This window comes from Kitasatospora sp. NPDC023176 (assembly GCF_055560495.1).
This window is the reverse complement of record NZ_JBVHIP010000005.1, coordinates 241,017-297,877: the sequence shown is the minus strand read 5'-3', so window position 1 is coordinate 297,877 and position 56,861 is coordinate 241,017. Positions and strand designations below refer to the sequence as shown.

At 73.1% G+C, this 56,861-nt stretch carries 48 protein-coding genes, 2 tRNA genes and 1 pseudogene (1 of these 51 only partly in view); 32 read left to right on the top strand and 19 right to left on the bottom strand.

All coding sequences use genetic code 11. From position 1 onward, the window contains the following. Both ACZ3YL_RS11025 and ACZ3YL_RS11020 read right to left on the bottom strand, forming a co-directional pair. A protein-coding gene (locus ACZ3YL_RS11025; protein ID WP_188302413.1) for an inositol-3-phosphate synthase crosses the window boundary here: on the bottom strand, positions 1-44 show its 5' portion. It extends 1,039 nt beyond the left edge of the window; only the first 44 of its 1,083 coding nucleotides appear in the window; it begins with the start codon at positions 42-44; its stop codon lies off the left edge, out of view. 127 nt (positions 45-171) lie between these two features. Further along, positions 172-873 carry a PadR family transcriptional regulator gene (locus ACZ3YL_RS11020; protein ID WP_465656713.1) on the bottom strand — a complete coding sequence of 234 codons (702 nt, stop codon included), beginning with the start codon at positions 871-873 and terminating at the stop codon, positions 172-174. A gap of 355 nt (positions 874-1,228) precedes the next feature. Between ACZ3YL_RS11020 and ACZ3YL_RS11015 the strand changes: the two genes are divergently transcribed. Next, positions 1,229-3,850: a transglycosylase domain-containing protein gene (locus tag ACZ3YL_RS11015; protein ID WP_188302415.1), complete on the top strand. Its 2,622-nt coding sequence runs from the start codon at positions 1,229-1,231 to the stop codon at positions 3,848-3,850. 173 nt (positions 3,851-4,023) lie between these two features. Further along, a complete protein-coding gene (locus ACZ3YL_RS11010; protein WP_188302416.1) occupies positions 4,024-5,607 on the top strand; it encodes a glycosyltransferase family 87 protein in 1,584 nt (527 codons plus the stop codon). Positions 5,608-5,635: 28 nt separating this feature from the next. Here the strand turns inward: ACZ3YL_RS11010 and ACZ3YL_RS11005 are convergent, their stop codons facing one another. The 3 genes from ACZ3YL_RS11005 to ACZ3YL_RS10995 form a co-directional block, all read right to left on the bottom strand. Next, positions 5,636-6,670, bottom strand: a complete 1,035-nt coding sequence (locus ACZ3YL_RS11005; RefSeq protein ID WP_188302417.1) for an alanine racemase — start codon at positions 6,668-6,670, stop codon at positions 5,636-5,638. 13 nt (positions 6,671-6,683) lie between these two features. Further along, on the bottom strand, positions 6,684-7,802 hold the full coding sequence (locus ACZ3YL_RS11000) for a lipid II:glycine glycyltransferase FemX (protein WP_188302418.1): 1,119 nt from the start codon (positions 7,800-7,802) through the stop codon (positions 6,684-6,686). 168 nt (positions 7,803-7,970) lie between these two features. Further along, a complete protein-coding gene (locus ACZ3YL_RS10995) occupies positions 7,971-8,270 on the bottom strand; it encodes a hypothetical protein (RefSeq protein WP_188302419.1) in 300 nt (99 codons plus the stop codon). Positions 8,271-8,587: 317 nt separating this feature from the next. On the opposite strand from ACZ3YL_RS10995, the gene rpsF reads away from it, so the two are divergent. From rpsF to rplI, 4 genes are all read left to right on the top strand, one after another. Beyond that, positions 8,588-8,878: a 30S ribosomal protein S6 gene (gene rpsF, locus ACZ3YL_RS10990; RefSeq protein ID WP_188302420.1), complete on the top strand. Its 291-nt coding sequence runs from the start codon at positions 8,588-8,590 to the stop codon at positions 8,876-8,878. Positions 8,879-8,974: 96 nt separating this feature from the next. Then, positions 8,975-9,580 (top strand): single-stranded DNA-binding protein, encoded by a 606-nt coding sequence (locus tag ACZ3YL_RS10985; RefSeq protein ID WP_188302421.1) that lies wholly within the window; start codon positions 8,975-8,977, stop codon positions 9,578-9,580. A gap of 79 nt (positions 9,581-9,659) precedes the next feature. After that, positions 9,660-9,896 (top strand): 30S ribosomal protein S18, encoded by a 237-nt coding sequence (rpsR, locus tag ACZ3YL_RS10980; RefSeq protein WP_030059640.1) that lies wholly within the window; start codon positions 9,660-9,662, stop codon positions 9,894-9,896. Between the two features lie 17 nt (positions 9,897-9,913). Then, positions 9,914-10,360 carry a 50S ribosomal protein L9 gene (rplI, locus tag ACZ3YL_RS10975; protein ID WP_188302422.1) on the top strand — a complete coding sequence of 149 codons (447 nt, stop codon included), beginning with the start codon at positions 9,914-9,916 and terminating at the stop codon, positions 10,358-10,360. A gap of 62 nt (positions 10,361-10,422) precedes the next feature. Here rplI and ACZ3YL_RS10970 read toward each other — a convergent pair whose 3' ends face one another. Beyond that, positions 10,423-11,757 (bottom strand): MATE family efflux transporter, encoded by a 1,335-nt coding sequence (locus ACZ3YL_RS10970; protein WP_465656709.1) that lies wholly within the window; start codon positions 11,755-11,757, stop codon positions 10,423-10,425. Positions 11,758-12,335: 578 nt separating this feature from the next. Between ACZ3YL_RS10970 and dnaB the strand changes: the two genes are divergently transcribed. Beyond that, positions 12,336-13,832, top strand: a complete 1,497-nt coding sequence (gene dnaB, locus ACZ3YL_RS10965; protein WP_465656735.1) for a replicative DNA helicase — start codon at positions 12,336-12,338, stop codon at positions 13,830-13,832. 174 nt (positions 13,833-14,006) lie between these two features. Beyond that, the gene (locus ACZ3YL_RS10960) at positions 14,007-15,386 is read left to right on the top strand and encodes an acyltransferase family protein (RefSeq protein WP_188302424.1); all 1,380 of its coding nucleotides are present in this window, start codon (positions 14,007-14,009) and stop codon (positions 15,384-15,386) included. Here the strand turns inward: ACZ3YL_RS10960 and manA are convergent. Beyond that, on the bottom strand, positions 15,376-16,584 hold the full coding sequence (gene manA, locus ACZ3YL_RS10955; RefSeq protein WP_188302425.1) for a mannose-6-phosphate isomerase, class I: 1,209 nt from the start codon (positions 16,582-16,584) through the stop codon (positions 15,376-15,378). The two genes, ACZ3YL_RS10960 and manA, sit on opposite strands and share 11 nt — an antisense overlap. 317 nt (positions 16,585-16,901) lie before the next feature. Between manA and ACZ3YL_RS10950 the strand changes: the two genes are divergently transcribed. Continuing rightward, positions 16,902-17,669 (top strand): polyprenol monophosphomannose synthase, encoded by a 768-nt coding sequence (locus ACZ3YL_RS10950; protein WP_465656706.1) that lies wholly within the window; start codon positions 16,902-16,904, stop codon positions 17,667-17,669. A 99-nt stretch (positions 17,670-17,768) separates the two neighbouring features. On the opposite strand, the gene ACZ3YL_RS10945 is transcribed toward ACZ3YL_RS10950, so the two are convergent. Continuing rightward, a complete protein-coding gene (locus ACZ3YL_RS10945; RefSeq protein WP_188302426.1) occupies positions 17,769-18,176 on the bottom strand; it encodes a winged helix-turn-helix transcriptional regulator in 408 nt (135 codons plus the stop codon). Positions 18,177-18,282: 106 nt separating this feature from the next. On the opposite strand from ACZ3YL_RS10945, the gene ACZ3YL_RS10940 reads away from it, so the two are divergent. From ACZ3YL_RS10940 to ACZ3YL_RS10895, 10 genes and pseudogenes are all read left to right on the top strand, one after another. Further along, a complete protein-coding gene (locus ACZ3YL_RS10940; RefSeq protein WP_188302427.1) occupies positions 18,283-18,930 on the top strand; it encodes an FMN-dependent NADH-azoreductase in 648 nt (215 codons plus the stop codon). A gap of 111 nt (positions 18,931-19,041) precedes the next feature. Further along, positions 19,042-20,091 (top strand): MBL fold metallo-hydrolase, encoded by a 1,050-nt coding sequence (locus tag ACZ3YL_RS10935; RefSeq protein ID WP_465656704.1) that lies wholly within the window; start codon positions 19,042-19,044, stop codon positions 20,089-20,091. Between the two features lie 17 nt (positions 20,092-20,108). Continuing rightward, positions 20,109-21,076, top strand: a pseudogene (locus ACZ3YL_RS10930) (NTP transferase domain-containing protein). Beyond that, the gene (locus ACZ3YL_RS10925) at positions 21,073-22,281 is read left to right on the top strand and encodes a molybdopterin molybdotransferase MoeA (RefSeq protein WP_465656702.1); all 1,209 of its coding nucleotides are present in this window, start codon (positions 21,073-21,075) and stop codon (positions 22,279-22,281) included. Before ACZ3YL_RS10930 ends, ACZ3YL_RS10925 begins: the two are co-directional and overlap by 4 nt. A gap of 73 nt (positions 22,282-22,354) precedes the next feature. Beyond that, entirely contained in the window at positions 22,355-23,413 is a 1,059-nt protein-coding gene (locus tag ACZ3YL_RS10920) for a potassium channel family protein (RefSeq protein WP_465656700.1), read from the top strand. Positions 23,414-23,449: 36 nt separating this feature from the next. Further along, positions 23,450-24,427 (top strand): NAD(P)H-quinone oxidoreductase, encoded by a 978-nt coding sequence (locus ACZ3YL_RS10915; protein WP_465656698.1) that lies wholly within the window; start codon positions 23,450-23,452, stop codon positions 24,425-24,427. 140 nt (positions 24,428-24,567) lie between these two features. Beyond that, entirely contained in the window at positions 24,568-25,443 is an 876-nt protein-coding gene (locus tag ACZ3YL_RS10910) for a hypothetical protein (protein WP_465656697.1), read from the top strand. A gap of 466 nt (positions 25,444-25,909) precedes the next feature. Beyond that, on the top strand, positions 25,910-26,521 hold the full coding sequence (locus ACZ3YL_RS10905) for a bacterial proteasome activator family protein (protein WP_188305134.1): 612 nt from the start codon (positions 25,910-25,912) through the stop codon (positions 26,519-26,521). Between the two features lie 267 nt (positions 26,522-26,788). Then, on the top strand, positions 26,789-28,213 hold the full coding sequence (locus ACZ3YL_RS10900) for a protein kinase domain-containing protein (RefSeq protein ID WP_188305133.1): 1,425 nt from the start codon (positions 26,789-26,791) through the stop codon (positions 28,211-28,213). 112 nt (positions 28,214-28,325) lie between these two features. Beyond that, positions 28,326-30,035, top strand: coding sequence for a protein kinase domain-containing protein (locus ACZ3YL_RS10895; protein WP_411292965.1), 1,710 nt, complete (start codon positions 28,326-28,328; stop codon positions 30,033-30,035). A 4-nt stretch (positions 30,036-30,039) separates the two neighbouring features. Here ACZ3YL_RS10895 and ACZ3YL_RS10890 read toward each other — a convergent pair whose 3' ends face one another. Both ACZ3YL_RS10890 and ACZ3YL_RS10885 read right to left on the bottom strand, forming a co-directional pair. Continuing rightward, positions 30,040-31,176, bottom strand: a complete 1,137-nt coding sequence (locus ACZ3YL_RS10890; RefSeq protein ID WP_465656694.1) for a phosphotransferase — start codon at positions 31,174-31,176, stop codon at positions 30,040-30,042. 64 nt (positions 31,177-31,240) lie between these two features. After that, complete coding sequence (locus tag ACZ3YL_RS10885; RefSeq protein WP_188305131.1) at positions 31,241-31,900, bottom strand: response regulator; 660 nt, start codon at positions 31,898-31,900, stop codon at positions 31,241-31,243. Between the two features lie 426 nt (positions 31,901-32,326). Here ACZ3YL_RS10885 and pdhA point away from each other — a divergent pair, with 426 nt between their 5' ends. The 3 genes from pdhA to ACZ3YL_RS10870 are packed head-to-tail and all read left to right on the top strand — an operon-like array spanning position 32,327 to position 35,922. Further along, a complete protein-coding gene (gene pdhA / locus ACZ3YL_RS10880; RefSeq protein WP_188305130.1) occupies positions 32,327-33,481 on the top strand; it encodes a pyruvate dehydrogenase (acetyl-transferring) E1 component subunit alpha in 1,155 nt (384 codons plus the stop codon). Next, a complete protein-coding gene (locus ACZ3YL_RS10875) occupies positions 33,481-34,455 on the top strand; it encodes an alpha-ketoacid dehydrogenase subunit beta (protein WP_411292964.1) in 975 nt (324 codons plus the stop codon). Before pdhA ends, ACZ3YL_RS10875 begins: the two co-directional genes overlap by 1 nt. Before the next feature lie 15 nt (positions 34,456-34,470). Continuing rightward, a complete protein-coding gene (locus tag ACZ3YL_RS10870; protein ID WP_465656692.1) occupies positions 34,471-35,922 on the top strand; it encodes a dihydrolipoamide acetyltransferase family protein in 1,452 nt (483 codons plus the stop codon). Positions 35,923-36,002: 80 nt separating this feature from the next. Here ACZ3YL_RS10870 and ACZ3YL_RS10865 read toward each other — a convergent pair whose 3' ends face one another. Continuing rightward, positions 36,003-37,067, bottom strand: coding sequence for a hypothetical protein (locus ACZ3YL_RS10865; RefSeq protein WP_465656690.1), 1,065 nt, complete (start codon positions 37,065-37,067; stop codon positions 36,003-36,005). 205 nt (positions 37,068-37,272) lie between these two features. Here ACZ3YL_RS10865 and ACZ3YL_RS10860 point away from each other — a divergent pair, with 205 nt between their 5' ends. The 3 genes from ACZ3YL_RS10860 to ACZ3YL_RS10850 all read left to right on the top strand — a co-directional run bounded on the left by ACZ3YL_RS10860 (position 37,273) and on the right by ACZ3YL_RS10850 (position 41,423). Further along, positions 37,273-38,505 (top strand): benzoate/H(+) symporter BenE family transporter, encoded by a 1,233-nt coding sequence (locus tag ACZ3YL_RS10860; RefSeq protein WP_188303936.1) that lies wholly within the window; start codon positions 37,273-37,275, stop codon positions 38,503-38,505. Between the two features lie 195 nt (positions 38,506-38,700). Beyond that, a complete protein-coding gene (locus ACZ3YL_RS10855; RefSeq protein ID WP_188303937.1) occupies positions 38,701-39,933 on the top strand; it encodes a M64 family metallopeptidase in 1,233 nt (410 codons plus the stop codon). A 128-nt stretch (positions 39,934-40,061) separates the two neighbouring features. Next, positions 40,062-41,423, top strand: coding sequence for an MFS transporter (locus tag ACZ3YL_RS10850; RefSeq protein ID WP_188303938.1), 1,362 nt, complete (start codon positions 40,062-40,064; stop codon positions 41,421-41,423). An 11-nt stretch (positions 41,424-41,434) separates the two neighbouring features. Here the strand turns inward: ACZ3YL_RS10850 and ACZ3YL_RS10845 are convergent, their stop codons facing one another. Beyond that, the gene (locus tag ACZ3YL_RS10845) at positions 41,435-42,256 is read right to left on the bottom strand and encodes a maleylpyruvate isomerase family mycothiol-dependent enzyme (protein ID WP_465656687.1); all 822 of its coding nucleotides are present in this window, start codon (positions 42,254-42,256) and stop codon (positions 41,435-41,437) included. Between the two features lie 172 nt (positions 42,257-42,428). Between ACZ3YL_RS10845 and ACZ3YL_RS10840 the strand changes: the two genes are divergently transcribed. From ACZ3YL_RS10840 to ACZ3YL_RS10830, 3 genes are all read left to right on the top strand, one after another. Then, a complete protein-coding gene (locus tag ACZ3YL_RS10840) occupies positions 42,429-43,226 on the top strand; it encodes a carbon-nitrogen family hydrolase (protein WP_188303940.1) in 798 nt (265 codons plus the stop codon). Positions 43,227-43,385: 159 nt separating this feature from the next. After that, the gene (locus tag ACZ3YL_RS10835; RefSeq protein WP_465656685.1) at positions 43,386-44,411 is read left to right on the top strand and encodes a GntR family transcriptional regulator; all 1,026 of its coding nucleotides are present in this window, start codon (positions 43,386-43,388) and stop codon (positions 44,409-44,411) included. Positions 44,412-44,525: 114 nt separating this feature from the next. After that, positions 44,526-45,173 carry a hypothetical protein gene (locus ACZ3YL_RS10830; protein ID WP_188303942.1) on the top strand — a complete coding sequence of 216 codons (648 nt, stop codon included), beginning with the start codon at positions 44,526-44,528 and terminating at the stop codon, positions 45,171-45,173. A 73-nt stretch (positions 45,174-45,246) separates the two neighbouring features. On the opposite strand, the gene ACZ3YL_RS10825 is transcribed toward ACZ3YL_RS10830, so the two are convergent. Continuing rightward, complete coding sequence (locus ACZ3YL_RS10825) at positions 45,247-46,032, bottom strand: SLATT domain-containing protein (RefSeq protein WP_317620975.1); 786 nt, start codon at positions 46,030-46,032, stop codon at positions 45,247-45,249. Positions 46,033-46,398: 366 nt separating this feature from the next. Between ACZ3YL_RS10825 and purD the strand changes: the two genes are divergently transcribed. The 4 genes from purD (at position 46,399) to ACZ3YL_RS10805 (ending at position 52,659) form a co-directional block, all read left to right on the top strand. Next, positions 46,399-47,646, top strand: a complete 1,248-nt coding sequence (gene purD, locus ACZ3YL_RS10820; RefSeq protein WP_188303943.1) for a phosphoribosylamine--glycine ligase — start codon at positions 46,399-46,401, stop codon at positions 47,644-47,646. A 632-nt stretch (positions 47,647-48,278) separates the two neighbouring features. Next, positions 48,279-49,859, top strand: coding sequence for a hypothetical protein (locus tag ACZ3YL_RS10815; protein ID WP_465656683.1), 1,581 nt, complete (start codon positions 48,279-48,281; stop codon positions 49,857-49,859). 227 nt (positions 49,860-50,086) lie between these two features. After that, positions 50,087-51,625, top strand: coding sequence for a N,N-dimethylformamidase beta subunit family domain-containing protein (locus ACZ3YL_RS10810; protein ID WP_188307401.1), 1,539 nt, complete (start codon positions 50,087-50,089; stop codon positions 51,623-51,625). 134 nt (positions 51,626-51,759) lie between these two features. Beyond that, positions 51,760-52,659, top strand: a complete 900-nt coding sequence (locus ACZ3YL_RS10805; protein WP_465656681.1) for a phosphoribosylaminoimidazolesuccinocarboxamide synthase — start codon at positions 51,760-51,762, stop codon at positions 52,657-52,659. A 28-nt stretch (positions 52,660-52,687) separates the two neighbouring features. Here ACZ3YL_RS10805 and ACZ3YL_RS10800 read toward each other — a convergent pair whose 3' ends face one another. The 6 genes from ACZ3YL_RS10800 to ACZ3YL_RS10775 all read right to left on the bottom strand — a co-directional run bounded on the left by ACZ3YL_RS10800 (position 52,688) and on the right by ACZ3YL_RS10775 (position 56,840). Further along, entirely contained in the window at positions 52,688-53,311 is a 624-nt protein-coding gene (locus tag ACZ3YL_RS10800) for a response regulator transcription factor (RefSeq protein WP_188307403.1), read from the bottom strand. A 17-nt stretch (positions 53,312-53,328) separates the two neighbouring features. Then, positions 53,329-54,564 carry a sensor histidine kinase gene (locus ACZ3YL_RS10795; protein ID WP_465656679.1) on the bottom strand — a complete coding sequence of 412 codons (1,236 nt, stop codon included), beginning with the start codon at positions 54,562-54,564 and terminating at the stop codon, positions 53,329-53,331. Between the two features lie 86 nt (positions 54,565-54,650). Next, complete coding sequence (locus ACZ3YL_RS10790) at positions 54,651-55,478, bottom strand: ABC transporter permease (protein ID WP_465656678.1); 828 nt, start codon at positions 55,476-55,478, stop codon at positions 54,651-54,653. Further along, positions 55,475-56,491 carry an ABC transporter ATP-binding protein gene (locus tag ACZ3YL_RS10785; protein WP_188307406.1) on the bottom strand — a complete coding sequence of 339 codons (1,017 nt, stop codon included), beginning with the start codon at positions 56,489-56,491 and terminating at the stop codon, positions 55,475-55,477. The genes ACZ3YL_RS10790 and ACZ3YL_RS10785 overlap by 4 nt, the downstream gene beginning before the upstream one ends. A gap of 160 nt (positions 56,492-56,651) precedes the next feature. Then, a tRNA-Gly gene (locus ACZ3YL_RS10780) sits at positions 56,652-56,727 on the bottom strand. 40 nt (positions 56,728-56,767) lie between these two features. Beyond that, a tRNA-Gly gene (locus ACZ3YL_RS10775) sits at positions 56,768-56,840 on the bottom strand. Positions 56,841-56,861 lie beyond the last annotated feature (21 nt).

Genomic DNA, 56,861 nt, shown 5'->3' with positions numbered 1-56,861 from the left:
GCGCAGTTGCCCACGCCCACGATGGCTACGCGAACCGAACCCATTCCGGTTGCTCCCTGTGATCTCATGAGGGCCGTCATTGCCGACGGCACTCGTCCTGCTTCTTCGAATGACTGCTTGTACGGGCGCGAGGCGCCCACTCCTGCCGCGCGGCACGGGGCTGGCGCGGCGTCAGCGCTCCTGGGCGGAGCGCCCCGGGCGGTCGTACGGTGGCCCGGACGGGTCGGGGGACCCGGTCTCCTGGCCACGGCCGTCCGAAGTCGTGTGGGGTACGGCGGTGGTGTTCCCGTCAGCAGTGGGCCCGGGCCGGCCGGTGCGGTTGGCCCGCTCGGTCTCGATCAGCTCGTTGAGCCACCGGACCTCGCGTTCCACCGACTCCAGGCCGTGCCGCTGGAGTTCGACGGTGTAGTCGTCGAACCGTTCGCGGGCGCGGGCCAGCGAGCTGCGCATCCGCTCCAGGCGCTCCTCCAGCCGGCTGCGGCGACCCTCCAGGACGCGCATCCGCACGGCCCGGTCGGTCTGGCCGAAGAAGGCGAAGTGGACGCCGAAGCGCTCGTCCTCCCAGGCGTCCGGACCGGAGTCGGCGAGCAGCTCCTCGAAGCGCTGCTTCCCCTCGGCGGACAGCCGGTAGACGATCTTCGACCGCTTGCCGTTGAGCGCGGTGGCCGGGACGTACTCGACGTCCGGGTTGTCCTCGACCAGGAAACCCTGGGCGACCAGGCTCTTCAGGCACGGGTAGAGCGTTCCGTAGGAGAGCGCCCGCAGCGCTCCGAGCAGGATGTTGAGCCGCTTGCGCAGCTCGTAGCCATGCATCGGGGCGTCATGGAGCAGACCGAGAACGGCGAACTCCAGCACTCCTGAGCGCCTGCCCACTGCCGTCCTCCTCCTCCCTCTCGACCGTCGCTCCGGCCGCTGCATCGGCGGGTATACCGCTTCGATGTATCGGCTCGATATATCGAGAACAGTAAACCGGACCCTCGGAAGGGGCAAGGGGGGCACGCGTGAATGTGATCACAAGCCGACGCGCGGGTGGGCTTGGCAACGGGCGTGTAATGATCTGACGCCGTTTTGCGGTTATTGGCGACTGATGCCCGATTAGTTCGGATTCACTGCTGCGTACGCTGTCGCGTGTGCACGAGGACCAACCTCCGGGGTTAGGGCGGTCCGAGCATCGGACAGGGAACCCTGCCTTCAGGCCGACCAGGCCTGGCGAGGAGTGGCTGGAAACATGAGCGAGCGACGGCGAAGGACGCCCGACCAGGGCGGTGACGGGCAGCAGCCGCCGGGTGGCGGAGGCCGTCGGGGCGGCCCCGGCCCCGACGAACTGGGCTCGGAAGGGATCGGCCGTCGACGCCAGCCGGGGGTCCGGGAGACCGCCCAGCAACCCCGGATGGGCCGTGCCGAGATGCGCAAGGCCGCGCAGAAGAAGGGCAAGGGCGGTGGCCGGCGCGGCGACGCCGCCGCTTCCGCCGCAGCGGCGGCCGGCCCCGGCAAGAAGCGCTTCATCGACTACCCGCGGTTCGGCAAGAGCGGCATCCGGCGCTGGCTGCCCTCCTGGAAGCTGGTGTTCAGCGTCTTCCTGCTGTTCTTCGCCATGGGCGTGGGCGGCGTGTTCTACCTGTACCAGACCACGACGGTCCCGGACCTCAAGGACCTGGTGAAGGAACAGAACACCATCTACTACTGGGCCGACGGCTCGGAGATGACCCGCAAGGGCGACACCAATCGTCAGATCGTCGAACTCGGCGACATCAACCCCACCCTGCAGAACGCCGTCATCTCGGCGGAGAACGAGACCTTCCGCACCGACAGCGGCATCGACCCCAAGGGCATGCTGCGCGCCGTCTACAACATGGCGAAGGGCGGTGAGACCCAGGGCGCCTCGACGATCACCCAGCAGTACGTGAAGAACGCCTACCTGAGCCAGGAACAGACCATCAGCCGCAAGCTGAAGGAGTTCTTCATCACGCTGAAGATCAATCAGCAGAAGAGCAAGGACGACATCCTCAAGGGCTACCTCAACACCAGCTGGTTCGGCCGCAACGCCAACGGCGCCCAGGCCGCGGCCCAGGCGTACTACGGGGTCAACGCCAAGGACCTGAACCTCTGTCAGAGCGCGATGCTGGCCGGACTGCTGAAGGGCGCGAACTACTACGACCCCTCCAAGCCGGCCAACCACGACCGCGCCGTGGAGCGGTGGAAGTGGATCCTGGACCGGATGGTGATCACCCACAACGCCACTGCGGAGGAGCGGGCGAAGTGCACCACCTTCCCCGAGCCGATCGCGCTGAAGCCCAGCACCAACATGAACGGTGAGATCAGCTACCTGGTCGACACCGCCAACCAGTACGTGATGACCACCGACAAGTCGGTCACCCAGCAGATGATCGACAAGGGTGGTCTGAAGATCTACACCACCTTCGAGAAGGACAAGGTCGACGCCCTGAAGAAGGCCGTCGACGACGTCAAGGCCGAGAACCTCGACGCGCAGAAGCGCCCCAACAACGACACCTTCGTCCAGTTCGGCGCCGCCAGCATCCGCCCCGGTGACGGTGCGATGGTCGCGATCTACGGCGGCGACGGCGTGGAGAACGGCCACTTCGACAACAACGCCAACGCCGGCGGTGTCCAGGTCGGCTCGACCTTCAAGCCCTTCGTGCTGGCCACCGCGATGCAGGTCGGTGTGCAGACCGCGAAGGACAGCGACGGCAAGCCGAAGCGGATCAACGCCGACAGCCGCTACCTCGCCGACGACATGTCCGAGATCCGCAAGCCGGACGGCTCGCTGGTGATCGGCGACGACGGCAAGCCCTACCGGCAGAAGAACGAGGACTCCGGCAAGCGCGGCTACGTCTCGCTGCGGCAGGCCATGCAGTGGTCGTACAACGTGCCCTTCGTCCAGCTCAACCAGGACGTCGGCGGCCCCGCGGTGGCCGACATGGCCGTGCAGATGGGCATCAAGCGGGACAGCCTGGCCGATCCGAAGACCGCGACCTTCCCGCTCGGCACCTCCACCATCAGCCCGATCCGGATGGCCACCGGCTACGGCACCCTGGCCGCCAGCGGCAAGGAGGCCGAGCCCTACTCGGTCACCAAGGTCGAGGTGAACGGCACGGAGCGCCCGGGCTTCGGCAAGAAGGACGTCAAGGTGGCGCTGGAGCCGGCCGTCGCCGACAACGTCACCGACGTGCTGGTGAACGTGGCCAAGAACGGTACCGGTACGAAGACCAACAGCCTGGGCCGCCCGGTGGCCGGCAAGACCGGTACCACCGACCAGAACAAGTCGGCCTGGTGGGTCGGCTACACCCCGCAGCTGGTCACCAGCGTCGCGATGTGGCGCGAGGACCCGAGCAAGCACGACCGGGAGTCCCTCAACGGCACCGGCGGCAAGGAGTCCATCCACGGTGGTGACATCCCCACCGACATCTTCACCCGGTACATGAAGGCCGCGCTGGCCAACGAGAAGAAGATGGACTTCCCGACCCCGCAGCCGGTCGGCACCGAGGTGGACTCCTCCGGCGCGCCGTCCACGGTCTCCGCGACCCCCACCCAGACCGCGACGGAGATGCCCAGCGCCCCGGCGCAGACCCAGGCGCCGGTCCAGCAGCCGACCCAGCAGCCGACCCAGCCCAGCCAGGGCGGGAACTGCGTGCCGGGCGTGGACTGCCAGCCGACCCCGCCGCCCAGCCACACCCCCAAGCCGTCGACCAGCAACTGCATCCCGCTGGTCAACTGCCCGCCGACCCAGTCGCCGACCGACGGCAGCACATCGGGCGGCAACACCGGCAAGCCGGGCAAGCCGACCCCGAGCGGCACCGGCGGCCCACAGGCCGGCGGAGCGGCCGGGTAGCAGCCCGGTCCGGCCGCTGGGACGGTGAGACGGTAGAACGGCGGTGGCGGTCCTCCTCGGAGGGCCGCCACCGCCGTTTTCGTCACGATTCGCCGCGCACGCCCCACCCGCACCACCGGACCACCGCGGGGTCCTCCTCGTCCCGGCGCACCGGGTGCGGCAGGATGTCCGGCATGACGTCGAGCGATCGTGACGAACCCGCCGGCCCGTACGGGCCCGACGGCGCGGCAGGGCCCCTCCCGGCAGCCGTGGCCACGGCCGTGCCCCCGGTCGACACCGTGGTCGTCCCGGCCGACGAGGACCGGGTGGCGGCGGCCGGCAGCGAGGTGTTCGGCGGCCCGCCCGGGCGGCGGGCGCTGCTCGGCGTCTCCTGGTGGATCCCGGTGCGCGTCCTGGCGCTGGCAGTGATCGTGGTCTCGGCGCTCGGCATGGTGCACAACCTGCCCTGCTACGACCAGGCCTGGTTCCAGCCGGGCTCGCCGCAGTACATCCACGCCTGCTACAGCGACATCCCGCACCTGTACTCCGGCCGCGGCTTCGCGGCCGGGCTGCACCCGTACGTGGACCGGATCCCGGGCACCACGGGGGACCTCCAGTACCTGGAGTACCCGGTGCTGACCGGGCTGTTCATGCAGGTCGCGGCCTGGCTGACGCCCGGCGGCGGCACCGAGCAGGCCCAGGAGCAGTGGTTCTGGGCGATCAACGCCGGCCTGCTGATGGCCTGCGCCGTGGTCGCCGCGGTCGCGCTCTCGCGCACCCACCGCCGCCGCCCCTGGGACGCGATGCTGTTCGCGCTCTCGCCGATCCTGCTGCTCAACGGCACGGTCAACTGGGACCTCCTCGCGGTCGCCCTGGCCGCCGTGGCGATGGCCTGGTGGGCCCGCTCCCGGCCGGGCTGGGCCGGCGTCTTCATCGGCCTGGCCACCGCCGCCAAGCTCTACCCGCTGCTGCTGATCGGCCCGCTGCTGGTGCTCTGCTGGCGGGCCGGGAAGTGGCGCGAGTTCCGGGTGGTGCTCGGCGGCGCGGTCGGCTCCTGGCTGCTGGTCAACCTGCCGATCATGCTGGCCAACTGGCAGGGCTGGTCGACCTTCTACGTCTTCAGCAAGCACCGCGGCGAGGACTACGGCTCGTTCTGGCTGATCCTGATGCAGAACCGCGGGGTGGGGCTGGCCGACCTCGACCTCTACATCGGCGTGCTGATGGTGCTGGGCTGCGCGGCCATAGCGTGGCTCGGCCTCGCGGCGCCCCGCCGGCCGCGGTTCGCGCAGCTGGCCTTCCTGGTGGTCGCGCTGTTCGTGCTGGTCAACAAGGTGTACTCGCCGCAGTACGCGCTCTGGCTGCTGCCGCTCGCGGCGCTGGCCCGGCCGCGCTGGCGGGACCTGCTGATCTGGCAGGCCTGCGAGGTGCTGTACACCCTGGGCATCTGGTCCCACCTGGGCTTCGTCACCGGGCCCAAGCAGCACGGGATCGGCGAGCCCTGGTACCACTTCGCGATCGCGCTGCACCTGCTCGGCACGCTCTACCTGGTGGTGCTGGTGGTCCGGGACGCCCTGTACCCGGACCGCGACCCGGTCCGCTGGGACGGCACCGACGACCCCTCCGGCGGGGTGCTCGACCACGCCCCGGACGTGGTCACCCTGGGCGCCGCCCGACGGCTGCACGAGGAGGAGAGCTACGCCGGATACGCGCCGGCCGGCCCCTTCGATCACTGGCTGGAGGAGCCAGGAGCCGAGGAGCCGGCCGAGCGGAAGCCGTAACCGCGAGCCGAGCGTCACCCAGGGGTGCTCAGCGGTCCACCACGCGGTCGAAGTGCGTGGTGGTGTGCCGGACCTGGAGGCCCAGCTCCTCACCGATCGCGGGGGGCGCGGTCTCCCCGTCCAGGAACAGCAGCGAGACCTGCATGTGCGGCGGCTCGGCGAACCAGAGCTGCTTGCCCGCCCAGTGGAACGGCGACTTGGTCTTGTTGACGGTCGCCAGGCCGGCCCGGGCGATGCCCTTGGCGCGCGCGCCCATGCTGGCCACGTACTTGGGGGCCTCCAGGCCGATGCCGTGCGCGGTGCCGCCGGCCACCACCAGGATGTGGCCGTCCGAGGGCGCCGGGTGCTGGCGGTAGCCGTAGCGGTCGCCCTTCTTCACCGGGGTGACGTCCAGCACCGTGGCCCGGACCTCCAGCGCGCCGTGGTCGCCCAGCCAGAGCCGGGTGCCGATCCGGGCCCGGAAGACGGTGTCCGGGTAGCGCTGGGCGAGCTGGTCCATGCCGGCCGCGCCGAGGTGGCTGACGAAGACGGTGTGCACCGGGATGCCGGCCGCCTTCGCGGTGTCCACCCAGTGGACGACCTCCTCGACCGGGCTGGAGCCGTCCGGCCGGTCCATCGGCAGGTGCAGGGCGAGGCCCTCGAAGGAGACGCCGTCCAGCTCGGCGGCGACGGTGCGCAGGTCGGCCGCGCTCACGCCGTGCCGGCGCATGGTGGTCATGCACTCCAGCACCACCCGGGCGCCGTGCAGCGAGCGCAGCGCGTCCACGCTGGCGACCGTCCGGATCACCCGGGCGTGCGGCAGCGGGAGCACCTCCTCACCGACCCGGTAGGGGGTGAGCACCAGCAGCTCGCCGCCGTACCACTCGGCGGCGTCGGCCGCCTCGTAGGCGGTGCCGACGGCCAGCACACCGGTGCCGAGCAGTGTCGCCTCCTCGGCCAGCCGGTGGTTGCCCAGGCCGTAGCCGTTCCCCTTGGCGACGGGCACCAGGCCGGGGAACTCGGCCAGGACGGAGCGCTGGTGGGTGCGCCAGCGTTCGGTGTCGAGGTAGAGCGACAGCGTCATCGGGGCAGCCTCCTCAGCGGCGGGACATGTAGAGGTCGAGGGCCTTGTGCAGCAGCTTGTTCAGCGGGAAGTCCCACTCGCCGAGGTACTCGGCCGCCTGGCCGCCGGTGCCGACCTTGAACTGGATCAGGCCGAACAGGTGGTCGTTCTCGTCCAGGGTGTCGCTGATGCCGCGCAGGTCGTACACGCCGCCGCCGAGGGCGTAGGCGTCGCGCATCATCCGCCACTGGATCGCGTTCGAGGGCTTGACCTCGCGCTTGTGGTTGGCCGAGGCGCCGTAGGAGTACCAGACGTGCTCGCCGACCACCAGCATCGTGGTCGAGGCCAGCGGCTCGCCCTCGTGGTAGGCGATGTAGAGCCGCATCCGGTTCGGGTCCTCGGAGTTGAGGGCGTTCCACATGCGCTGGAAGTAGGCCAGCGGGCGCGGGGTGAACTTGTCGCGCTCGGCGGTGACCAGGTAGAGCTGGTGGAAGATCGGCAGCTCGTCGTAGCCGCCCTGGACCACCTCGACGCCGCTCTTCTCGGCCTTCTTGATGTTGCGGCGCCAGAGCTGGTTGAAGCCCTTCTGGATGTCGTCCAGCGAGCGGTTGGCCAGCGGCACCTGGTACACGTAGCGCGGCTGGACGTCGCCGAAGCCCGCGCCGCCGTCCTCGCCCTGCAGCCAGCCGGCCTTGCGCAGCCGGTCGGCCACCTCGAAGGCGCGCGCCTCGTACCAGTCGGCCTCGATGTCGCGCAGGCGCTTGGCCTGCTTGGCGGCGATGGCCTCCTTGATGGTGGGGGCGTTCCAGCGGCGGATGACCACCGGCGGGCCCATCTTCACCGAGAAGGCGCCCTGCGACTTCAGGTGGGCCAGCATCGGGGAGAGCCAGCGGTCCAGGTCCCGGTCGAACCAGTCGATCACCGGGCCCTCGGGCAGGTAGGCGAGGTAGCGCTTGACCTTCGGCAGCTGGCGGTAGAGGACCAGGCCCGCGCCGACCAGCTGGTTGTGCTCGTCGAACCAGCCGATCGACTCGGAACGCCACTCGGCCTTCACGTCACCCCAGGCCGGCACCTGCATGTGGCTGGCCGAGGCGCGGCTCCTGATGAAGGCGAGGTGCTCCTCGCGGGTGATCGTCCTCAGGCGCAGGCTCATGTGCTCGGTGCTCCTCGTCGGTCGGGCTGCGGTGGGCCCCAGGTTCTCGGGCTGACCTTATCGTCCGGGGCCCGGGCGCCCACCGGTGCGGGCACGACGGCGCCCCCGTCGGGTACCTGTCTCCTGCAGATACGCGACGGGGGCGCCGAGGGTTCCTGGGCCGGGTGCTCAGCCCCAGAGGCCGCCCCGGGCGATGCCGAGGTAGAAGCCGATCGCGGAGGCGCCGAGCGTGATCATCAGGACGAAGCGTTCGGCGGTGGTGACCGAGACGAACATGCCCCACAGGCCCGTGACGATCCCGGCCAGGCCGGTCCACGAGGTCAGCAGGTGCAGGTTGTGGAAGAACGAGGTGGTGAAGGCGATCACACCCAGGACGGCCGTCAGGGCCACCAGGGTGTTCTCGCGGGGGTGCGGGTGGCCGTCGGTGTTCAGCGTGAGGGCGGGCATGCGGTGGACGGACTGGGCCATGAGTCCCACCTCCTGGCGTGGAGACGAACGGGCAGGAATCCCGTTCCGTCCAGATTGCGGCGGTTGGGTCCGTCTCACAACCCCTATGCGTTTTGTTCGGCCGTCCGGGTGCAGGTAGGCTGTGCCGTCTGCACTGGTGTAGTTGTGCCCCCTTGCGCCCTCTTACGGGTGACGCCCCTCCGGGGCGGGCGGGGCCCGACTGTCGGACCCGGCCGCTACGGTGGCCGGAGTCGTCACCTCACCGGTGCCGACGCTACGCACAACCCTCCTGCCACGGAGAGACCGTGGCCGCTGAGTCCAAAGGAGGTGGGTTACTCATGCGTCACTACGAGCTGATGGTCATCCTCGACCCGTCGGTCGAGGAGCGCGCTGTCTCCCCCCTGATCGAGAACTTCCTCACCGTCGTCCGCAACGGCGGCGGCAAGGTCGAGAAGGTCGACACCTGGGGTCGTCGCCGTCTGGCTTACGAGATCAACAAGCAGTCCGAGGGCATCTACTCGGTCATCGACCTCAAGGCCACGCCTGAGGTCGTCAAGGAGCTCGACCGCCAGATGGGCCTGAGCGAGTCGGTTCTGCGGACCAAGGTCCTGCGCCCGGACACCCACTGAGCCACCTCTGAGGCCTTCGGGTCTCGGGTAGCTCGCGTCCGCTGTTTCACGTGAAACAGCGGTGAACGGACATCTTCCCGAGAGGTCATCACCACCATGGCAGGCGAGACCGTCATCACCCTCGTCGGCAATCTCGTCGACGACCCCGAGCTGCGCTTCACCCCGTCGGGTGCGGCGGTCGCGAAGTTCCGCATCGCGTCCACCCCCCGCACCTTCGACCGCCAGACGAACGAGTGGAAGGACGGCGAGAGCCTCTTCCTCACGTGCAACGTCTGGCGGCAGCCGGCGGAGAACGTGGCCGAGTCGCTGCAGCGCGGCATGCGCGTCATCGTGCAGGGCCGACTGCGCCAGCGGTCTTACGAGACCAAGGAAGGCGAGAAGCGGACGGTCTTCGAGGTCGAGGTCGACGAGGTCGGCCCGAGCCTGCGGTCGGCGACCGCGAAGGTCACCCGGGCCAACCGGTCCGGCGCCCCCGGTGGCGGCTTCGGCGGCCAGCAGGGTGGCGGCCAGGGCGGTTGGAACGGCGGAGGCGGCCAGCAGGGCGGCGGCGGCAGCTGGGGTGGAAACTCCGGCGGCGGCGGCCAGTCCGGCCCCTCCGACGACCCGTGGGCGTCCAGCGCTCCGTCCGGTGGAAACCAGGGCGGCGGCGGCTGGGGCGGCGCCCCGTCCGGTGGCGGTTTCTCGGAAGAGCCTCCGTTCTAAGAGCTGACAGATTTCGTGCGGCCCGGCCGCAGGCGTCTCCGGACGCCGGCCGGGCCGTGAACCCCAAATGGAGCACACCATGGCGAAGCCGCCTGCTCGCAAGCCGAAGAAGAAGGTTTGCGTCTTCTGCAAGGACAAGGTCAACTACGTTGACTACAAGGACACGAACCTGCTGCGGAAGTACATCTCCGACCGCGGAAAGATCCGTGCCCGCCGGGTCACCGGCAACTGCACCCAGCACCAGCGTGACGTCGCCACGGCCGTGAAGAACAGCCGTGAGATGGCGCTGCTGCCCTACACCAGCACCGCGCGCTAAGAGAGGGTGACCGAGTAATGAAGATCATCCTCACGCACGAGGTCCCGGGTCTGGGCTCCGCCGGCGAGGTCGTCGAGGTCAAGGACGGCTACGCCCGCAACTACCTGGTCCCGCGTGGCTACGCCATCCGCTGGACCAAGGGTGGCCAGAAGGACGTCGACGCCATCCGTCGCGCCCGCAAGATCCACGCGATCCAGACCCTCGACGCCGCCAACGACGTCAAGGGCAAGCTCGAGGGCGTCCAGGTCAAGCTGGCCGTTCGCTCGGGCGACGCCGGCCGTCTGTTCGGCTCGGTGACCCAGGCTGACGTCGTCGAGGCCATCAAGGCCGCCGGCGGCCCGGCCGTGGACAAGCGCGCCGTCGCGATCGCCTCGCCGATCAAGACCGTGGGCACCCACAAGGTCTCGGTCAAGCTGCACTCGGACGTCGTGGCCAACCTCGACGTCGCCGTCGTGGCTGCCTGAGTTCCGTAGCAGTGGCCTGAGGGCCGGACTCCCCCCGGGGAGTCCGGCCCTCGGTCGTTTCCTCAGCCTCTGACGGCTCCGGTGACCAGCCATCGGCCGCCGCGGGCGCGGCCGACCAGGAAGACCGCGCGGACCAGCATGAACAGGTTCATCGCCCACCACAGCCCGACCAGCCCGGTGCCGGTGGCCGGCACCGCGAAGGCCGCCGGGGTGAACACCGCCAGGGTGGCCAGCGCCGCCCAGGCGAGGTAGGGGCCGTCCCCGGCGCCCATCAGCACGCCGTCCAGCACGAAGACCAGGCCGGCCACCGGCTGGCTGAGCGCGAGCAGCAGCAGGGCCGTGTGCAGGTGGCCCTGGACCACCGGGTCGGGCGTGAACAGCGGTACGTACAGCGGGCGGGCGAGCACCACCAGCAGGCCCAGCACCACCCCGGAGCCCAGGCCCCACTCGACCATCCGCCGGGTGGCCGCCCGGGCGCCCGGGACGTCCGAGGCGCCCAGGTAGCGGCCGATGATGGCCTGCCCGGCGATCGCGATGGCGTCCAGCGCGAAGGCCAGGAAGCTGAACAGCGTCATGGCGATCTGGTGCGCGGCCACCTGGTCGTCGCCGAGCCGGGCGGCCACCGCGGTGGCGATCATCAGCACCGCGCGCAGGCTGACCGTGCGCACCAGCAGCGGGCCGCCCGCCCTGGCGCCGGCCCGGATGCCGGCCGGGTCCGGCCGCAGCGAGGCCCGCTCCCGGCGGGCGCCGCGGACCACCACGACCAGGTAGACGGCGGCCATCCCGGTCTGGGCCAGCACGGTGCCCCAGGCGGAGCCGGCCACCCCGAGGCCGGCTCCGTACACCAGGCCCACGTTCAGGCCGATGTTGGCGGTGAAGCCCGCGACGGCCACCACCAGCGGGGTCCGGGTGTCCTGGAGGCCGCGCAGCACGCCGGTGGCGGCCAGCACCAGGAGCATCGCCGGGATGCCCAGCGAGCTGATCCGCAGGTACGTCACGGCGTACGGCGCCGCGGTCGGTGAGGCGCCCAGCAGCCCGGCCGCCCAGGGGGCCAGCAGCAGGGTGAGCAGGACCACCGGGACGGCCAGGCCGAGCGCCAGCCAGAGGCCGTCGACGCCCTGCTGGACGGCGCCCCGGCGGTCCCCGGCGCCGATCCGGCGGGCCACCGCGGCGGTGGTGGCGTAGGCGAGGAAGACGAACACCCCGGTCGCGGTGGTGAGGGCGGCGGAGGCGACGCCGACCCCGGCGAGCTGGGGGGTGCCGAGGTGGCCGACGATCGCGGAGTCCGCCATCAGGAACAGCGGCTCGGCGACCAGGGCGCCGAAGGCGGGCACCGCCAGGGCGAGGATCTCGCGGTCGTGGCTGCGTCTGGAGGGCTCGCAGGGGGCGGTGCTCATGCGCTCCAGGGTACTCATCCACAGGTAATGGGCCAATGGCGCCTCAGAGTATTACTCGAAACTGTGAGCGGCGAGCTCTGTCCGGTCCGTGTCCACGGCCGTTCGGCGGTGTGTGAAGAATTTCTCATGCACAGGCCCCGGAAGGGGTAAGCGCAGGTCAATGGGTTGACGATGGACCGATCATCCGGTTATCCACAGGAGCTTCCACAGGGGCGTCCACAGCTTTGCGGCAGTTCTCCACAGCCGAGGGCCGCTCGTCCACACCCCCTGTGGATAACCGCCTTGGCGCGAGGGCGTCCGGCGCCTTAGCGTGGGCTCTCCACCCGACACTCCCACCCACCCCGGCGTCCGATTTGTCGGTGCCGTGGCGTACAAAAGGAGCGGCTCCGCTCCACCCAGCCACCGGCAAGGCCCGCTCCAACTTCGCACCACTCGCTGATCGGGGAACACGCGTGACCGGCCCCCAGTACGACGACCACGACGCCCCGCCGCCGGAGGAGGACTGGCAGAACGCCGAGGACCCCTTCCCGGCCGCCGCCTTCGACGACGCCCCCTTCCCGGACGGCCCCGGCGACCGGCTGCCAGTCTCCCGCAACCGCGGCGGCCAGGGCGGCGGCGGGCAGGGCGGCGGCCGCGGCGAGGGCTTCCGCAAGGGTGGAGCCGACTTCGCCAACGGGAGGGGCGGGAAGAGCGGCAAGGGCCGGGACGACCGCGACCGCCGGGACGACGAGGGCCAGGGCGGCGTCGACGGCTTCGAGCGCGTCCCCCCGCAGGACCTCGCCGCCGAGCAGTCCGTGCTGGGCGGCATGCTGCTGTCCAAGGACGCCATCGCCGACGTGGTCGAGGTGCTCAAGCCGGCCGACTACTACCGGCCCGCGCACGAGATGGTCCACGGCGCGATCCTCGACCTCTACGCCCGCGGCGAGCCGGCCGACCCGATCACCGTGGCCGGCGAGCTCACCAAGCGCGGCGAGCTGCAGCGCGTCGGCGGCGCCTCCTACCTGCACACCCTGGTCAACTCCGTCCCGACCGCGGCCAACGCCGAGTACTACGCCCAGATCGTCCACGAGCGCGCCGTGCTGCGCCGCCTGGTCGAGGCCGGCACCCGGATCGCCGGCATGGGCTACGCGGCCGAGGGCGACGTGGATGAGATCGTCAACGCCGCCCAGGCGGAGATCTACGCCGTCACCGAGCAGCGCACCAACGAGGACTACGCGCCGCTCGCCGACATCATGGAGGGCGCCCTCGACGAGATCGAGGCGATCGGTTCCCGCAACGGCCAGATGTCCGGCGTGCCGACCGGTTTCGCCGACTTCGACCAGCTCACCAACGGGCTGCACCCCGGCCAGATGATCGTCATCGCGGCCCGTCCCGCCATGGGTAAGTCCACCCTCGCGCTGGACTTCGCGCGCGCCTGCTCGATCCAGCACAAGCTGCCGAGCGTGATCTTCTCGCTCGAAATGGGCCGCAACGAGATCGCCATGCGCCTGCTCTCCGCCGAGGCCCGGGTCGCGCTGCACCACATGCGCTCCGGGAACATGACGGACGACGACTGGACCAGGGTCGCCCGCCGGATGCCCGACGTCAGCGAGGCGCCGCTGTTCATCGACGACTCGCCGAACCTGTCGATGATGGAGATCCGCGCCAAGTGCCGCCGGCTCAAGCAGCGCAACGACATCAAGCTGGTCGTCATCGACTACCTCCAGCTGATGCAGTCCGGCGGCTCCCGCCGGGCCGAGAACCGCCAGCAGGAGGTCTCGGACATGTCCCGAAACCTCAAGCTGCTGGCCAAGGAGCTGGAAGTGCCGGTCATCGCGCTGTCCCAGCTGAACCGTGGCCCCGAGCAGCGCACCGACAAGCGGCCGATGGTCTCCGACCTGCGCGAGTCCGGCTCGATCGAGCAGGACGCCGACATGGTCATCCTGCTGCACCGCGAGGACGCGTACGAGAAGGAGTCCCCGCGCGCGGGCGAGGCCGACCTGATCGTCGCCAAGCACCGTAACGGCCCGACCGCCACCATCACGGTGGCCTTCCAGGGCCACTACTCGCGCTTCGTCGACATGACCCGGGACTGACCCTCCGACCGCCCCGGGCGGGGCGGCCGGTCACCGGTGCGGCCCCACCGGCCGGGGCGCCCGCGACAGTCCCGTGGGGGAGCGGGGCGGGGTCAAACGAATGAGGCGCGCCAAGGCAACGAGGCCCGTACGGGGCGGAGCGGAGCCGTGGGGCGATGGGCTACTGTCCCTGCGGTGAAGAAGATACGACAGCTGTCCGCCCGCCGGGTCCGGCGGACCGAGCGGTCACGGGCTGGTGGGGCGGCTGCCCGGCTCGGCTGGCTCGACGCACTGCGCGGCGTGGCCGCGCTGATGGTGGCGATGCACCACTTCGGCATCCTCGAACTGCTGCCGTTCGGCGGGGCGGTGTGGGCGCACTTCGACCTCGGCCTGTACGGGGTCATGGTGTTCTTCCTGGTCAGCGGCTACATCATCCCCGCTTCGCTGGAACGCCGGGGTGACGTGCGGGCGTTCTGGGTGGGACGCGTCTTCCGGATCTACCCGGCGCTGATCGCCGCCTACGTGGTGGCCATCCTGATGCTGCCGGCGGGGGACGGCTCGGTCGCGCTGTTCCGTACCGGGCACGACCTGATCTCGCTGACGGCCAACGCCACCATGCTCCAGGACATGCTGAACGTGGTGAACGGCATGGGCGTCGCCTGGACGCTGACCTACGAGATGGTCTTCTACTTCCTGGTCACCGGTCTGTTCACGCTGGGCTGGCACAAGCGCAGCAGCGTGTTCGCGGTCGGGTTCGCCGCGGTGGGCCTGGTGTTCGGCGGCACGCTGGCCGCCGATGTCTTCGGCCACGACGTGGGTTCCACCCGGCACCTGGTGTTGGCGGCGGCCCTGATCGTGCTGATGGGCTTCGTCTGCATGCTGAGCGGCAACCCGGCGCTGACCCGGCTGGGGGCCCTGCTGCTGGGCGGCCTGGGTACCGTCCTGCTGTTCACCAACAGCCGGGCACCCGTCTTCGAAACGCTGATGATCTTCGCCACGATGTTCGCCGGGACCGTGCTTTACCGGGCCGAGCACGGGCAGATCGATCGGATGCAGGCCTGGCTTGTCTGCGGCTTCGTGGTGGTCTCCGGTGTCGCCATCGGATGGATGTACAACCGCAACGGCATGGAACAGGGCACCTGGACGTCGGGTTGGGTCGCGTGGTGCGTGTCCTACGCCGGGGCCTGGGCGACCTTCCTCGGTGCGATGGCGCTGCGCAAGCGGCGCTTCCCCAAGGTGCTGACCTGGCTCGGCGCGGTGAGCTTCTCGCTGTACCTGCTGCACGTCCACGTGCTGCACACGATCGGCCCCCTGGTCGGCGTGCCGCCGCGGCCCACCGCGACCGGGGCCAAGGTGCTCTGGGGGGCCGAGTTCCTGACCGTGGCGCTGGTGGCCTCCTACCTGCTGTACCGGCTGGTGGAACTTCCGTTCCAGAAGCTCGGCCGGAAGGCGCTGAGGACGCTCGAACGGGTCCTGCCGGCCCCGTCCGCGGCACCGGTCCAGGGCGTACCGGTCCAGGGCGTACCGGCTCAGGAAGTTCCGGCCGAGCCGGAGGCCGCCGCCGTCACACGGTGACGGTGGCGCGGAAGAGGGTGCCGGCGGTGCCGGAGAGCCTGGTCGGGGTGCCGGTGGCCGGGAGGAAGGCGGACTGGCCGCGGGCGAGGTCCAGCACCGCGCCGTCGGCGGCGGTGAGCCGTACGGCGCCCTCGGTGCAGAGCAGGATCTGCGGGGTGCGGCCGTCGATCTCGCGCTCGACGCCCGCCAGCTCGAAGCGGGAGAGCCGGAACTCGTCGATCGGGACGGGGTAGAGCTGCTCGCCGGGGGTGGACTCGACCGGGACGGGGTGCACCACCTCGGGCGCGCCGGGCTCGAAGAGCACCACCTCGAGCAGTTCCGGCACGTCGATGTGCTTGGGGGTGAGGCCGGCCCGCAGCACGTTGTCCGAGTTGGCCTGCAGCTCCACGCAGACCCCGGACAGGTAGGCGTGCGGCACCCCGGCGCCCAGGTAGAGCGCCTCGCCGGCCCGCAGCCGGACGTGGTTGAGCAGCATGCCGGCGATCACGCCGCGGTCGTCCGGGAAGTCCTTGGCGATCTCGGCGTACGGGGCGTGCTCGCCGTCCGGGTCCGTCCCGGCCAGCGCGGCGACGGTGTCCCGGACGGCCCGCCCGGCGGTCTCGTCGTCCATGGTGAGCAGGGTGGCCAGGGCGTCGCGCAGGGCCCGGGCCTCGGCCTCGGCGTCCCCGGCGTCCGCGACCGACAGCAGCGCGATCAGCGGGTCCAGTCCGGGCACCCCGAGGGCGGCCATCAGCGCGGCCGCCGCGGCGGGCCGGCGGAAGCCGCACAGGCCCTCGAACTCGCCCAGCGCGCAGACCATTTCGGGCTTGTGGTTGGCGTCGCGGTAGCTGCGCCCCGGGGCGTCCAGCGGGATGCCGAGGGCGTTCTCGGCGGCGAAGCCGGCCCGGGCCTGGTCCAGCGTGGGGTGGGCCTGGATGGACAGCGGGATGCCCGCGGCGAGCACCTTGAACAGGAACGGCAGGCCGGGGCCGAAGCGGGCCACGCTCGCCGCGCCGAGTTCGCCCTCGGGGTCGGCCGCGATCAGCTCGTCCAGCCGCCTCGGGCCCTCGCCGCGGTCGGCGCGCGACGGGTCGCCGGGGTGGGCGCCCATCCACAGCTCGGCCTGCGGTTCACCGGTCGGTTCCTGCCCCAGCAGCTCGGGCAGGGCTGTGAGCGACCCCCAGGCGTACGGGCGGACGGTGTTGACGAGCCTGTCCATGCGCGCGGTCCTACTCCTTCGCTGACGGGGCGGCCCCGGACGTCCCGGGCCCGGAGTGCCGGGGCGGGCACGGGCAAGGGCATCGACCCTAGCCGACCCGGGTCGCCCGCGGGGAAACGGTGGGCATCCGATGGGAGTGCCGTGGTCCGACCGGTGGTTCCCGGGCGCGGTAGTAGAATGCCAGGACGCAGTAGTCCCCGCCCCCCGCAGAATTCTCCACCGCGGTCATCCCGTCGGCGGGCTGCCGGCGGGGCCGCGTTCCAAAGTGCGGGCGACGGTGTTCTGATACTCCCCGCCATCGGCCGAGAGGTTTGTACGTGACCGTGAACCAGCAGAGTTTTGCTGATCTCGGCAGGGTCCTGGTGATCATCCCGACCTACAACGAGGCGGAGAACGTCGAGCGGATCGTCGGCCGGGTCCGGGCCTCGGTGCCCGAGGCCCATGTGCTGGTCGCCGACGACAACAGCCCCGACGGCACCGGCGAGCTGGCCGACAAGCTGGCCGCCGAGGACCAGAACGTGCACGTCCTGCACCGCAAGGGCAAGGAGGGCCTGGGCGCCGCCTACCTCGCGGGCTTCCGCTGGGGCATCGACGACGGCTACGACGTCCTGGTCGAGATGGACGCGGACGGCTCGCACCAGCCCGAGGAGCTGGACCGGCTGCTGAGCGCGCTGCGCGGCGCCGACCTGGTGCTCGGCTCGCGCTGGGTGCCGGGCGGCCGGGTGGTCAACTGGCCGAAGTCGCGGCTGCTGCTCTCGCGCGGCGGCTCGACCTACTCGCGGCTGATGCTGGGCGTGCCGATCCGGGACGTCACCGGTGGCTACCGGGCCTTCCGCAAGGAGACCCTGCTGGGCCTGGGCATGGACGAGGTGGCCTCGGCCGGGTACTGCTTCCAGGTCGATCTGGCCTGGCGCACGGTGAAGGCGGGCTTCAAGGTCGCCGAGGTGCCGATCACCTTCGTCGAGCGCGAGCTCGGCGCCTCCAAGATGAGCCGCGGCATCGTGCTCGAGGCGCTCTGGCGGGTGACCTCCTGGGGCGTCGCCGACCGGGTGGCCCGGCTGCGCGGCGGTGCCGCGAAGCGCTGAGTCCTTCCATGAAGGGCCCGTCCGCCGTTTCGGCGGACGGGCCCTTCTTCGTGTTCGGGCGCTGGTGTCCCGGTGCCCGTGTCCCGGTGACCCGGCTGGTCAGCAGCCGCCCTTGAGGGCGCTCTCCGGCAGGTAGCGGTCGGCCCAGACAGCCAGTTCGGTGAGGGCCGGCTTCAGCGCGACGCCGCCCTCGGTGAGCCGGTACCTGACCCGCAGCGGGGGGCCGGGGTCGACCTCGCGGACGACCAGTCCGGCCTCGGCCAGTTCGGTGAGCCGGTCGGAGAGCATCCGCTCGCTGATGCCCGGGACGGAGCGGCGCAGCTCGGAGAAGTAGGCCGGGCCGCCGTTGTTGAGCACGCCCAGCAGCAGGCCGGTCCAGCGCTTGCCGAGCAGGATGAACACCCGGTTGAGGGCCAGCTTGACGTCGGGGCAGCCGCCGTTGCCCTGGGGGGCGCACGCGTCGACGGCGGTCGGGACTGCGTCGCTGACTACCTCGTGCTCGGCCATGGGTCCAGCCTACTCGACCGGCCACTAGTGACTATAGAAAAGTAAGCTGCTACGTTAATTGCAGCTGCGGCGGAAACAGCAGCTACTAATCCTCTGGAGGCCTGCCATGCCCACGCTCCTGCACATCGACTCCTCGGCGCTCACCGACGGCTCCGTCTCCCGCGAGGTCACAGCCGCGTTCCGGGACGCCTGGCAGGCCCAGCACCCCGACGGCACGGTGATCCACCGCGACCTCGCCGCCGACCCGATCCCGCACCTGGAGGCCACCGGCATCACCGCCGGATTCCTCCCGGCCGAGGCGCGCACCGCCGAGCAGGCCGCCGCCTTCGCGCTGCGCGAGCAGCTGATGACCGAGCTGGAGTCCGTCGACGCGGTGCTGATCGGCGCCCCGATGTACAACTTCACGATCCCGTCGACCCTCAAGGCCTGGCTGGACCAGGTGATCCTGATGGGCCGCACCGCCGGCGACGAGCCCTCCGCCAAGGGCACCCCGGTCACCGTCGTCGCCTCCCGCGGCGGCTCGTACGGGCCGGGCGCCCCGCGCGAGCCGTACGAGTTCGTCACCACCTACCTGGAGAAGGTGCTGGGCGGCGGGCTCGGGCTGGAGGTCGACTTCATCGTCCCGGAGCTCACCATGGCCGCGGTCGTCCCGGCGCTGGCCGACTTCGTCCCGCAGGCCGCCGCCTCCAAGGCGCGGGCCCTGGAGCAGGCCGCCCTCCGCGGCAAGGAGACCACCGCCCGGGCCACGGTGTGACCCGCGCCGGAAGGCGCGCCCCCACGGGCGCGCCTTCCGCGCGATCGGCCGCCGGTACTCCCATGCTGTAGGGCGCAAGGAGTCCGACCGCCGAACCAGAGGGAGCAGCCCGTGACGTCGTCCCCGCCCGAGGAGAGCGCCGGCGCGGAACGGGCCGACGCCGGGCCCGTCGCGGCGGAGGCCGCCGACGACGCCGAACGGCCCGCCCGCCCGCTGGAGGTCGCCGTCTTCACCGGGCCCGAGTCGGCCTTCTTCACCACCTCCGCGCTGATCCTCGGCGAGCGGACCGCGATCCTGGTCGACGCCCAGCTCACCCGCAGCGCCGGGCGGGAACTGGCCGAGTGGGTCGCGGGCAAGGGCCGGCGGCTGCTCGCCATCGTGATCACCCACCAGCACCCGGACCACTACTTCGGCGCCGAGGAGGTGCTGAAGCTCTTCCCGGACGCCCAGCTGCTGGCCGCCCCGGCGGTGGTCGAGGGCATCCGGCGGACCGTCGCGGCCAAGGTCGCCCAGTGGAAGCCGGTCTACGGCGACGACATCCCCGACCGCCCGCTGATCCCCGCCCCGCTGCTGCCGCAGCCGCTGATGCTCGACCGCCAGGTGATCCCGGTGCTGCTGCTCGGCCAGGCCGACTGCGGGGAGTCCACCGTCGTCCACGTGCCCAGCATCCGGACCGTGATCGCCGGGGACTTCGCCTGCAACGGCACCCACGTGTGGACCGCCGACACCACCCCGGCCCAGCGCACCACCTGGGGCCACAACCTCGGCCGGATCGCCGACCTCGGCGTGGACCGGGTCATCGCCGGGCACCGCGCCCCCGAGCAGGGCGACGACGCGGCCCGGGTGCTCGCCTTCACCGGGGCGTACCTGAAGGACTTCGACCGGTTGCTGGCCGAGCACCCGGACGACCCGGAGGCGCTGGTCACCGCGATGAACGAGCGGTACGGGGAGCTGACCCTGCCGTCCTTCCTGGACCTGGGCGCGGCCGCCAACACCGCCCGGGGGCCGTCCGTGCCGGCTTCCGAGCCCGCGTCCGAGCCCGGATCCGAGCCCGGATCCGAGCCCGGATCCGAGCCTGAATCCGAGCCCGCGTCCGAGCCCGCGTCCGGTTCCGCTGCGGCTTCCGGCGAGACGGAGGACGAGGCCGGGGCCCAGGAGTAGGGCGGGATACTGGCCGCATGGCGACGCTCTACGACGTGATCGTTCCGGCCGGCGGCTCGGCCCGGCGGCTCGGTGGGGCCGACAAACCCGGCCTGACCGTGGGGGAGACCACCCTGCTGGACCGGGTGCTCGCCGCCTGCGCCGGCGCCCGGACCACCGTCGTGGTCGGCCCCGCCCGGCCGACCGCACGCGCGGGCGTCCGGTGGACCAGGGAACAGCCGCCCGGCGGCGGGCCGGTCGCCGCCGTCGCGGCCGGGCTCGACCTGGTCACCGCGGACCTCGTACTGCTGCTCGCCGCCGACCTGCCCTTCCTGGACCGGCGGACGGTGGACCGGCTGGCCACCGCCCTCGACCGGGCCGGGCCGTCCGTCGACGCCGCCCTGCTGGTCGACGCGGGCGGTCGCGACCAGCCGCTCGCCGCCGCCTACCGCACCGCCCCGCTGCGCGCCGCGCTCGCCGCACTCGGCGACCCGGCCGGGCAGCCGCTGCGCCGCCTCGTCGGCGGACTGGCCGGGCTGCGGGTCGCCGACACGGACAACGTCGCGTACGACTGCGACACCTGGGAGGACCTGGAGCAGGCCCGGGAACGGGAGAAGTCCTGACCGGTCCTCACCGGGCCCGGCCCCTGGCCGTGAGGGAGACGACGCGCGCCGCACACGGGGCGAACACCTCGGGGAAACCGCCGATCAGGCAGCATGGGCGCATGGAGCGCACGCTGGAAGACTGGATCGCCGAGGTCAAGGCCGACCTGGGCATCGACCTGGACGTGGACGTCCGGGGACTGCTCGACACGGCCCGGGTGGTCGCGCACGGGGTGGCCCGGCCCGCCGCACCGCTGACCGCCTTCCTGATCGGCTACGCGGCCGCCCGGCAGGGCGGCGGGGCGGAGGCCGTCGCCGAGGCGTCCCGCCGGACCACGGCGCTCGCCGAGCGGTGGGCCCCGTCCGACGAGAGCCCGGCCGCCGACGGTCCGGGCGAGCCGTGAGCACGGTCGGGGAGACCGCCGTGGCCGCGCCGACCACCGGTCCCGGCGTGCTGAGCTGGCCGCGCGCCCGGGAGACCGCCCGCCGGGCCGGGCTGCGTCCGCTGCCGGTGATCGGGCGGACGCTGGCCGAGGCGCTCGGGCACGTCCTCGCCGAGCCGCTCGGCGCGCTCACCGACCTGCCCGCCTTCGACACCTCCGCGATGGACGGCTGGGCGGTCGCCGGACCCGGACCCTGGCGGGTCGCCGGGCAGGTGCTGGCCGGTCGCACCGAGGTGGCGCCGCTGGCCGACGGCGACGCCGTCGAGATCGCCACCGGCGCCCAACTGCCGCCCGGGGCAACCGCCGTACTGCGCCGCGAGCACGGCCGGACGGACGGCACACTGCTGCGCGACCGCGGTCCGCAGCCGATGACCACCGGTCAGGACGTCCGCCCGCGCGGACAGGAGTGCCGCCGGGGTGAGGAGTTGCTGCCCGCCGGGACGGTGGTCGGGCCGGCCGTGCTCGGCCTGGCCGCCGCCTGCGGTCACGACCGGCTCGCCGTACGACGTCGGCCTGTCGCCCAACTGCTCGTGCTGGGCGACGAGTTGCTCGACACCGGGATCCCCGGCCCCGGACTCGTCCGGGACGCGCTGAGCCCGCTGCTGCCGCCCTGGCTGCGGGCGGCCGGCGCCGAGGTCGCCGAAGTCCGGGGCGTCCGCGACGACTTCGGGCTGCTCCGGGACGCCCTGCGGTACTCCACCGCCGACGTCGTGGTCACCACCGGCGGAACGGCCGCCGGGCCGGTCGACTTCCTGCACCGGGCGCTCGCCGAGGCCGGTGCCCGACTGCTGGTCGACGGCGTGGCCGTCCGCCCCGGACACCCCATGCTGCTGGCCGAACTCCCCGGCGGACGCCACCTGGTGGGCCTGCCCGGCAACCCGCTGGCCGCCGTCGCCGGCATGGTCACCCTCGCCCTGCCACTGCTGCACGCCCACGGCGGACGGGCCGCCACCGCCCCCGTGCTCGCCCCGGCGGCCGTCCCGCTGCCCGGACACCCGGTGGACACCCGGCTCCAGCCGGTGCGGCGCACCGCCGAGGGCGTCGTACCGCTCGCCTTCGACGGGCCCGCGATGCTGCGCGGCCTCGCCCGCGCCGAGGCGCTGGCCGTCATCCCGCCCGGCGGGGCCGGCGCGGGGGAGAACGTCGAACTGGTGGAGGCGCCGTGAGCGAGCGCGGACTGCTCACCGTCGAGGGGTGCGGGTGGGCGAGTGCCCCCGCCGGGCGCGGCGAGGTGGGCGCATGAGTCGGCTCAGGCGCATCTCGGCGCCGGGCGCGGAGTCCTGGGCGGACGCCGGGATCGTGCTGCCCGCCCGGCGCACCGCGCCCGCGGTGCGGCAGGTGGGCTCCCGGCTGCTGCTGGCGCTCGCCGTCCTGGTCGCCACCTCGGTGATCGTGTACCTCGACCGGGCCGGCTACCACGACAACGCGGGCGGCGAACTCAGCTTCCTGGACGCGGCCTACTACGCCACCGTGACGCTCTCCACCACCGGCTACGGCGACATCACCCCGTACAGCGACAGCGCCCGGCTCACCAACATCTTCGTGATCACCCCGCTGCGCGTGGTGTTCCTGATCATCCTGGTCGGCACCACCCTGGAGGTGCTCACCGAACGCACCCGCCTGCAATGGCGGTTGAACCGCTGGAGGTCCACCGTGCGCGAGCACACCGTCGTCATCGGCTTCGGGACGAAGGGGCGCAGCGCCGTCGACACCCTGCTCGGGCAGGGGGTGAAGGCGGAGGAGATCGTCGTCGTCGACCCCCAGCGCAAGGTCATCGAACACGCCTCCCAGCACGGCCTGGTCGGGGTGGTCGGCGACGCGACCCGCACCGACACCCTGGTCCGGGCCGCCGTACCCGGCGCGGCCCGGATCGTGGTCGCCCCCGAACGGGACGACACGGCGGTGCTGATCACCCTGACGGTGCGCCAGTTGAACAAGGGCGCCACCGTGGTCGCCGCCGTACGGGAGGACGAGAACGCGCCGCTGCTGCGGCAGAGCGGCGCCGATGTCGTGGTCACCAGCTCCAGTTCGGCCGGGCGACTGCTCGGGCTGTCGATGCTCAGCCCGCACGCCGGGGCGGTGATGGAGGACCTGCTCACCTACGGGAACGGGCTGGACGTGGTCGAGCGGCCGGTCACCCGGGCCGAGGCCGGGCACAGCCCGCGCGAGTGCGAGGAGCTGGTGGTCGCGGTGGTGCGGGGCCGGCGGGTGCTCAACTACACCGAACCGGAGGCCGCCGTGCTGCAGCTCACCGACCGGGTGATCGTCATCAAGTCGACCGGGCAGGGCGGGGCCTGAACCCCGAACCGCCGTACGGCGAAGTAGGTTCGGGGCATGCATGCGATGACGATTCCCGTACCCGGCGGTCCCGAGGCACTGGTGTGGGCCGAGGTCCCCGACCCGGTGCCCGGCGACGGCGAGGTCCTGGTCGAGGTGGCGGCCACCGCCGTCAACCGCGCCGACCTGCTCCAGCGGCAGGGCTTCTACAACCCGCCGCCCGGCGCCTCGCCCTACCCCGGACTGGAGTGCGTCGGGCGGATCGTCGCGCTCGGGCCGGGCGTGTCCGGCTGGGCCGTCGGCGACCAGGTGTGCGCGCTGCTGTCCGGCGGCGGCTACGCGCAGAAGGTCGCGGTGCCGAGCGGGCAGCTGCTGCCGCTGCCCGCGGGGCTGAGCCCGGAACAGGCCGCGGCGCTGCCGGAGGTGGCCTGCACGGTGTGGTCCAACGTCTTCCTCACCGCCCACCTGCGGCCCGGCGAGACCGTGCTGCTGCACGGCGGCGCCAGCGGCATCGGGACGATGGCGATCCAGCTGGCCAAGGCCGTCGGGGCCCGGGTCGCGGTGACCGCGGGCAGCGCCGAGAAGCTGGCCCGGTGCGCCGAACTGGGCGCCGACATCACGATCGACTACCGGGAGCAGGACTTCGTCGAGGTGCTCCGCGAGGCCACCGACGGGGCCGGGGCGGACGTGATCCTGGACATCATGGGCGCCAAGTACCTACAGCGGAACGTGGACGCCCTGGCCGTCAACGGACGACTGGTGATCATCGGGCTGCAGGGCGGGGTCAAGGGCGAACTCGACCTCAACGCGCTGCTGCGCAAGCGGGCCGCGGTGATCGCCACCAACCTGCGCGGGCGGCCGCTCGCGGAGAAGGCGGCGATCGTGGCGGCGGTGCGGGAGCACGTGTGGCCGCTGGTCGAGTCCGGCGTGGTGAAGCCGGTGGTGGACCGGGTGCTGCCGCTGACCTCGGCCGGTGACGCGCACCGGGTGCTGGAGGCGGGGGAGCAGGTGGGGAAGGTCGTGCTGAAGGCCTGAGTGGGCGGGGCTGCGGGGGCGCGCGGCGTCGCGCAGGTGTCCGAAATGCCGCGATTGTCGGAATGTGTGAGGCTGGTCCGGAGCTGTCCCACCGCCGACCCCGCCCCCGGGCGCGGTCGGCCGTCGGAAGGACTCCGACCGTGGCCGCACCTCCGCACGTCGTCCTCGGGCCGCTGCCCGCCGCGCTCCACCACCGCCGTGATCCCCGGCTCCGCTGTGCCCGCCGCCTGTTCGCGGCGGCCGTGCTGGGGCTGACCCTCCCGCTGGCCGCCGCGACCGTGGCGGCGGCCGAGCCGGTGCCGAGCGCCTCGGCGCCGGCGGACTCCCCGGCCGCCGGCGCCGACGACCGGGCCGCCGCCGGCGCCGACGACCAGACCGGACCGGACGAGCCGGACGCCACGGCGACTCCAGTGGTCGGTGACGACCAGGCCGCGCCGGACGACTCCTCGGCGACCGCCGCGGGTGCCGATGACCAGACCGGGTCCGACGGGCCGTCGCCGAAGGCCGCGCCGCCGCAGTACCCGGTGCCCACCCGGTCGCGTCCGGACCTCGCCGAACTCCGGGCCCACCGCCACCACCCCGCCGCCGTGCTGGAACACCCGGACACGGTCGTGGACCAGGCGCCGGCGCAGGCGCCCGCCCAAGCGCCGGTCCAAGCACCCGCCCAAGCGCCGGTCCAAGCGCCGGACCAGGCTCCGGTCCAAGCGCCGGACCAGGCTCCGGACCAGGCTCCGGACCAGGTCGTCGAGCAGTCGCCCGAGCAGGCCCAGGACCAGGGCACTACGGCCGACCAGTCGGACGCGGACACCCCGGACACCCCGGACTCCCCGGACGCACCGGCGCCGGCCGCCGACCAGGACACCGTCACGGCGGCCTCCGGCCAGCCCGTGGCATCCGCGGTCATCCTCCCGGCTCGCTGGCAGGACCCCTCCACGCTCCAGCTGCCGCTGGGCGTCGGGCTGGGGCTGATCGGCTGCGGCCTGGGGCTGATCGGGCTGCGGCTGCGCAAGGGCTGAGGTGGGGGAACGGGGTTCGCCGGCCGCGCTCGCAGGGTGGGCTCGGTCGTGCTGGTGGCGGTCGTGCTGGCGGCGGCCGAAGCCCGGGGCCGCGGCGGAACCGACAGGGGGAGCGGGGCCCGATGCCGTGCGTGGGTCGGGTCCCGTCGCCCACGGCCTGGGGCCGGTCGGCCCCTCGCCGCGGACGGGGTGCGGTGGCGGTCGGGGCGGCCCGGTCGGTGGGAGGGGTCGGGCCGTGGAGATTCGGTGCGGGTTCACGGGGGGTGGTCGTGGGGGGTGGGGTGGGTTTCGCGGGGTGCTGGGGGAGGTGCTGTGTGCGGCGGGGCGCGGGCCCGGTGGGAACTGAGTAGCCGTACGGATTCCCGGTCGGGCCGTGGGGGGCGTACGGTCGTCGGGGGGTGGCGCAGGACGGCGGGACGCACGGGGGCTTCCGCCCGACCAACCCCAGTGAGAGAGAATGTTGTTCATGACGAATCCGATGAACGAGCGCTCGTCGCAGGAGCCCTTCCGGGCCGCCGGCGGGCAGTCGCAGGACGGCCAGAAGGTGCTGATCGTCGGACCGGACGGGCTGCCCGTTGGCCAGGGGTTCGCCGGGGCGCCGATGGAGGGGGACGAGGCGGACATGCCGCGTGAGCTTCCGGTGACCGAGATGGTCGAGCAGCCCGCCAAGGTCATGCGCATCGGCAGCATGATCAAGCAGCTGCTGGAGGAGGTCCGGGCGGCGCCCCTCGACGAGGCGAGCAGGGTCCGGCTGAAGGACATCCACGCCAGTTCGATCAAGGAGCTGGAGCTCGGGCTGGCCCCGGAGCTGGTCGCCGAGCTGGAGCGGCTCTCGCTGCCGTTCACCGACGACACCATCCCGACCGAGGCCGAGCTGCGGATCGCCCAGGCCCAGCTGGTGGGGTGGCTGGAGGGCCTCTTCCACGGCATCCAGACCGCCCTGTTCGCCCAGCAGATGGCCGCCCGGGCGCAGCTGGAGCAGATGCGCCGCGCGCTGCCGCCCGGTCTGCACGGGGGCGAGTTGGACGAGGAGGACCCGGGCCAGGGCCGCGGCATCCGCTCGGGCCCGTACCTCTAGGGCCGCCCGGCCCGCCGCGGGGGCCGGACGTACCACGACGATCCGCCCCGGACCGCACTGTCGCGGCCGGGCGCGGGAGGCCCGGGGGCAGGTTCGGCCCTGGGCCGATCACCGTCGGCGGAAGCCGATACCCTGACCCCTGTCGCAGGCCGGTGGAGCCGCCGCGACAGGGGTTCGCCGGGCCAGCGGGCCGGGCTCACCACGCACGGACGAGACCGAACGTCACGGTTGCGGCAGGACCACCGCGCCGAGGGGGAGCAGAGGACCATGGGCGAGCACGGCAACGCGGCGGTCGAGGGCTTCTCCCTGGGCAACGGCCGCTATGTGCTGCAGCGGCTGCTGGGCGAGGGCGGCATGGCCTCCGTGCACCTCGCGTACGACAGCGTGCTGGACCGGCAGGTCGCGCTGAAGAGCATGCACAGCGAGCTGGGCCGGGACGACTCGTTCAAGGAGCGGTTCCGCCGCGAGGCCCAGGCCGTGGCCCGGCTGGAGCACCCGAACATCGTCACGGTGTACGACAGCGGCGAGGACGTCGCCCCGGACGGCTCCAGCACGCCGTACATCGTCATGCAGCTGATCGACGGCATGGGGCTGCGCGAGTCGATCAACGAGGCGGTCGTCCAGTACGGCGCGATGCCGACCGAGGACGCCCTGCGGGTCACCGTCGGCGTGCTGAACGCGCTGGAGGCCTCGCACGACATGGGCCTGGTGCACCGCGACATCAAGCCCGGCAACGTCATGTTCGACCGCAAGGGCAATGTCAAGGTCATGGACTTCGGCATCGCCCGGGCCCTGGAGTCCGGCGTCACCTCGATGACCCAGACCGGCATGGTGGTCGGCACCCCGCAGTACCTGTCGCCCGAGCAGGCGCTCGGCAAGCCGGTGGACGCCCGCTCCGACCTGTACTCGGTCGGCGTGATGCTCTTCGAGATGCTCACCGGCCAGCTGGTCTTCGACGGCGACTCGGCCTTCTCGATCGCCTACAAGCACGTCCAGGAGGAGCCGCCGGCCCCCTCCAGCCTGAACCGCTCGCTCACCCCCGTGGTGGACGCCTTCGTGGCCCAGGCGCTGCGCAAGGACCCGGCGCACCGCTTCCAGAGCGCGGCCGCGATGCGGGACGAGGCGGAGCGGCTGATCGCGGAGCTGAAGGGCGGCGGCACGGGGCACGCGCTGCAGGCCAGCCCCCCGCTGGTGATCAAGGAGGGGCCGCGCTCGGTGCACGCGACGCCGCAGGCGCCGCAGACCCCGCACCCGCAGTACCTCCAGCAGGGGCAGCCCCAGCCGCCGCAGTACCAGACCCCGCCGCCGGCCTACCAGACCCCGCACCCGCAGTACCTCCAGCAGGGGCAGCCGCCGCAGTACCAGACGCCGCCGCCGGCCTACCAGACCCCGCGCCCGCAGGCCCCGCAGGCTCCGCACACCCCGCACCCGCAGTACCTCCAGCAAGGGGGACCGCAGCAGGGCGGGCCGCGGACGATGCCGCCGTACCAGCAGCCGAAGCCCAGCAGCGGCGGCTGTTCCACCGCCTTCGTGGTGATCGCGATCATCGTCGGCGTGCTGGTGCTGGCGGGCATCATCATCGCGATCGTGGTCAACAAGGCGCAGAACACCACGAACGGCAAGTTCCACTCCGAGCGCCCGGCCGCGGTCGTGCTGGTGGGCCCGCAGGCCGACCGGGACGGCCTGCTCTGACGGTTTCCCGCCGTTCCGCGGGTGTCACGGGTGCCCGCCGGAAGCGGTAGCGTTCGGGGATACGTAAGCGACAGGGCACCGCGATCCGAGCGAACGCCCGGGGCGAGGAGCGATGGCACAGACGCAGCAGCCGGACGACGAGGCGGGTGCCCGAGCGGTCGGACGGACCGGCGGCACGCCGAGGATCCCCGAGCCGGGCGGCGAAGCCGCGACCTCCGCGCTGCCGCCGTTCGGCCGGGCCGGCGGACCGCAGACCCCCGGCCGCGGGGTCCCGATGGGCACGGTCGGTGACGGCCGCTACCGGCTGACCCACCGGCTCGGCCGCGGCGGCATGGCCGAGGTGTTCGCCGCCGAGGACGTGCGGCTGGGCCGCACCGTCGCGGTCAAGCTGCTGCGCGGCGAGCTGGCCCAGGACGACGTCGCCCGGCTGCGCTTCACCCGCGAGGCACACGCCGTCGCGGCGCTGAACCACCACGCGATCGTCGCGGTCTACGACACCGGTGAGGAGTACGTCGGGGACGAGTCCACGCCGTACATCGTGATGGAGCTGGTCGAGGGCCGGACCGTCCGCGAGCTGCTGGTGGACGAGGAGGCGCCGCCGGTCGACCAGGCGCTGATCATCATCGCCGGGGTGCTGGAGGCGCTGGCCTACAGCCACCGCAACGGCATCGTGCACCGCGACATCAAGCCCGCCAACGTGAGCATCACCAACGCCGGCGCGGTCAAGGTGATGGACTTCGGCATCGCCCGGGCGCTGACCGGCGGAGCCACCACGATGACCCAGACCGGCATGGTCATGGGCACCCCCCAGTACCTGTCGCCCGAGCAGGCGCTCGGCAAGCCGGTCGACCACCGCTCCGACCTGTACGCGGCCGGCTGCATGCTCTACGAGCTGCTCACGCTGCGCCCGCCGTTCACCGGCGACACCCCGCTCTCGGTGGTCTACCAGCACGTCCAGGACCCGCCGGTGCCGCCCTCGCAGGCCAACAGCCGGGTGCCGGTCGGCCTGGACCCGCTGGTGCTGCGCTCGCTCGCCAAGAACCCGGACGACCGCTTCCAGGACGCCGACGAGTTCCGCGCCCACCTCCAGCACGCGCTGCGCGAGATGCACGGAGCGGGCGGGGCCACCTGGGCCGGCGCGGCGACCGGGATGCCCGGCGACACGGGGGCCACCCAGGTGCTCCGGCCGGACCAGGCGGCGGCCACCCAGGCCTTCGGCGCGGTCGGCGCCGGCGACCAGACCTCGGTGCTGCCGTACTCCGCGGGCGGCTCGCACACCCCCTCGCCCTACCAGGGGGCCGGCGACGCGTACGGCGGTGGCGGCGAGGACGACCACGGCGGCCGGCGGCGCGGGCCGTGGGGCTGGCTGGCCGGCGGGATCGCCGTGCTGGTCGCGGCCGGGGCCGGGATCGCGTTCGCGCTCAGCGGCGGCGGCGGTGGCAACAGCAACCAGACGACGCCCCCGACGCCCGCCCCGGTGGTCAGCACCACCGAGCCGACCGTGCCGGCCCAGAACGGCCAGCCGACCCCGCCGCCGTCGACCTCCGGCAGCCGGCGGCCGCAGCAGCCGACCGAAACCACTCCGTACAATGGCACCGGCGGGGGCGGCAACAACATGTCGCCGTCGCCGGGTTCGGGCAAGCACACCCCGACCCCGACCCCGACCCCGACGGCCACCCACTCCGCGACGGCCAGCTCGTCGGCGACCGGTGGGCCGACCTCGGGCACGACGCCGACTACGGGCAGCGGGGCCACCAACCCGCCGGTGACGCCCACGAAGCCGGCCGGTGGCGGCACGCTGCCGCCGCCCGTCAACCCCTGACGGATCAGTTGGCGAAGGCGTCCAGGACCTGCTCGTACTCCTGGCACCACCACGCCAACTGGCCCGCCGAGGCGGGGTACAGCGGGTCGGCCCGGTGGTCGGCCCGCTGGTAGCGCCACTGCAGCATCCAGAAGTCGTTCAGCCGCTCCCACCAGACCCGGTGGACGGCGGCGGCCACGTGCTCGGCGGTGGCGGCGCCGGAGGCCCGGTAGGCCTGTGAGTAGCGGCGGACCCGGACCAGGTCGAGGGTGCCGGTGGTCCGGTCGTTGAAGAGCAGGGTGGCGGCGCGGACGGCCTCCTCGGCGCGTGGCTGCGGGCCGAGCTTGTCCCAGTCGAGCACGGCGGTGACCCGGTCGCCGTCCGGGCTCTCGCCGCCCTCGCCGCCCTCGCCGCCCTCGCCGCCTTCGCCGTAGAGCAGGTTGAGGCCGTGGAAGTCGCCGTGGGTCCAGCCGGTGGGCGGGGCGGCGTGTGGTTCGGGGCGGCGGTGGGCGTGGTCGGCGAGCAGTTCCAGCCGTTCGTCGAGCCGTTGGACGACCAGGGTGTCGAGGTCGCCGTGGGGGCGGTGGTCGCGGGCGCGGCGCCGCAGGTCGCGGGCCAGTTCGGCGCTGTCGAGGGGGTCGGCGCTGCGGTAGCCGGCGGGCTGGTCGAGGGGGGCGCAGACGTCGTCGAGCGCGCCGTGCAGCCGGCCGAGCAGCGCGCCGAGCGCGTCGCACCGCGACGGATCCAGCTCGGTACCGTGCCGGTGCCGGCCGGCCACCCAGGGGAACAGCGCGAACAGCCGGCCGTTCAGTCCGGCCACCGTCCCGCCGCCGCCGGAGCAGCTCAGCGGGGGTGCCACGGGCAGTCCCAGGGCGTGCAGGTCGGTCATCGCGCGGTGGTGGGCGAGGATCTTCGGACGGTTGGCGGTCGCGGCGTCGACGTAGCACTTCAGGAAGTACGCGCCGGCCTCGGCGGTGACCCGGTAGCCCCGGTTGAGCAGGCCTTCGGCGACCGGTTCGGCGGTGAGCAGCCGCCCCACCCGGAAGCGGGCCAGGACCTCGGCGAGTGCGCTGCGCGGTACCGGTGGACTGAGGGTCCCTATCGGCGGTGCGGAGAGGTCGGGGCGGGCCGGGGCGCAGGCGAGGGTCTGGCTGAAAGTCACGTGCAGAGGTTATGGCCCCCTGGTGGGGGCCCTTGACAAACCGTCACATCTGTGAAGGGCCGTATCAGTACTGATGATCGGCCTGGTGTCGCGCCACGTACGCCGCCGCCTGGGTGCGTCGCTCCATGCCCATCTTGGCGAGCAGACTGGAGACGTAGTTCTTCACCGTCTTCTCGGCCAGGTGCAACTCGTTGCCGATCTGACGGTTGGTCATCCCCTCGCCGATCAGATCGAGGATCCGCCGCTCCTGCTTGGTGAGTTGGGCCAGCCGTTCGTCCTCCTTCTCGCCGCCGTCGCGCAGCCGGGCGAGCACCCGGCTGGTGGCGACCGGGTCGAGCAGCGAGCGGCCGGCCGCGACGTCCCGGACGGCGGTGATCAGGTCGGTGCCGCGGATCGCCTTGAGGACGTAGCCGGAGGCGCCCGCCATGATCGAGTCGAACAGCGCCTCGTCGTCCGAGAAGGAGGTCAGCATCAGGCACTTGAGCTCGGGCATCCGGGAGCGGATCTCCCGGCAGACCTCGACCCCGTTGCCGTCCGGGAGCCGGACGTCGAGCACCGCGACGTCGGGGTGGACCGCGGGGATCCGGGTGAGCGCCTCGGCGGCCGTGCCGGCCTCGCCGACGATCTCGATGTCGTCCTCGACCGACAGCAGGTCGTGCACGCCCCGCCGGACGACCTCGTGGTCATCGAGCAGGAAAACCCGGATATGTCCGTTATCAGTCACGCCCAAAGCCTCCCATATCACCGTACAGAAGGCCTATCGTCCTTCGCGGCCTGGAGGTGCGATCCAGCCACACCCGACCGAAACCGATACCGAGAACCCCCTTACGTACGGGCGTCCGCCCGGATAACGTGCGCTGGTGTCCTGAAGGCGCTCGAAGTGAGAGCTGCGTCACGCCGACCGTCACCCCCACCCTTCCGACGGCGAGCCGGACGCGGCACCCTCGGGGTTGTCGGCCCTGAACAAGTAGGACGTCCTAGCGCAAGCGCGCCAAGGGCGGACGCTGGGTAACGTTCTCGTGAGGGACGCCGTCGGAACAGGATCACCACCTGCCACGCAGTAGGTGCGCACACCCACGCGCGCCCCGCGAGGCGGTGACCGGACCGGTCACCGGCGACCCCGGGCGGCCGGACAGACCGAGGAGTGAACGTGACCGTCAAAAGCACGGCGAGGACCCGCAAGAAGGCGGCCCCCGCTGTCCCTGACACCCTCCGCGCCACGGGGACGGACGCCCAGCCGGAGCTCGTACAGCTGCTCACGCCGGAAGGCGAGCGGGTCGAGCACCCGGACTACCCCCTCACCACCACTCCCGAGGAGCTGCGCTCCCTCTACCGCGACCTGGTGCTGGTGCGCCGGTTCGACGCCGAGGCGACCTCGCTCCAGCGCCAGGGCGAGCTGGGCCTGTGGGCCTCGCTGCTCGGCCAGGAGGCCGCGCAGGTCGGCTCCGGCCGGGCCATGCGCACCGGCGACTACGCCTTCCCCACCTACCGCGAGCACGGCGTGGCCTGGTGTCGCGACGTCGACCCGCTGAACCTGCTCGGCATGTTCCGCGGCGTGAACCACGGCGGCTGGGACCCGAACGAGAAGAACTTCCACCTCTACACCATCGTGATCGGCGCGCAGACCCTGCACGCCACCGGTTACGCGATGGGCATCACCAAGGACGGCTCCGACGACGCGGTGATCGCGTACTTCGGCGATGGCGCCTCCAGCCAGGGCGACGTCAACGAGGCCTTCACCTTCGCCTCGGTCTACAACTCCCCGGTGGTGTTCTTCTGCCAGAACAACCAGTGGGCGATCTCCGAGCCCACCACCACCCAGACCAAGATCCCGCTGTACCGCCGCGCCTCCGGCTTCGGCTTCCCGGGCGTCCGGGTCGACGGCAACGACGTGCTGGCCTGCCTCGCGGTCACCCGCTGGGCGCTCGACCACGCCCGCAGCGGCAACGGCCCGGTGCTGATCGAGGCCTTCACCTACCGGATGGGCGCCCACACCACCTCCGACGACCCGAGCCGCTACCGGCTCGCCGAGGAGACCGAGGCCTGGAAGGCCAAGGACCCGATCCTGCGGCTGCGCACCCTCCTGGAGAAGGAGGGCCTGGCGGACGACGAGTTCTTCGCCGCCGTCGACGCCGAGAGCGAGCAGCTGGGCCTGCGGGTCCGCGAGGGCGTGCGCAGCATGCCGGACCCGGACCCGACGCTGATCTTCGACCACGTGTACAGCGAGCCGCACACGCTGGTCGATGAGGAGCGGGCCGAATACGTCGAGTACGCGGCCTCTTTCGAGGCGGGGGAGAACCACTGATGGCCGGTCAGCTGAGCATCGCGAAGGCGCTCAACGAGGCGCTGCGCAAGTCGCTGGAGAACGACCCGAAGACCCTGCTGATGGGCGAGGACATCGGCAAGCTCGGCGGGGTCTTCCGGATCACCGACGGCCTGCAGAAGGACTTCGGCGAGGGCCGGGTGATCGACACCCCGCTCGCCGAGTCCGGCATCATGGGCACCGCGATCGGCCTCGCGCTGCGCGGCTACCGCCCGGTGGTGGAGATCCAGTTCGACGGTTTCGTCTACCCGGCCTTCGACCAGATCGTCTCCCAGCTGGCCAAGATGCACGCCCGTGCGCTGGGCCACGTCAAGATGCCGGTCACCGTCCGCATCCCCTACGCGGGTGGCATCGGCGCGGTCGAGCACCACAGCGAGTCGCACGAGGCGTACTTCGCGCACACCGCCGGTCTGCGGGTGGTCACCCCGTCCAACGCGCACGACGCGCACTGGATGCTGCGGCAGGCCATCGAGTCGGACGACCCGGTCATCTTCCTGGAGCCCAAGCGGCGTTACTGGGACAAGGGCGAGGTCGGCGACGCCGCCGACCTGGGGCTGCACGACGCCCGGATCGTCCGCCCCGGCACCGACGCGACGCTGATCGCGTACGGCCCGATGGTCAAGGTCTGCCTGGAGGCCGCCGCGGCCGCCGAGGAGGACGGCCGCCGGCTGGAGGTCGTCGACCTGCGCTCGCTCTCCCCGGTGGACTTCACCACCCTGGAGGAGTCGGTCAAGCGCACCGGGCGGGCCGTCGTGGTGCACGAGGCCCCGGTCTTCCTGGGCATGGGCGCCGAGCTGGCCGCCCGGATCACCGAGCGGTGCTTCTACCACCTGGAGGCACCGGTCCTGCGGGTCGGCGGCTACCACGCCCCGTATCCGCCGTCCCGGGTCGAGGAGTCCTTCCTGCCTGACCTGGACCGCGTGCTCGACGCCGTCGACCGCGCGCTCGCGTACTGATACCGGGGAGCGAAGATGACCACCGAAGTTCGCTCGCTCCGCGAGTTCAAGATGCCGGATGTGGGCGAGGGCCTCACCGAGGCCGAGATCCTCAGCTGGTACGTCAAGCCCGGTGACACCGTCACCGACGGGCAGGTCGTGTGCGAGGTGGAGACCGCCAAGGCGGCGGTGGAGCTGCCGATCCCGTTCAACGGGGTCGTCGAGCAGCTCTTCTTCCCCGAGGGCGCGACGGTCGACGTCGGCACCGTGATCATCACGGTGGCGGTCGCCGGGGAGGCGGGGGCCGCTCCGGCCGCCGCTGCCACCGCGCCCGCGCCCGCCGTCGCCGCGGCGCCGGCCGCCGAGGCCGAGCCGGAGCGCCGGGAGGTGCTGGTCGGGTACGGCCCGCGCACCGGCACCGCCCAGCGTCGGGCCCGGCGGACCACCACCACGACCGTCGCCGCGTCGAAGCCGGCCCCGGTCGCGGCTGCGGCCCCGACTCCGGCTCCGGCCCCGGTCGCGCCGGCTCCGGTTGCTCCGGCCGCGCCGGTGACCGAAGGGCCGGTCGGCGAGCGGCCGTTGGCCAAGCCGCCGGTGCGCAAGCTGGCCAAGGACCTGGGCATCGACCTGCGGGCCGTCACCCCGACCGGTCGGGACGGCGTGATCACCCGCGAGGACCTGCACGCCCACGCCGCGGCCCAGGCCGCCAGGGTGGCTCCGGCCGCCGAGCCGGCCGTGGTCGAAGCGGCCGACGCCGTGGCGGCGCCGGTGCCGGTGTTTGTCGGGGGCGACGTCCGGGTGCCGATCAAGGGCGTCCGCAAGGCGACCGCGCAGGCGATGGTGGCCTCGGCCTTCACCGCCCCGCACGTCACCGAGTTCGTCCAGGTCGACGTGACCCGCACCATGAAGTTCGTCCGCAAGCTCAAGGAGAGCGGCGAACTGGGCCGGGACGTCCGGGTCAGCCCGCTGCTGCTGGTCGCCAAGGCGCTGCTGGTGGCGATCAAGCGGCACCCGGAGATCAACGCCCAGTGGGACGAGGCGGCCCAGGAGATCGTGCTCAAGGGCCAGGTCAACCTCGGCATCGCCGCGGCCACCCCGCGCGGTCTGATCGTCCCGAACATCAAGGACGCCGGCTCCAAGACCCTTACCGGCCTGGCCGTTTCGCTCGGCGAGCTGGTCGAGACCGCCCGGCAGGGCAAGACCTCGCCGGCCGACATGCAGGGCGGCACGGTCACCATCACCAACGTCGGCGTCTTCGGCGTCGACACCGGCACCCCGATCCTCAACCCGGGCGAGGCGGCCATCCTGGCCTTCGGCGCGGTCCGGGAGCTGCCGTGGGTGCACAAGGGCAAGGTGGTCCCGCGTCAGGTGACCACGCTCGCACTCTCCTTCGACCACCGGCTGGTGGACGGGGAGTTGGGCTCCAGGGTGCTGGCCGACGTGGCCGGGCTGCTGGAGTTCCCGAAGCGCCTGATCACCTGGGGCTGACGCCCCGGGAGACGTGACGAAGGGGCCCTGCTCCGCACCGCCGTGCGGAGCAGGGCCCCTTCGTCGTACCCGCCCGTCGACTACCGCTGACGGCGCAGGCGACGGACGGCGAGCAGGACGCCGGCCCCCAGCGCGAGCAGCGCGGCGGCGGAGGTGGCGAGGAAGGTGTCGGTCTCGGCGGCGCCGGTGTGGGCGAGTTCGGCGGCACCGGCCGGGGCGGTGGTGGCCGGCGCGGCGGCGGGCTGCGCGGCGGGCTCGGCGGGAGCCTTGGTGGGCTCGGCGGCCTCGGCCGGGGTGCGGTCGGCGGCCGGCTCGGCCGGAGCCGGCTTGGCGGGCTTGGCGGGCTTGGCGGGCTTGGTGGTGGGCGCGGGCTTGGCGGGCTTGGCCGGCTCGGTGGGGTCGGTGGCCCGGGCCACGTGGAAGGTGTGGCTCTCCCCGCGCTCGGCGGGGAAGCCGGGGGCCTGGGCGAGCAGGCCGATCTCGACATCGGTCAGGTCCTTCGGCGCCTTCGAGGAAATGCCCACTCGGAAACCGAAGTTGACGACATGGCCGTCCTCCACGCGGGGGGCGGTGGTGGCGGGGGTGACGAGCGTGAAGAGCGTGGGGTCGCAGCCGTGGCGCAGGCCGACCGGCTTCCATCCGCCGGCGGTGGCGACCTCCACCGTGAGGTCCTCGAGCCGCAGGTCCCGGCCGTAGAGCCCGAGCATCGGGGAGACGTTCTGGAACGGGGCGCCGGTGAAGTTGCCGACGCTGACGCCGATCTCGACCTTCTCGCCGCCCGCGATGATCGTCTGGCCGTTCGGGGTCATGTGGAAGCCGACGTTGTAGGAGCCGTTGTGCGCGGCGGGGGTGGGGGCAGCGGCCGTCGCGACGGAGGTCGGGGCGGAGGTCGGGGCCGAGGAGGTGGCCGAGGGGGTGGCCGAGGGGGTGGCCGAGGGGGCCGGAGTCGCCGGAGCGGTGACGGCGGGCGCGGTGACGGCAGGCGCGGCGTCGGCGTCGTCGCCGCAGGCCCAGGCGGAGTTGCCGGTGGCGAGGACCTGGACGCCGCCCGCGAGGATGGTGGTGGCGGCGAGGACGGCGATGCGGCGGCGGCCGGAGAAGGCGCGGTCGTTCTTCGCAATACGGGTGATAACGGACGTGCGCATGACGTGACTCCCCAGGGTCATGGGTCTGACGGTGTGGTGGGTGAAGACGACCGGCTCCGCTCCTCGTGAGCGGAAGCGCCCCCCGGCTCCGCCGGTCTCGCTCTCCGTGCCTTCACCCTGATAGACGTCCATCCCCGCCGGGGGTTGCAGGTGGATCGAGAAGTTTTTTCGGAAGTCTTCGGCCGGGCTTCGGGATACTGCCGGAATGACGGATGAGCTGACGATTCGACCGGAGAAGACGGCGGGCGGGGGCGGCGAACGCCGGTCGCTGCGGCGGGACGTGTCGGCGCCGGCGTTGCTGGCGGGGCTGGTCTGCGTCGCGGTGTCGTTCTCCGGACCGCTGGTGGTGGTGCTCGCGGCGGCCGCCGCCGGCCGGCTGGACGCGGCGCACACGGCGTCCTGGATCTGGGCGGTGGCGATCGGCAGCGGGGTGAGCGGCTTCGCGCTCAGCTGGTGGACCCGGACGCCGGTGATCACCGCCTGGTCCACCCCGGGGGCCGCGCTGCTGGTGACCAGCCTGGGTGGCTACCCGTACCGGGAGGCGGTCGGGGCGTTCCTGGTGAGCGCGGTGGTGGTGACGCTGTTCGGGGTCACGGGCTGGTTCGGCCGGCTGATCGCGGCGGTGCCGGTGGGGATCGTGAACGCGATGCTGGCGGGCATCCTGTTCTCCTTCGGCGCCGGGATCTTCGGCGCGGTGCACGGTGCGCCGGTGCTGGTGGTGGGCAGCTTCCTGGCCTTCCTGCTGGCCAAGCGGTTCGCGCCCCGGTACGCGGTGCCGGTCGCGCTGGTGGTGGGCGGGGTGCTGGCGGCGCTGACCGTGGGGCTGCCGCTGCACCTGGGCTCGGGCGGGCCGACGGTGCCGGTGCTGACGGTGCCGGCGTTCTCCTGGTCGGCCCTGGTGGGGCTGACGCTGCCGCTCGCCATCGTCACGCTGGCCTCGCAGAACGCGCCCGGGCTCGGGGTGATGCGGGCCTTCGGCTACCGGGCGGACGACCGGCTGCTGATCGGCTCGACCGGCGCGGTGTCGATGCTGATGGCGCCGTTCGGCTCGCCGGGGGTGAACCTGGCGGCGATCACGGCGGCGATCTGCTCGGGCCCGGAGGCCCACCCGGACCCGCGTCGGCGGTACGTCGCGGGGATGTCCTCGGGCGTGCTGTACGTGGTGGTGGGCAGTTTCGGCGGGCTGCTGGTGAGCCTGTTCACCGGGTTGCCGAAGGAGCTGATCGCGGTGATCGCCGGGGTGGCGCTGCTGGCCTCGCTGCAGGGCAGCCTGGCGGCGGCGGTGGCCGAGGAGCGCGGGCGGGACGCGGCGGTGGTGACGTTCCTGGCGAGCGCCTCGGGGATGAGCCTGTTCGGCATCGGTTCGGCGTTCTGGGGGCTGCTCTTCGGGCTCGGGACGCACCTGGTGCTGGAGTGGGGGAGGCGGACCCGGGAGTGATGCGCCGAGGGGGCGGGGGAAGCACCCTCGGGAGTGATGCGCCGAGATTGATTGGTATCTCTGGTATGAAAGGAATCGTTCGGCCAGGTCGGTGACATTTTCTTCGGCCGGTAGGGGCGACACGCCGGTCCGGGTACGTCTCCGCTCCACCACCCGGGCGACACCGGGTGACCGGAGCCCCGAGGACGCACCCGTATGCCTGCTGGCAACCCTGGCCGTCTCGTCCGGAGTCTGGCCGCCCTCGTACTGGTGTCCACCGCCGTACTCCCGGCCGCCCTGGAACTCGTCGGCCCCTCGCCGTTCGGCGTGATCGGAGCGGGCGCCCCCGCCGACCGGGCACTGCCGCCGCACACCGCGCTCCGCGCCGACCAGCGGCTGCCCGTGGCCGCCCCGACCTTCGACATACGCCGCACCGGGGACCCGGCCAACCGGATCACCCTGGTGCTGCTCGGCGACGGCTACACGGCGGACGAACAGGAGGCCTTCCGGCAGCAGGCCGACAAGGCCTGGCACGCGCTGATGGACATCGAACCGTTCCGTACCTACCAGGGGTTCTTCAACATACGGCGGGTCGAGGTGGTCTCCCCGGTCTCCGGGATAGCCGAGAGCGAGAGCCGCGGCCGCCACCCCGCCACCCCGCTGGGCATGCACTTCTGGTGCGAGGGCACCGCCCGGCTGCTCTGCGCCGACGAGGGCGCCACCGCCCGCTACGCCGGGGACAGCGCCGGGCCGCAGTACCTGATCGCGCTCGCCAACTCGGGCGAGTACGGCGGCGCCGGGGGCACCGGGGTGACCACCCTGGCCGGGGGCAGTCCGGACGCCGGGCGGATCATCCAGCACGAGATCGGGCACACCGTCGGGGACCTCGGCGACGAGTACGACAGCGCCCCGGACGACGCCGACTACCCGAACCTCTCCACCCTCAACGCCGACGACATGCGCAAGAAGCAGACCAAGTGGTGGCGCTGGCTGGGCGCGGTGTCACCGGACGGCGCCGGCACCGTCGGGGCGTACCGCAGCGCCAACGGCCTCTACCGGCCCACCCCCGACTCGGTGATGCGCACCCTCGGCAGCGCCTACAACCTGCCCTCCCGCGAGGCGATCATCGAGGAGCTGTACCGCAAGGTCCGCCCCACCGACGCCCCGTCGCCGCCGCCCGGCGAGGTCGCCGGACGCCCCCGGCTGGACGTCCGGCCGCTGCCGCTGACCGGCACCCGGCAGCTCCAGGTGGACTGGAAGGTGGACGGCGCCCCGGTCGCCCCGCAGGCCGTGGACGGCGGCCGGCTGGACACCGCCCTGCTGGAGCTGGCCCCGGGCCGGACGGCGACCGTGACCGCGACCGTCCGGGACACCACGGACTGGGTGCGGGACGAGGCCTTCCGGGACCGCTACATGACCCGGTCGGTGTCCTGGACGGTCACCGGCTGAGCCACCCGGCCACCGGCACCGGCGGCTCCGCCGGCCGCTGCCGTCCGCGACCGCGCCGGCCGGCGTCCGCGAGGTCACACCCCCCGGATCTGGGCGTCCAATCATGGGATGACTAACCTGGACGGACTATGACCGTGGAGCCCGCCCGCTCAGCCCCGCCCCTGTCCGTCCCCGCTCCCCGAGCCACCGCCGAGCCCCCGGCCACCGCCGGGCCCCCCGCCGCCACCGTCCCCGCGCCGCCCGGCGGCCGCGCGGCCTGGCTGGCCTGGTCCATCGGCGTCAGCGTCTACATCCTGGCCGTCATCCACCGCACCAGCCTCGGCGTGGCCGGACTGGACGCCGCCGAGCGCTTCGGCATCGGCGCCTCGGCGCTGTCCACCTTCTCCATCCTCCAGGTGCTGGTCTACGCGGCCATGCAGGTCCCGGTCGGCCTGCTGGTCGACCGGTTCGGGCCGCGCCGGGTGCTGCTGCTCGGCGTGCTGCTGCTGAGCACCGGCCAGCTGGCCTTCGCCTTCAGCTCCTCCTTCGCCCCGGCGCTGGCCTCCCGGGCGGTGCTCGGCTGCGGCGACGCGATGACCTTCATCAGCGTGCTGCGGATAGCCGCCCGGTGGTTCCCGGCGGCGAAGAACCCGTTCGTCGCCCAGCTGACCGGGCTGGCCGGGATGGGCGGCAACCTGGTCACCACCGTGGTGCTCGCCCAGGCGCTGCACAGCGAGGGCTGGACGCCCACCTTCGCCGCGATCGCGCTGCTCGGCGTGGCGGTGTTCGCGCTGGTCGCGCTGTTCCTCCAGGACACCCCGGCGCAGGAGGAGCCGGTCCGGCCGGCGGGGGAGCGGCGGGAGCGGCCGAAGGTCCGCCGTCAGGTCCTGGACTGCTGGCGGGAGCCGGGCACCCGGCTGGGCCTGTGGATCCACTTCACCACCCAGTTCCCCGGCAACGCCTTCGGCCTGCTCTGGGGCCTGCCCTACCTGGTCGAGGCCCAGGGGATGACCCGCGGCGAGGCCGGGGGGCTGCTGACCGTGCTGGTGCTCTCCAACATGACCTGCGGCTTCGTCTTCGGCCGGCTGCTCTCCCGGACCGCCCGGGCCCGGATGCCGATCGTGTTCGGCGCCCTCGTGGCCACCGGGCTCGGCTGGGCGCTGGTGCTGGCCTGGCCGGGCGGGCACCCGCCGTTCTGGCTGCTGCTCGGGATCATCCTGGTGATGGGCAGCAACGGCCCGGCCTCGCTGGTCGGCCTGGACTTCGCGCGCGCCCGCAACCCGGTGGAGCGGCTCGGCACCGCCTCCGGGATCGTCAACATGGGCGGCTTCATCGGCACGATGATCACCCTGTTCGGCATCGGCGTGCTGCTGGACGCGCTCTCCCCGGCTGGCGCCGGGGCGTACTCGGCCGAGGCCTTCCGCTGGGCGTTCTGCTGGCAGTACGTGCCGCTGGCGGTGGGCACGGCGATGATCCTGCGGCTGCGACGGAAGGTCGCAGCCGCCTCCTGACCCCCTGAACCTCAGACGGTGACTGAGAAGTTCGCCAGCACCCGCTCGGCCAGTTCCTTGTCGCCCTCGACGCCCACCGGGCCGGGCCGGCCGCGGCCGCAGGCCAGCCGGACGTACGTCTCCCAGTCCATGGTGAGCTGGACGTCGGGGGCCAGGCTGATCGACTCGTCCACGGAGCCGCGGCCGGCCGCGTCCACCCGGACGGTGCGCAGGAACTCCACCGGGCCGGTCACGTCCACCACCAGGGCCGTCCCGGCCGGGGCGCCGGCCTGGTGGGCGACGGCCTTGGGCAGGAACTGCAGCAGGTAGTCCCGGGTGACCAGGGCTCCCGGGGAGTCCAGGTTGCCGGGGGTCTCCAGGGCCCGGCGGAGGTCCTGCTCGTGCACCCAGACGTCGAAGGCCCGCACCCGCAGCAGCTCGTGGTACGGGATGTCCCTGGCCAGCGGGCCGGCCGGCCAGCGGACCGGCTCCTCCGGCGTCTGCTTGGCGTTCCGCAGCGCGCGGGAGCGGCGGATGATCGTGTACTCCAGCTCGCCGGTCATCTCCAGCGCGGTGTGGCAGCGGCGCTTGTCGACCGGCAGTTCGACGTAGCGGGCGAACTCGGTGGTCACGTGGCGAAGGTCACGCGGCAGCGCATGGATCGGGCGCGGGTCGCCGAGCAGCTCGGACTCCACCGCGATCACGTGCGAGACGACGTCCCGGACCGACCAGCCGGTGCACTCCGTGGCCCGGTTCCACGAGCCCTCGGGAAGGGGGGCGACCAGCTCCGATATGGACTCGATGCTCTGCGTCCACGCCTCCGTGTAAGCCTGCACGGTCTGGTTGTCCGTCACGGGAATCTCCGGCCCTCCGTCAGCTTTCCTACGCTCCGCGCCCGGCCGTCGCTCTCGGCCGGGATGGCCGGCTTCCGGGCGCGCACGCTAACCGCACGTTACGCTGCCGGGAGACAGCTGGGCAGCGCTTTCGGGTGACGATCGTAGGTCTCTTGCCGTGGACGGTGGTACTGTGCGCGCTTCATTGATCCAACTCGCGGTCTCCGACGCCGAGCCGCCCGCCGAACGGCGGGCCCGGGCCGCGTCGCTGGTACGGGCCCAGCAGGGCTCCGACCTGGTGGTGTTGCCCGAGCTGTGGCCGTTGGGCGGCTTCGCCCACGAGCTCTGGTCGGACGGCGCCGAGACGCTGGACGGGCCGACTTCGGACGCGATGGCGGCCGCCGCCCGGGCCGCCGGGGTCTGGCTGCACGCCGGTTCGATCGTCGAACGCGATCCGGACGGCCCGATCTACAACACCTCGATGCTGTTCGCCCCCGACGGCGAGCTGGTGCACACCTACCGCAAGATCCACCGCTTCGGCTTCGACAGCGGCGAGGCGGTGGTGATGGGCGCCGGGCAGGAGATCGTCACCGCGCCGACCGAGTTCGGCACCCTGGGCCTGGCCACCTGCTACGACCTGCGCTTCCCGGAGCTGTTCCGGGCGCTGCTGGACGCCGGCGCCCAGCTGCTGGTGGTCCCGGCGGCCTGGCCGGCCAAGCGGCGGGAGCACTGGACGCTGCTGGCCCGGGCCCGGGCACTGGAGGAGCAGGCCTTCGTGCTGGCCTGCAACACCGCCGGGACCCACGCCGGGGTCGAGCAGGCCGGGCACAGCGTGGTGGTGGACCCGTGGGGCCGGGTGCTGGCCGAGGCCGGGCCGGACGAGCAGGTGCTGACCGTCGAGTTCGACCCGGCCGAGGTGGGCCGGGCACGGGAGGACTTCCCGGTGCTGCGGGACCGCCTGCTGGGCATCCCGGCGCCGGTCCAGCGGTAGGCGCTCGCCGGGCACGGGCGGGGGACACGGGCTTCCGGAGGGTTGGTTCGTACCTGCTCCGGACTGGTTTGAGAAGATGAGCACTCGTCGTGTTCCCCGCCGCCGGTCGGCCGGTCCGTCGCGGGTCGGCACGGCGGCCCGCCCGAGGAGGTCGCGCGCATGTCCGGCACCGGCGCCGGCGACACCCCCCGCCCCGTCATCCAGCGCAACAGCCTGCGCGAGCAGATCGCCGGCGCGCTCCGCGAGGAGATGATGGCCGGCCGGCTGGAGGCCGGCCGCAACTTCACCGTCAAGGAGATCGCCGACCTCTACGGCGTCTCCGCGACCCCGGCCCGCGAGGCCCTGGTCGACCTCGGCGCCCAGGGGCTGCTGCGGGCCGAGCACCACCGCGGCTTCACGGTGCCGGAGCTGGGCTGGGCGGACTTCCTGGAGATCTTCGAGTCCCGGGTGCTGCTCACCGACAGCTTCTACCGCCAGTTCTCCACCCGCCGGGCGCTGCCCGACCTCACCCGGCTGCCCTCGCTGCGCCGCCGGGCCGACGCGGCCGTCCGGGCCGCCCGGGCCGGGAACCTGGACGTGATGGTGGGCTGCGACCGCCGGTTCTGGCAGGAGGTCTCCGCCCTGCTCGGCAACCGCCGGATCGGGGACTACCTGGACTGGCTGCGGGTGCAGTCCTGGATGTTCGCCGCGCCCTACCTGCGGGCGATGCCCACCCTGGCCGGGGTCTGCTGGGACCGCCACCCCGACCTGGTCGACGCGATCGAGACCCACGACCTGACCGGCGCGCACCGGATCATCTGCGAGTACAACCTGTTCACCGCCCGGTTGCTGGCCGGGCTGGCCGGGCGGCCGCTGGAGTCGGTGACGGTGCTCGGGCTGCTCACCGAGGTCGCCGACGGGGAGCCGCTGCCCGTCCCGGTCGAACCGCCGGCGCCGCCACCGGCCCGGCAGCCACCGGCCCGGCCGGCGGAGGAGTCCGCGCCGGAGCCCGGGACGGCCCGGTCCGGGCGGCCCCGGCGCAGCGACGAGGTCGGCCGCGAGCTGGGCCGTGAACTGGGCCTCGGCCTCGGCCTGGTGCCGCAACCGCGCTGGGTGCCGCACACCGGGTTCGGCCGGCGGCTGCCCGAGCCGCCCCCCGAAGCTCCGCAGGGACGGCCCGATCCGCACCCCGCCCCGGGCCGGTAGGGTGGGCGGGCGTCGAACCGGGCGCCCGCACGGGCCGTCCGGGTACCGACTCCGCCCCCACCGTCGCCCCGCCCCCGCGGGCGATTCCCGCCGCCCGGAGAGGAACTGCCGGCCATGGCCTGCGACCTCTGGCTCGTCCCGCTGGTGGACGTGCTGAGCCACAGCCCCGACAACCCCTTCCGGGACGACCTAGCGCTCTACAACACGGTGTTGACCTCGCGCGGGCTGCCCGAGGTGCCGGTCTACCGGTTCGTCCCCGGACTGAGCGGGGCGGTCGAGCCGATAGCCGCCTTCGACTACGACTCGCTGCACTTCCTGCGCCGCGCCTACCTGTTGGGCCTCACCGGACTGGACATCACCCCGGTCGACTCGCTCGGCGGCGACTACGAGCAGCTGCTGGAGATGTTCGAGAGCAGCGCCGAACAGTCCCACCTGGTCTGGCACTTCGACCACGCCGGGGCGTACGTGCCGATCGAGTTCCCGGCCCCGCTGGTGGACGACACGCTGCTCGCCTCCGGCGGCCCGCTCGGCTCCAGCCACGGGCTGCTGCGCGAACTCCAGGCCGTGGCACCGGCCCTGGGCATCGACCCGCTCAACCCGCCGAACCCGACCCGGCCGCTCGGCCCGACCGGCCTGGAGCAGCCGTTCGGACCGCCGATCGACGACCTCCACCCCTTCGCCCGGGAGCGGCACGCCTGGTCGGGCCTGTACGCGGCGGCGACCCGGAGCCTCGGCCAGGGCTCGATGATCGTCTTCGCGTAGCCCTGGTGCGTCGCGCCGCGGGCCGAGGGCGTGTCCGACCATTGCCGCCGGGCGCGCGACGCCGGGGCACGCCCTAGCGCAGCGGCCCCTCCGGCGGCCGCTGGCGCGGCATGGTGGGCCTGGTCCCCGGCGGCGGCAGTACCCGCACCTGGGCGCCCACCCCGCTCTCGGTGCGCCCGCCCCACGCCCCCGCGGACTGGGTGGGCAGCTGGGTCATCGACGCGCGGAACTCCAGCATCCACTCCGAGGTCTCGGTGCGGACCATGTCCGAGACGTCCTCGCAGAACCGGCGCAGCACGCCCAGGCAGCGCTCGGCGGCCTCGCCCGCGGTGCCCTCGGTCGGGCCGAGCACCTCGCGCACGCACTCCGACGCCCAGTCGAACTGGAAGGCCTCCAGACGGCGTTGCAGAGCCTGCGCGGTGGAGACGTCCCGCATCCAGCCGGAGGTGAGCCCGAAGACCCGGTCGGTGCCGTAGCAGGCGGCGGCGAGCGCGAGGCCCACGTAGCCCCAGCCGGTGCCGTGCGCGACGGTGCCGGTGAGCTCGACCAGCGGGGCGGTCACCCCGCCCACCGCGAAGCCGGCCGACCCGAAGCGCAGCAGCCGGGCCCAGCGGCGCTTCCAGATCCGGTCCCGGCGGTACCACTCGATCGCCTCGACCGCCCGCTCCTCGGACCAGCGGTAGAGCTCCTCCAGCCGCTCGGCGGGCTCGCCCCAGTCCCCGAGCGGGAACTGGCGGGCGCTCAGATCGGTCCGGTGGCGGGTCGAGGCCCGGCGGGCCACGGCTGCGGCGGGCGGGTCCTCCTCACCGATCTCCTTGCCCCAGGCACTCTCCTCGGGCTGCATTTCCGGCTGGCTCACCTGTGGGGCTCCCTGTGGCGGGCGGGCGGCTTGGTCTGTCGGCGCATCGGCTGACGGGACGTCTGCCGGTGGTTCTCCAACAGCACTTCTTACCGCCAAATGGCTGACCGTGGGGCGCTTCACCGGTGATCGTTACCGGTTTCGGCCACCGGAACCCGAGGTGGGGCGGTTGCGGGGGTCGGCGAGATTTCACCCGTCCGAGCGAGGCGCCGGTGACCCGCCGTCCTGACCCGGGCACCCGACGCACATCCGGCCCGGCCGGGCTTGGAGGATCCTCCTACGTGATCGGTGTACGGAGCGCTCCTCCTGGAGGATCCGACGGGACCGGAGAGCGGCCGGAACAGGCCACCGACTACGCTGCCAGGCGTGAAGGTCCTCGTCATCGGCGGCGGCGCCCGCGAACACGCCCTGTGCCGCTCCCTGTCCCAAGATCCCTCCGTGACCGAGTTGCACTGTGCCCCGGGCAACGCCGGGACCGCCCAGGTGGCGACCGTTCACCCGGTCGACCAACTGGACGGCGCCCAGGTCACCGAACTCGCCGCCAGGCTCGGCGCCGACCTGGTCGTGGTCGGCCCCGAGGCCCCGCTGGTGGCCGGCGTCGCCGACGCCGTGCGCGCGGCCGGCATCCCGGTCTTCGGCCCCTCCGGCGCGGCCGCGCAGCTGGAGGGCTCCAAGGCCTTCGCCAAGGACGTGATGGCCGGCGCCGGCGTGCCCACCGCCCGCTCCTACGTCTGCACCACCGCCGAGGAGGCCGCCGAGGCACTGGACGCCTTCGGCGCCCCGTACGTGGTCAAGGACGACGGCCTGGCGGCCGGCAAGGGCGTCGTGGTCACCTCCGACCGCGCGGCCGCGCTGGCGCACGCTGCCTCCTGCGAGCGCGTGGTCATCGAGGAGTACCTGGACGGCCCCGAGGTCTCGCTGTTCGCGATCACCGACGGCACCACCGTGCTGCCGCTGCAGCCCGCGCAGGACTTCAAGCGCGCGCTGGACGGCGACGAGGGCCCCAACACCGGCGGCATGGGCGCCTACTCGCCGCTGCCGTGGGCACCGGCCGGGCTGGTCCAGGAGGTCCTGGACACCGTCCTCCAGCCGACGGTGGACGAACTGCGCCGCCGCGGCACCGAGTTCTCCGGCCTGCTGTACGCGGGCCTGGCGCTCACCTCCCGCGGCACCCGGGTGATCGAGTTCAACGCCCGCTTCGGCGACCCGGAGACCCAGGTCGTGCTGGCCCGGCTGCGCACCCCGCTGGCCGGCGTGCTGCTGGCCTCCGCCACCGGCGCCCTGGACCAGCTGGAGCCGCTGCGCTGGGACGAGGGGGCGGCCGTCACCGTGGTCGTCGCCTCCGAGGGCTACCCGGCCGCGCCCCGCACCGGCGACCCGATCGAGGGCCTGGCCGAGGCCGAGGCGGACGGCACCGCGTACGTGCTGCACGCCGGCACGGTGGCGGACCGGGACGGCCGGGTGCTCAGCGCCGGCGGCCGTGTCCTGTCGGTCACCGCGACCGGAGCCGACCTGGCCGAGGCCCGCGAGCGCGCGTACGCGGCTGTGGACCGGATCTCCCTCAAGGGCGGCCAGCACCGCACCGACATCGCCCTCAAGGCGGCCACCGCCTGAGGCACCCCGCGCGTCCCTCGCGGCCCCCGTGCGAACCACTCGCACGGGGGCCGCGCCGTAGCCCGCGCCGTAGCCCGCGCCGTAGGGCCCGCGTCATCCCTGAGCGAGCCCGGGAAGAGCGGAGAAACAACCCACAGGGCGCAGCGCCTCCGGCGTTTCCCGGGTGGGGGCGGTCCCGGGGTGCGACTCACCGTTCGGCGGGCGGATTCCAGCCCATCGGGTGATAGCACCCGCATCCGGCTGACGTAACCGGGCGCCCGGCCTTATGGTGCGCTGGATCGCCGTACGACGGGCCGTGCGCCGGGGGCGCCGCCGGGTAGCGGCGCGCCCGCGGGGGGATGCTGGACGGCGATCGGCCGGACGGTCGCCCGGTGCTTCGCACCGGACCGGTCGTGGGAGTCCGGACTTCGGACGGCGTCACCTCGACGACCGGGCGGCGTCACCGGGACGAGTGGAAACCGGGCCGATCCGGAACACCCGCCCGCACCGGGGCGTCGAAAATGGCAGTAGCGCCACACAGCATGCACTGCCGGGGATCGGACGCCTCCGCTTCCCGGTCGGAACTGATCGTTTCGAGTCGGCTCAGGGCCCGTAGCGGGTGCCCGAGGGCTCCGAAGGGGGTGCCGCACCGTATGGCTGTCGACACCGCGCGCGCTCATGCCCAAGCGGTCCTGCGGATCCGGGGCCTGGCTCTGGCCGTGGCCGTCCTGCCCGCCGCCGTCGCGGTGGTCCTGCTCGCGGGCCGGTTCACCGGCCGGATCGGGGCCGCCGGTTCCTCCGACGCCGCCGGCTGGGACGCCGCCCGCTGGGTGTTCTGCGCGATCGCCACGCTGACCCTGCTGGTGGCCGGGCTGACCGCCCGCGCCCTGCGCCGGGCCGTCCCGCCGCGGACCCCGGCCGTGCCGGTCGAGCGGTCCGCCGCCCCCGAGCTGTACCGGCTGATCGACGAACTGGCCGACCGGCTGGACGTCCCCGCGCCCTCCGCGGTGGCCCTCACCCCGGACTGCGACAGCTGGCTGGAGGACGTCGCACCGCCGCGGCGCCCCCGCGGGCCGCGCCCGCACGCCGCGCCCCCCGCGCCGGTACTGGTGATCGGCTCGCCCTTCCTGTGGTGGATGCGGGCCGGCGAACTGCGCGCCCTGCTCGCCCCCGTGGTGGCCGGTACGGCCGCCTCCGCGGACCCGGAGATCGCCGCCGCCCGGCGCTTCCTGCGCAGCCTGGACGCCTGTCTGGACTCCGGCGCGGGCACGGCCTCCGGTCTCGGCGGCGGCACCCTGGCCGAGCCGCCCGCCCCGCCCCGCCCCGGCCCGGCCGGGTTCGCCGACCGGATCACCCAGCGGATCACCCGCCGGCTGCTGGGCGCCTGCCGCGGCCACTCCGCCGAGCTGGAGCGGTCCGTCGCGAGCTGGGCCTCCGAGCAGGCCAGGACGGTCGACTACGGCCTGCGGATCGCCGCCCAGGAGCAGGTCGGCCTGGCCTACGCCGGCTGGGACCGGCTGCTCACCCGGGTCGCGCTGCCCGCCTGGCGGCTCGGCCGCCACCCGGCGCACCTGAACGCCGGAGTGGTCGCCGCACTGACCGAGCTGTCCCGCCGCGACCGGCTGGCCGACGGCTACGGCACCCGGCTCGGCGACCGCCCCGCCTGCGACCTGCTGGAGGAGCCCGGCACGGTGGACCGGGCGGTCTCCCGGCTCGCCGCCGAGCTGTTCTTCGGCCGCCCGGCGGGCGGCGTCTGGCACGAGCTGGAGTGGGCCGACTACCCGGCCGAGGCGGTGGACGCCGGCTGGCGGGCCCGGGCCGCCTCCCTGCAGTCCGCGCTGGACCGGCTGGCCCCGCAGTCCCGCCCCGGCGCCCCGACCCTCACCCGGCTGCTGGTCCGGCTCGCCGAGGGCGACGGCGAGCAGCTGGCCGCGGCCCTGGCCGCCCAGCTCGCCCGCACCACCGCCCCGGCGCCGCTGCTCGAACCCGACCGCACCGGCCGCGACCTGCTGGTCGACCACGTCACCGCGATGGTCTGCTGCGCCGCCGTGGACACCGCGGGCGGCGCCCCCGGGCTGGACTGGCTGGACGGCCCGGTGCTGCTGCTCGGCGGGGTCCGCCGCACCGACCTGGCCGGCCCGGTGGCCCAGGCCGTGGAGCAGGGCCAGGACGGACCGCTGCGCGCCTGGCTGGACGCCGCCGAGGTCCGGCTGGAGAAACCCGTCCGCCTCTGATGTCGCTACCGTCCCGGGCGGCGCTCGGTGCCCCGGCACGCGCCCCCGGGAGCCCCGGCCGCCGGCCGTCTCCGCAGGCCGGAGGCCCTGCCCCGACGGCCCGGAAGATTCTCGACACCAATTGCCACCGTGGGGTGACGGAGCGCCAGCACGGTGTGGTGTATTAGACCGCACGCACATCCGGGGGGCACGTGCCAGCCGGACGGAAGTGCACCTGGGAGGGGCGCGTGGGGACCGAACTCAACCGCCGCTGGGAGTCGGGCACGCACGCTTACAGCGTCTCCGACCCCTTCGGCCAGGGCCCGTTGCCCTGGCTGCGCAGCCCCGAGCAGTACCTGGCCGGGGCCGAGGGCGCCGTGCCCTGGTACGTCTCGGTGGACGCGCCCGGCCAGCAGCCGCTGTCGGCGGGCGTGCGGCCCAAGCCGCCGGTCGGCACCCCGCAGAGCTCCAACGACGTGGACCAGCAGATCAAGGGCTTCGCCTCGGCCGGGGTGGTCCGCCCCGGCGGCTCGGTGGACTTCCGGGTCACCGTCAACCCGCCCCGCGAGTTCACCGTGGACGTCTACCGGATCGGCCACTACGGCGGCGACGGCGCCCGCCACATGACGTCCAGCCCGCTGATCGCCGGGCTGGTCCAGCCCGCCCCGCTGGTGGTCGAGCGGACGGTCTCCTGCCACCACTGGTGGCACTCCTGGCGGCTGCAGGTCCCGCCGCACTGGAAGCCCGGCGCGTACGTCGCCGTGCTGACCACCGCGGACATGCTGCACCGCAGCCACATCCCGTTCACCGTAAGGGACTTCGCCGACCAGGGGCATACCGCCGAACTGCTCCTGGTGGTCCCGGACGTGACCTGGCAGGCGTACAACCTGTTCCCCGAGGACGGTCGCACCGGCGCCAGCCTCTACCACGCCTGGGACGGCCGGGGCGGCCTGGTCGGCGAGCCCGAGGCGGCCGTCACCGTCTCCTTCGACCGCCCGCACGCCACCGCCGGACTGCCGCTGCACGTCGGCCACGCCTACGACTTCATCCGCTGGGCCGAGCGCTACGGCTACGACCTCTCCTACGCCACCGCCACCGACCTGCACGCCGGGCTGGTGGACCCGGGCGAGCACCGCGCGCTGGTCTTCCCCGGCCACGACGAGTACTGGTCCGAGCCGATGCGCCGGGCCGCCGAGCGGGCCCGGGACGGCGGCACCTCGCTGGTCTTCCTGTCCGCCAACACCATGTACTGGCGGGTCGAACTGACCGCCGCCGCCTCCGGCGAGCCCCACCGGCTGCTCAACTGCCGCAAGCGGCAGAAGGTCGGGCCGGGCAGCCCGGCCGCCGGGGTGCCCGGCGCGGCCAGCGCGCTGTGGCGGGACGCCGGTGAGCCCGAGCAGCACCTGCTCGGGGTGCAGTACTCGGGCCGGGTCGCCGCGCCCGTACCGCTGGTCGCCCGGCACACCGCGCACTGGCTGTGGGACGGCACCGGGCTGCAGGAGGGCGACGAGCTGCCCGGCCTGGTCGCGGGGGAGGCCGACCGGTACTACCCGAAGGTCGCGCTGCCCGAGCACGCCGAGCGGGTGCTGCTGGCCCACTCGCCGTACCGGGACCTGGCCGGCCGCACCCGCTACCAGGAGACCTCGCTGTACCGGGCGCCCAGCGGCGCGTACGTCTTCGCGGCCGGCACCTTCGCCTGGTCGCCCGCCCTCGGTCGCCCCGGGCTCACCGACGAACGGGTCCAGCGGGCCACCGCCAACCTGCTGGACCGCCTCTGCAAGAACTGAGTCCGGGCTGCGCAGGAGCCGAGCTCCGGCTCCGCAGGAACCGGGGCCGGGCGGGCGTGAAAGACTGCGGGAGCAGTGACCTCCCCTTTCGCGGGTGCCCCACGCCCGTGAACGACCCCTGAGGACTGAACACCTTGAGCGGATTTGTCACCAAGCCCGAGCCGGTCCTGGTACCCGGCCTGGTCCACCTGCACACCGGCAAGGTGCGCGACCTGTACCGCACCGAGGCGGGCGAGCTGGTGATGGTGGCCAGCGACCGGACGTCCGCCCACGACTGGGTGCTGCCGAACGAGATCCCGGACAAGGGCCGGGTGCTCACCCAGCTCTCGCTGTGGTGGTTCGAGCGGATCGCCGACATCGTCCCCAACCACGTGATCTCCACCGAGGTCCCGGTCGGCGCCCCCGCCGACTGGAAGGGCCGCACGCTGATCTGCAAGAGCCTGGACATGATCCCGGTCGAGGCGGTCGCCCGCGGCTACCTGGCCGGCTCCGGCCTGACCGAGTACCGGGAGAGCCGCACGGTCTGCGGCATCGCCCTGCCGGAGGGCCTGGAGAACAGCTCCGAGCTGCCCGCCCCGATCTACACCCCGGCCCTCAAGGCCGAGGTCGGTGAGCACGACGAGAACGTCCCCTACGAGGAGACCGCCCGCCGGATCGGCGCCGAGCTGGCCAACCAGGTCCGCCGCACCACCCTGGACGTCTACTCCCGGGCCCGCGACATCGCCCGCGACCGCGGCATCATCCTGGCCGACACCAAGTTCGAGTTCGGCCTGCTGGACGGCGAGCTGATCATCGGCGACGAGGTGCTCACCCCGGACTCCTCCCGCTACTGGCCGGCCGACGAGTACGAGCCGGGCCGCTCGCAGGCGTCCTTCGACAAGCAGCTGATCCGCGACTGGCTGGTCTCCCCGGCCTCCGGCTGGGACCGCTACAGCGAGCAGCCGCCGCCGGAGCTGCCCGCCGAGCTGGTCGAGCGGACCCGCGCCAAGTACATCGAGGTGTACGAGCGGCTGACCGGCACCAGCTGGGTGTGACCTCCCCGACCGCCCGCGGGCACGGCCGCTAGATCCAGCCGTGCTCGCGGGCGATCCGCACCGCCGCGTGCCGGTTCTCCGCGCCCAGCTTGGTGGCCGCCGAGGACAGGTAGTTGCGCACGGTGCCCTGGGACAGCGCGGCCCGCTCGGCGATCTCCGCGATCGGGGTGCCGTCCGCGGCCAGCTCCAGGACGTCCGTCTCGCGCGGGGTCAGCGGGGTCTCCCCGGCACTGATCGCGTCCGCCGCCAGCTCCGGGTCCACGTACCGGCCGCCGGAGCGCACGGTGCGGATGATGCCGGCCAGGTCGGCCGCGGAGACGGTCTTCGGCAGGAAGCCGCGCACCCCGACCTCCAGTGCCCGCTTCAGGTAGCCGGGCCGGCCGTGGCCGGTGACGATCATGCAGCGGCACTCCGGCAGCAGCCGGCGCAGCTCGCTGGCCACCTCGATGCCGTCCTTGCCGGGCATCTGCAGGTCCAGCACCGCGATGTCCGGCCGGTGCGACCGAGCCATCGCCAGCGCCTCCGGGCCGGAGCCGGCCTGGGCGACCACCTCGATGTCGTCCTCCAGCGAGAGCAGCGCGGCCAGTGCGCCGCGGATCAGGTGCTCGTCGTCGGCGAGCAGGACGCGGACGGGCGCGGTGTTCTCGGTCATCGGGCGGCCTTCCTCGGTTACGGGGTTCGGAGCGGTACGGCGGCGAGCACCCGGAAGGTGCCCGGCACGGCCGTCGGGACGGTCAGTTCACCGTCGTGGGCGGCCAGCCGTTCGCGCAGGCCGCGCAGCCCGGTGCCGGCGCCCTGGGAGGGGATCGGGACCTCCGGCACGCCGTCGTTCTCCAGCTCCAGCACTGCCCGGCCGTCCTCCCGCCGCAGCCGGATCAGGCAGTGGGCGGCCTCGCTGTGCCGCAACACGTTGGTGGTGGCCTCGCGGATCACCCAGCCGAGCACCGATTGGACCGCCAGCGGCAGCCGGTCGGCGTTCTCGCCGAGGTCGATCTCGCAGGCGATGTCGGCGGAGCGCAGCACCGCCCGGGCACCGATCGCCTCGGCGTGCAGGTCGGCGGTGCGGTAGCCGCGAATGACGTCCCGGACCTCGCGCTGCGAATCCTGGGCGATCTTCTGCACCTCGGCCATCTGCTCGGCGGCCTCCGGGCGCCCGCGCCGGGCGAGCTGGACGGCGAGTTCGCTCTTCAGCGCGATGGTGGTGAGGTTGCGGCCCATCACGTCGTGCAGGTCGCGGGAGAAGCGCAGCCGCTCCTCGGCGACGGCCAGTCGGGACTGCGCCTCGCGGGCGGCGTCCAGCTCCCAGACGATGGCGGTCACCCAGGCGAAGCTGCGGCAGCTGCCGATCAGGATGAGCGTGCCGATGGCCGCGCCGACCAGCCATCCCGTGGTGACGGCGGGGCTGATGCCGGCCAGCAGCATCGCGGGGGCGAGCGCGAGCGGTAGCGCGGCTCCGGCGAGGAAGGCCCAGCGCAACCGCAGACCCACCCCCGCGGGGCCCGCGGTCGCGCTCACCAGGGTGGCGGCGACCACTGCGGTGAACGGTGGGCCGGGATGGGACGACGCCCCGTCGGAGGACGGGCCGAGTAGCAGCACGGCCCAGGAACCGACCACCGTGAGGACGGCGTTGACGATCAGCCAGCGCCGGTGGGTGCTGGGCCGCCCCAGGTAGTGGTCGAGCGAGGTGCGGTAGGCCCGGAGGGTGACCAGGACCGAGGCGAGGGGCAGGACCAGGGCGACCTGGGTGGCGGCCGTCGCGCCCGTGTTCCGCATCGAGGAGGCGATGGCCAGCAGGTTCAGCGGCAGCATGAACCACGCCATCAGGTAGAGCGACCAGCGGAAGTACAGCTCGGCGCGTTGCGGCTTGCCGTAGCCCTTCCAGCGGCGGATAGGCCCCCGGACCATCGCAGTGCTCCCCGTCTGATCACGATCGTGTCGCTGCCTTCATATCAGAGGTCGAACGGGGAGGGGCCCTTCGGATTCCACCCAGGTCAGCGCCGCGGCTCCCAGCGGAAGTAGCGGACCGCGCCCCAGACCGCCAGGCCGAGCCAGACCGTACCGGTGACCAGGTACGGGGCGGCGGCGCCCCAGCTGCCGAGGAAGCCGGTCGGGGCGGCCGAGCCGTCGGTGCCGAACCAGCCGACCCGGATCAGCTGGAAGGCCGGGGTGGTCGGCAGCAGGCGGCAGATGTCGGCCAGCTGCGAGGGCATGACCTCCAGCGGGACGAACAGGCCGGAGCCGAACTGCATGACCAGCATGACCGGCAGGGTGGTGATGCCCGCGCTCTCCACGGTCTTGGTGAAGGCGCTGGAGAGCGCGGCCAGGGCGATCATGGTGGCCAGGGTCAGCACCAGGCCGACCAGCATCAGCAGCGGGTTGACCGGCACGGCCAGGTGCAGGCCGAGGCTGCCGCCGATCCCGATCAGGGCGGCCATCAGCAGGCCGAGGACGAGCGAGGGGACGGCGGTGCCGAGCAGGATCTCCAGGTCCCTGGCCTCGCCGGTGCGCAGTCGCTTGAGCACCAGCTCGCCGCGCCGCCCGACGTACGCGGCGGTCAGGTTGTAGTAGACGACGAAGGCCAGGATCATCCCGACCGAGCCGTAGACCAGCAGTGAGTCGACGTCCAGCCCGGGGGTGTTCTCGGCCTGCTTCCTGAGCATTCCGCGCAGGGTGCTGATCAGCACCACCGGCAGCACCACGGCGGTGAAGAGCGCGGTGCGGTTGCGCAGCAGCAGGGTGGCCTCGGCGCGGCCGAGGGCGAACAGCCGGCCGGCGGTGGTGCTCGGGGCACCCGTGGCGGTGGTGGCGGCGGTGGTCATCGGGCGGATCCGATCAGGCGGCGGCGGGCGGGACGGGTGGGCCCTGAAGGCGGTGTGGTGCGCGGTGGGGCCTGGTGGGCGGCCTCGGAGGCGATGGCCAGGAAGGCCTCCTCCAGCGAGGCGCTGCGGGCGTCCAGGGCGCCGAGGGCGATTCCGTGGTGCCGGGCCCAGCCGAGCAGGTCGGTGAGGGTGTCCTGGAGACCGGTGCTCTGCACGGTGACCTTGCGGCCGTCGACGGTGACCTCGGCCCCGGGCAGGACGGGCAGCGCGCTGCCGGTGAACTCGGGGAGTTCGAAGGTGATCCGGGAGGGCCGGCCGGCGATCACCTCGGCGACGGTGCCGGTGGTGACGACCCGGCCGCCGTGCATGATGGCGAGCCGGTCGGCGAGCTCCTCGGCCTCCTCCAGGTAGTGGGTGGTGAGCAGCACCGTGGTGCCCTGGGCGCGCAGTTCGCGCACCAGCCGCCAGACGGCGGCGCGCGCCTCCGGGTCGAGGCCGGTGCTGGGCTCGTCCAGGAACAGCACTTCGGGACGGCCGAGCAGGGCCATCGCGAGGTCGAGCCGGCGCCGTTCGCCGCCGGAGAGCTGCTTGACCCGGACGTCGGCGCGGTGGCCGAGGCCGACCAGGTCCAGGGCCTCCGCGACCGGGCGGGCGCCGCTGGTCACCCCGGCCCAGGTGCGGCCGGTCTCGGCGGCGGTGAGTTCGCCGGGGAAGCCGCCCTCCTGGAGCATGATGCCGATCCGCGGCCGGACGGCGGTGCGCTCCTTGAAGGGGTCGTGGCCGAGCACCCGGACGGTGCCCCCGCCGGGCGCGGCCAGGCCCTCGATGACCTCCATGGTGGAGGTCTTGCCGGCGCCGTTGGTGCCGAGCAGGGCGAACAGCTCGCCGCGGCCGACGGTCAGGTCGACGCCGCGGACGGCGTGGTACTCGGTGGCGCCGGTGCCGTAGTGGCGGTGCAGGTCGGTGACCTCGATCACGCTGTCGCCGGGGCGGGCTGGCTGGCTCTTCTCCATGCCTCAAGCCTTCCGCCGGCCCGGCCGCGCGGGCAGTGCGCGCCGTCATGAACCGGCGGTGCGGATCCACGGGTCGGCGATGACAAATGTCATGGGGAGGAGTGGGGGAGGAAGTGCGGGAATACGCCGAAGGCCCCCTCGATCGAGGGGGCCTTCGTTCTGGAGCGGACGACGAGATTCGAACTCGCGACCCTCACCTTGGCAAGGTGATGCTCTACCAACTGAGCCACGTCCGCAGGGTCAAGATATTGAGTTGTGCTGTGCTCGCGCACTGCGAGCGGACGACGAGATTCGAACTCGCGACCCTCACCTTGGCAAGGTGATGCTCTACCAACTGAGCCACGTCCGCGCGGTGCCTGGTGGGGCACCC

Bases quoted from the DNA above. Each gene is read 5' to 3' on its own strand.
- ACZ3YL_RS10900 (WP_188305133.1), top strand. From the start codon at position 26,789: ATGGGCGAGCACGGCAACGCGGCGGTCGAGGGCTTCTCCCTGGGCAAC.
- rpsR (WP_030059640.1), top strand. From the start codon at position 9,660: ATGGCGAAGCCGCCTGCTCGCAAGCCGAAGAAGAAGGTTTGCGTCTTC.
- ACZ3YL_RS10835 (WP_465656685.1), top strand. From the start codon at position 43,386: ATGTCCGGCACCGGCGCCGGCGACACCCCCCGCCCCGTCATCCAGCGC.
- ACZ3YL_RS10795 (WP_465656679.1), bottom strand. From the start codon at position 54,564: ATGGTCCGGGGGCCTATCCGCCGCTGGAAGGGCTACGGCAAGCCGCAA.
- ACZ3YL_RS10920 (WP_465656700.1), top strand. From the start codon at position 22,355: ATGAGTCGGCTCAGGCGCATCTCGGCGCCGGGCGCGGAGTCCTGGGCG.
- manA (WP_188302425.1), bottom strand. From the start codon at position 16,584: ATGGACAGGCTCGTCAACACCGTCCGCCCGTACGCCTGGGGGTCGCTC.
- ACZ3YL_RS10850 (WP_188303938.1), top strand. From the start codon at position 40,062: ATGACCGTGGAGCCCGCCCGCTCAGCCCCGCCCCTGTCCGTCCCCGCT.
- ACZ3YL_RS10830 (WP_188303942.1), top strand. From the start codon at position 44,526: ATGGCCTGCGACCTCTGGCTCGTCCCGCTGGTGGACGTGCTGAGCCAC.
- ACZ3YL_RS11015 (WP_188302415.1), top strand. From the start codon at position 1,229: ATGAGCGAGCGACGGCGAAGGACGCCCGACCAGGGCGGTGACGGGCAG.
- ACZ3YL_RS10870 (WP_465656692.1), top strand. From the start codon at position 34,471: ATGACCACCGAAGTTCGCTCGCTCCGCGAGTTCAAGATGCCGGATGTG.
- ACZ3YL_RS10865 (WP_465656690.1), bottom strand. From the start codon at position 37,067: ATGCGCACGTCCGTTATCACCCGTATTGCGAAGAACGACCGCGCCTTC.
- ACZ3YL_RS10860 (WP_188303936.1), top strand. From the start codon at position 37,273: ATGACGGATGAGCTGACGATTCGACCGGAGAAGACGGCGGGCGGGGGC.
- ACZ3YL_RS10945 (WP_188302426.1), bottom strand. From the start codon at position 18,176: ATGGCCGAGCACGAGGTAGTCAGCGACGCAGTCCCGACCGCCGTCGAC.
- ACZ3YL_RS10895 (WP_411292965.1), top strand. From the start codon at position 28,326: ATGGCACAGACGCAGCAGCCGGACGACGAGGCGGGTGCCCGAGCGGTC.
- ACZ3YL_RS10875 (WP_411292964.1), top strand. From the start codon at position 33,481: ATGGCCGGTCAGCTGAGCATCGCGAAGGCGCTCAACGAGGCGCTGCGC.
- ACZ3YL_RS10905 (WP_188305134.1), top strand. From the start codon at position 25,910: ATGACGAATCCGATGAACGAGCGCTCGTCGCAGGAGCCCTTCCGGGCC.
- ACZ3YL_RS10995 (WP_188302419.1), bottom strand. From the start codon at position 8,270: ATGGCCCAGTCCGTCCACCGCATGCCCGCCCTCACGCTGAACACCGAC.
- ACZ3YL_RS10800 (WP_188307403.1), bottom strand. From the start codon at position 53,311: ATGACCGAGAACACCGCGCCCGTCCGCGTCCTGCTCGCCGACGACGAG.
- ACZ3YL_RS10985 (WP_188302421.1), top strand. From the start codon at position 8,975: ATGGCAGGCGAGACCGTCATCACCCTCGTCGGCAATCTCGTCGACGAC.
- ACZ3YL_RS10915 (WP_465656698.1), top strand. From the start codon at position 23,450: ATGCATGCGATGACGATTCCCGTACCCGGCGGTCCCGAGGCACTGGTG.
- ACZ3YL_RS11010 (WP_188302416.1), top strand. From the start codon at position 4,024: ATGACGTCGAGCGATCGTGACGAACCCGCCGGCCCGTACGGGCCCGAC.
- ACZ3YL_RS10815 (WP_465656683.1), top strand. From the start codon at position 48,279: ATGGCTGTCGACACCGCGCGCGCTCATGCCCAAGCGGTCCTGCGGATC.
- ACZ3YL_RS10940 (WP_188302427.1), top strand. From the start codon at position 18,283: ATGCCCACGCTCCTGCACATCGACTCCTCGGCGCTCACCGACGGCTCC.
- ACZ3YL_RS11005 (WP_188302417.1), bottom strand. From the start codon at position 6,670: ATGACGCTGTCGCTCTACCTCGACACCGAACGCTGGCGCACCCACCAG.
- ACZ3YL_RS11000 (WP_188302418.1), bottom strand. From the start codon at position 7,802: ATGAGCCTGCGCCTGAGGACGATCACCCGCGAGGAGCACCTCGCCTTC.
- ACZ3YL_RS10970 (WP_465656709.1), bottom strand. From the start codon at position 11,757: ATGAGCACCGCCCCCTGCGAGCCCTCCAGACGCAGCCACGACCGCGAG.
- rplI (WP_188302422.1), top strand. From the start codon at position 9,914: ATGAAGATCATCCTCACGCACGAGGTCCCGGGTCTGGGCTCCGCCGGC.
- rpsF (WP_188302420.1), top strand. From the start codon at position 8,588: ATGCGTCACTACGAGCTGATGGTCATCCTCGACCCGTCGGTCGAGGAG.
- ACZ3YL_RS10790 (WP_465656678.1), bottom strand. From the start codon at position 55,478: ATGACCACCGCCGCCACCACCGCCACGGGTGCCCCGAGCACCACCGCC.
- ACZ3YL_RS10855 (WP_188303937.1), top strand. From the start codon at position 38,701: ATGCCTGCTGGCAACCCTGGCCGTCTCGTCCGGAGTCTGGCCGCCCTC.
- ACZ3YL_RS10785 (WP_188307406.1), bottom strand. From the start codon at position 56,491: ATGGAGAAGAGCCAGCCAGCCCGCCCCGGCGACAGCGTGATCGAGGTC.